Annotated in this window: 53 protein-coding genes (1 of these 53 running past the window's edge); 25 read left to right on the top strand and 28 right to left on the bottom strand. The window is 74.2% G+C overall.

Going from position 1 to position 54,578, the window contains the following annotated elements:
* A protein-coding gene (locus tag ACGFX4_RS23860) for a glycosyltransferase family 4 protein (RefSeq protein ID WP_393077864.1) crosses the window boundary here: on the bottom strand, positions 1–478 show its 5' portion. The gene continues 818 nt to the left of window position 1, outside the view; 478 of the gene's 1,296 nt are visible here — the first part of the coding sequence; the start codon lies at positions 476–478; its stop codon lies beyond the left edge, outside the window.
* Between the two features lie 254 nt (positions 479–732).
* Between ACGFX4_RS23860 and ACGFX4_RS23855 the strand changes: the two genes are divergently transcribed.
* Together ACGFX4_RS23855 and ACGFX4_RS23850 are read left to right on the top strand one after the other, a co-directional pair.
* Positions 733–3,528 carry a TIM-barrel domain-containing protein gene (locus tag ACGFX4_RS23855; RefSeq protein ID WP_393077861.1) on the top strand — a complete coding sequence of 932 codons (2,796 nt, stop codon included), beginning with the start codon at positions 733–735 and terminating at the stop codon, positions 3,526–3,528.
* Between the two features lie 105 nt (positions 3,529–3,633).
* On the top strand, positions 3,634–4,590 hold the full coding sequence (locus tag ACGFX4_RS23850; protein ID WP_393077859.1) for a hypothetical protein: 957 nt from the start codon (positions 3,634–3,636) through the stop codon (positions 4,588–4,590).
* Between the two features lie 205 nt (positions 4,591–4,795).
* On the opposite strand, the gene ACGFX4_RS23845 is transcribed toward ACGFX4_RS23850, so the two are convergent.
* Complete coding sequence (locus ACGFX4_RS23845) at positions 4,796–5,455, bottom strand: TetR/AcrR family transcriptional regulator (protein ID WP_393077856.1); 660 nt, start codon at positions 5,453–5,455, stop codon at positions 4,796–4,798.
* An 86-nt stretch (positions 5,456–5,541) separates the two neighbouring features.
* On the opposite strand from ACGFX4_RS23845, the gene ACGFX4_RS23840 reads away from it, so the two are divergent.
* Genes ACGFX4_RS23840 through ACGFX4_RS23830 form a run of 3 tightly spaced genes read left to right on the top strand, consistent with a single transcriptional unit; the run spans position 5,542 to position 9,751 of the window.
* Entirely contained in the window at positions 5,542–6,972 is a 1,431-nt protein-coding gene (locus ACGFX4_RS23840) for a purine-cytosine permease family protein (protein WP_393077854.1), read from the top strand.
* A gap of 41 nt (positions 6,973–7,013) precedes the next feature.
* Entirely contained in the window at positions 7,014–8,639 is a 1,626-nt protein-coding gene (locus ACGFX4_RS23835; RefSeq protein WP_393077851.1) for an amidohydrolase, read from the top strand.
* Positions 8,640–8,647: 8 nt separating this feature from the next.
* Positions 8,648–9,751 carry a C45 family autoproteolytic acyltransferase/hydolase gene (locus ACGFX4_RS23830; RefSeq protein ID WP_393077849.1) on the top strand — a complete coding sequence of 368 codons (1,104 nt, stop codon included), beginning with the start codon at positions 8,648–8,650 and terminating at the stop codon, positions 9,749–9,751.
* Positions 9,752–9,875: 124 nt separating this feature from the next.
* Here ACGFX4_RS23830 and ACGFX4_RS23825 read toward each other — a convergent pair whose 3' ends face one another.
* Entirely contained in the window at positions 9,876–10,556 is a 681-nt protein-coding gene (locus tag ACGFX4_RS23825; protein WP_393078048.1) for a TetR/AcrR family transcriptional regulator, read from the bottom strand.
* Between the two features lie 165 nt (positions 10,557–10,721).
* On the opposite strand from ACGFX4_RS23825, the gene ACGFX4_RS23820 reads away from it, so the two are divergent.
* Positions 10,722–12,242, top strand: a complete 1,521-nt coding sequence (locus tag ACGFX4_RS23820; RefSeq protein ID WP_393077846.1) for an MFS transporter — start codon at positions 10,722–10,724, stop codon at positions 12,240–12,242.
* Here the strand turns inward: ACGFX4_RS23820 and ACGFX4_RS23815 are convergent.
* Positions 12,239–12,595, bottom strand: a complete 357-nt coding sequence (locus ACGFX4_RS23815; RefSeq protein WP_393077844.1) for an avidin/streptavidin family protein — start codon at positions 12,593–12,595, stop codon at positions 12,239–12,241. The genes ACGFX4_RS23820 and ACGFX4_RS23815 overlap by 4 nt on opposite strands.
* Positions 12,596–12,706: 111 nt before the next feature.
* Here ACGFX4_RS23815 and ACGFX4_RS23810 point away from each other — a divergent pair, with 111 nt between their 5' ends.
* The 3 genes from ACGFX4_RS23810 to ACGFX4_RS23800 all read left to right on the top strand — a co-directional run bounded on the left by ACGFX4_RS23810 (position 12,707) and on the right by ACGFX4_RS23800 (position 14,744).
* Positions 12,707–13,546, top strand: a complete 840-nt coding sequence (locus ACGFX4_RS23810; protein ID WP_393077842.1) for a pentapeptide repeat-containing protein — start codon at positions 12,707–12,709, stop codon at positions 13,544–13,546.
* 136 nt (positions 13,547–13,682) lie between these two features.
* Positions 13,683–13,892 carry a hypothetical protein gene (locus tag ACGFX4_RS23805; protein WP_393077840.1) on the top strand — a complete coding sequence of 70 codons (210 nt, stop codon included), beginning with the start codon at positions 13,683–13,685 and terminating at the stop codon, positions 13,890–13,892.
* 66 nt (positions 13,893–13,958) lie between these two features.
* Positions 13,959–14,744: a DUF5825 family protein gene (locus tag ACGFX4_RS23800; RefSeq protein ID WP_393077837.1), complete on the top strand. Its 786-nt coding sequence runs from the start codon at positions 13,959–13,961 to the stop codon at positions 14,742–14,744.
* Positions 14,745–14,764: 20 nt separating this feature from the next.
* Here ACGFX4_RS23800 and ACGFX4_RS23795 read toward each other — a convergent pair whose 3' ends face one another.
* Genes ACGFX4_RS23795 through ACGFX4_RS23785 form a run of 3 tightly spaced genes read right to left on the bottom strand, consistent with a single transcriptional unit; the run spans position 14,765 to position 16,812 of the window.
* Positions 14,765–15,328, bottom strand: a complete 564-nt coding sequence (locus ACGFX4_RS23795; protein ID WP_393077834.1) for a rhodanese-like domain-containing protein — start codon at positions 15,326–15,328, stop codon at positions 14,765–14,767.
* A 60-nt stretch (positions 15,329–15,388) separates the two neighbouring features.
* On the bottom strand, positions 15,389–16,456 hold the full coding sequence (locus ACGFX4_RS23790) for a TSUP family transporter (protein ID WP_393077831.1): 1,068 nt from the start codon (positions 16,454–16,456) through the stop codon (positions 15,389–15,391).
* On the bottom strand, positions 16,453–16,812 hold the full coding sequence (locus ACGFX4_RS23785; RefSeq protein WP_393077829.1) for a rhodanese-like domain-containing protein: 360 nt from the start codon (positions 16,810–16,812) through the stop codon (positions 16,453–16,455). Before ACGFX4_RS23785 ends, ACGFX4_RS23790 begins: the two co-directional genes overlap by 4 nt.
* A 179-nt stretch (positions 16,813–16,991) precedes the next feature.
* On the opposite strand from ACGFX4_RS23785, the gene ACGFX4_RS23780 reads away from it, so the two are divergent.
* Both ACGFX4_RS23780 and ACGFX4_RS23775 read left to right on the top strand, forming a co-directional pair.
* Positions 16,992–18,374 (top strand): rhodanese-like domain-containing protein, encoded by a 1,383-nt coding sequence (locus tag ACGFX4_RS23780; RefSeq protein ID WP_393077827.1) that lies wholly within the window; start codon positions 16,992–16,994, stop codon positions 18,372–18,374.
* A gap of 71 nt (positions 18,375–18,445) precedes the next feature.
* Entirely contained in the window at positions 18,446–18,712 is a 267-nt protein-coding gene (locus ACGFX4_RS23775) for a metal-sensitive transcriptional regulator (RefSeq protein WP_393077825.1), read from the top strand.
* Positions 18,713–18,757: 45 nt separating this feature from the next.
* Here ACGFX4_RS23775 and ACGFX4_RS23770 read toward each other — a convergent pair whose 3' ends face one another.
* The 5 genes from ACGFX4_RS23770 to ACGFX4_RS23750 all read right to left on the bottom strand — a co-directional run bounded on the left by ACGFX4_RS23770 (position 18,758) and on the right by ACGFX4_RS23750 (position 21,437).
* Positions 18,758–18,976, bottom strand: coding sequence for a hypothetical protein (locus tag ACGFX4_RS23770; protein ID WP_393077823.1), 219 nt, complete (start codon positions 18,974–18,976; stop codon positions 18,758–18,760).
* A 29-nt stretch (positions 18,977–19,005) separates the two neighbouring features.
* Positions 19,006–19,194, bottom strand: coding sequence for a hypothetical protein (locus ACGFX4_RS23765; protein WP_393077821.1), 189 nt, complete (start codon positions 19,192–19,194; stop codon positions 19,006–19,008).
* 85 nt (positions 19,195–19,279) lie between these two features.
* Entirely contained in the window at positions 19,280–19,546 is a 267-nt protein-coding gene (locus ACGFX4_RS23760) for a metal-sensitive transcriptional regulator (RefSeq protein ID WP_393077819.1), read from the bottom strand.
* 32 nt (positions 19,547–19,578) lie between these two features.
* Entirely contained in the window at positions 19,579–20,517 is a 939-nt protein-coding gene (locus tag ACGFX4_RS23755; RefSeq protein WP_393077817.1) for a lysophospholipid acyltransferase family protein, read from the bottom strand.
* Positions 20,514–21,437 (bottom strand): GNAT family N-acetyltransferase, encoded by a 924-nt coding sequence (locus ACGFX4_RS23750; protein ID WP_393077815.1) that lies wholly within the window; start codon positions 21,435–21,437, stop codon positions 20,514–20,516. The genes ACGFX4_RS23755 and ACGFX4_RS23750 overlap by 4 nt, the downstream gene beginning before the upstream one ends.
* Before the next feature lie 335 nt (positions 21,438–21,772).
* Here ACGFX4_RS23750 and mptB point away from each other — a divergent pair, with 335 nt between their 5' ends.
* The 3 genes from mptB (at position 21,773) to ACGFX4_RS23735 (ending at position 25,709) form a co-directional block, all read left to right on the top strand.
* Positions 21,773–23,236, top strand: a complete 1,464-nt coding sequence (mptB, locus tag ACGFX4_RS23745) for a polyprenol phosphomannose-dependent alpha 1,6 mannosyltransferase MptB (protein WP_393077813.1) — start codon at positions 21,773–21,775, stop codon at positions 23,234–23,236.
* Positions 23,233–24,516, top strand: a complete 1,284-nt coding sequence (locus tag ACGFX4_RS23740; protein WP_393077811.1) for a glycosyltransferase 87 family protein — start codon at positions 23,233–23,235, stop codon at positions 24,514–24,516. Before mptB ends, ACGFX4_RS23740 begins: the two co-directional genes overlap by 4 nt.
* A 200-nt stretch (positions 24,517–24,716) precedes the next feature.
* Entirely contained in the window at positions 24,717–25,709 is a 993-nt protein-coding gene (locus tag ACGFX4_RS23735; RefSeq protein ID WP_393077809.1) for an aminoglycoside phosphotransferase family protein, read from the top strand.
* 16 nt (positions 25,710–25,725) lie between these two features.
* On the opposite strand, the gene ACGFX4_RS23730 is transcribed toward ACGFX4_RS23735, so the two are convergent.
* A complete protein-coding gene (locus ACGFX4_RS23730; protein ID WP_393077807.1) occupies positions 25,726–26,280 on the bottom strand; it encodes an SMI1/KNR4 family protein in 555 nt (184 codons plus the stop codon).
* Between the two features lie 145 nt (positions 26,281–26,425).
* Between ACGFX4_RS23730 and ACGFX4_RS23725 the strand changes: the two genes are divergently transcribed.
* Complete coding sequence (locus tag ACGFX4_RS23725; RefSeq protein ID WP_393077804.1) at positions 26,426–27,646, top strand: alpha/beta hydrolase family protein; 1,221 nt, start codon at positions 26,426–26,428, stop codon at positions 27,644–27,646.
* Between the two features lie 75 nt (positions 27,647–27,721).
* Here ACGFX4_RS23725 and ACGFX4_RS23720 read toward each other — a convergent pair whose 3' ends face one another.
* From ACGFX4_RS23720 to ACGFX4_RS23710, 3 genes are all read right to left on the bottom strand, one after another.
* Positions 27,722–28,405, bottom strand: a complete 684-nt coding sequence (locus ACGFX4_RS23720; protein WP_393077801.1) for a Tat pathway signal sequence domain protein — start codon at positions 28,403–28,405, stop codon at positions 27,722–27,724.
* A gap of 167 nt (positions 28,406–28,572) precedes the next feature.
* Positions 28,573–29,241: an MOSC domain-containing protein gene (locus ACGFX4_RS23715; RefSeq protein WP_393077799.1), complete on the bottom strand. Its 669-nt coding sequence runs from the start codon at positions 29,239–29,241 to the stop codon at positions 28,573–28,575.
* Between the two features lie 40 nt (positions 29,242–29,281).
* Complete coding sequence (locus ACGFX4_RS23710; protein WP_393077796.1) at positions 29,282–29,647, bottom strand: MmcQ/YjbR family DNA-binding protein; 366 nt, start codon at positions 29,645–29,647, stop codon at positions 29,282–29,284.
* A 237-nt stretch (positions 29,648–29,884) separates the two neighbouring features.
* Between ACGFX4_RS23710 and ACGFX4_RS23705 the strand changes: the two genes are divergently transcribed.
* Positions 29,885–30,538 carry a hypothetical protein gene (locus ACGFX4_RS23705; protein ID WP_393077794.1) on the top strand — a complete coding sequence of 218 codons (654 nt, stop codon included), beginning with the start codon at positions 29,885–29,887 and terminating at the stop codon, positions 30,536–30,538.
* A 22-nt stretch (positions 30,539–30,560) separates the two neighbouring features.
* On the opposite strand, the gene ACGFX4_RS23700 is transcribed toward ACGFX4_RS23705, so the two are convergent.
* From ACGFX4_RS23700 to ACGFX4_RS23685, 4 genes are all read right to left on the bottom strand, one after another.
* A complete protein-coding gene (locus ACGFX4_RS23700) occupies positions 30,561–31,649 on the bottom strand; it encodes a glycerate kinase (RefSeq protein WP_393077791.1) in 1,089 nt (362 codons plus the stop codon).
* Positions 31,646–32,506 (bottom strand): sugar phosphate isomerase/epimerase family protein, encoded by an 861-nt coding sequence (locus tag ACGFX4_RS23695; RefSeq protein WP_393077789.1) that lies wholly within the window; start codon positions 32,504–32,506, stop codon positions 31,646–31,648. Before ACGFX4_RS23695 ends, ACGFX4_RS23700 begins: the two co-directional genes overlap by 4 nt.
* Entirely contained in the window at positions 32,503–33,651 is a 1,149-nt protein-coding gene (locus ACGFX4_RS23690) for a dihydrodipicolinate synthase family protein (protein ID WP_393077786.1), read from the bottom strand. Before ACGFX4_RS23690 ends, ACGFX4_RS23695 begins: the two co-directional genes overlap by 4 nt.
* A 94-nt stretch (positions 33,652–33,745) precedes the next feature.
* Entirely contained in the window at positions 33,746–34,897 is a 1,152-nt protein-coding gene (locus ACGFX4_RS23685; protein ID WP_393077784.1) for a Gfo/Idh/MocA family protein, read from the bottom strand.
* A gap of 151 nt (positions 34,898–35,048) precedes the next feature.
* Between ACGFX4_RS23685 and ACGFX4_RS23680 the strand changes: the two genes are divergently transcribed.
* Positions 35,049–36,101 carry a LacI family DNA-binding transcriptional regulator gene (locus ACGFX4_RS23680; protein ID WP_393077782.1) on the top strand — a complete coding sequence of 351 codons (1,053 nt, stop codon included), beginning with the start codon at positions 35,049–35,051 and terminating at the stop codon, positions 36,099–36,101.
* Positions 36,102–36,127: 26 nt separating this feature from the next.
* On the opposite strand, the gene ACGFX4_RS23675 is transcribed toward ACGFX4_RS23680, so the two are convergent.
* The 3 genes from ACGFX4_RS23675 to ACGFX4_RS23665 all read right to left on the bottom strand — a co-directional run bounded on the left by ACGFX4_RS23675 (position 36,128) and on the right by ACGFX4_RS23665 (position 38,729).
* Positions 36,128–36,781, bottom strand: a complete 654-nt coding sequence (locus ACGFX4_RS23675; RefSeq protein ID WP_393077780.1) for a hypothetical protein — start codon at positions 36,779–36,781, stop codon at positions 36,128–36,130.
* A gap of 90 nt (positions 36,782–36,871) precedes the next feature.
* Positions 36,872–37,561 carry a VOC family protein gene (locus tag ACGFX4_RS23670; RefSeq protein ID WP_393077778.1) on the bottom strand — a complete coding sequence of 230 codons (690 nt, stop codon included), beginning with the start codon at positions 37,559–37,561 and terminating at the stop codon, positions 36,872–36,874.
* 37 nt (positions 37,562–37,598) lie between these two features.
* Positions 37,599–38,729: a PucR family transcriptional regulator gene (locus ACGFX4_RS23665; protein WP_393077776.1), complete on the bottom strand. Its 1,131-nt coding sequence runs from the start codon at positions 38,727–38,729 to the stop codon at positions 37,599–37,601.
* A 119-nt stretch (positions 38,730–38,848) separates the two neighbouring features.
* Between ACGFX4_RS23665 and ACGFX4_RS23660 the strand changes: the two genes are divergently transcribed.
* Positions 38,849–39,745 (top strand): alpha/beta hydrolase, encoded by an 897-nt coding sequence (locus ACGFX4_RS23660; RefSeq protein ID WP_393077773.1) that lies wholly within the window; start codon positions 38,849–38,851, stop codon positions 39,743–39,745.
* A 54-nt stretch (positions 39,746–39,799) separates the two neighbouring features.
* Here the strand turns inward: ACGFX4_RS23660 and ACGFX4_RS23655 are convergent, their stop codons facing one another.
* Together ACGFX4_RS23655 and ACGFX4_RS23650 are read right to left on the bottom strand one after the other, a co-directional pair.
* On the bottom strand, positions 39,800–40,702 hold the full coding sequence (locus ACGFX4_RS23655; RefSeq protein WP_393077771.1) for a DUF4231 domain-containing protein: 903 nt from the start codon (positions 40,700–40,702) through the stop codon (positions 39,800–39,802).
* Between the two features lie 172 nt (positions 40,703–40,874).
* Complete coding sequence (locus tag ACGFX4_RS23650; protein ID WP_393077769.1) at positions 40,875–43,190, bottom strand: family 20 glycosylhydrolase; 2,316 nt, start codon at positions 43,188–43,190, stop codon at positions 40,875–40,877.
* Between the two features lie 544 nt (positions 43,191–43,734).
* Between ACGFX4_RS23650 and ACGFX4_RS23645 the strand changes: the two genes are divergently transcribed.
* Complete coding sequence (locus ACGFX4_RS23645) at positions 43,735–44,847, top strand: glycoside hydrolase family 19 protein (protein ID WP_393077766.1); 1,113 nt, start codon at positions 43,735–43,737, stop codon at positions 44,845–44,847.
* A 94-nt stretch (positions 44,848–44,941) separates the two neighbouring features.
* Here ACGFX4_RS23645 and ACGFX4_RS23640 read toward each other — a convergent pair whose 3' ends face one another.
* Together ACGFX4_RS23640 and ACGFX4_RS23635 are read right to left on the bottom strand one after the other, a co-directional pair.
* On the bottom strand, positions 44,942–46,108 hold the full coding sequence (locus ACGFX4_RS23640) for a hypothetical protein (protein ID WP_393077764.1): 1,167 nt from the start codon (positions 46,106–46,108) through the stop codon (positions 44,942–44,944).
* A 356-nt stretch (positions 46,109–46,464) separates the two neighbouring features.
* Positions 46,465–47,805 carry an ABC transporter substrate-binding protein gene (locus ACGFX4_RS23635; protein ID WP_393077761.1) on the bottom strand — a complete coding sequence of 447 codons (1,341 nt, stop codon included), beginning with the start codon at positions 47,803–47,805 and terminating at the stop codon, positions 46,465–46,467.
* 229 nt (positions 47,806–48,034) lie between these two features.
* On the opposite strand from ACGFX4_RS23635, the gene ACGFX4_RS23630 reads away from it, so the two are divergent.
* The 3 genes from ACGFX4_RS23630 (at position 48,035) to ACGFX4_RS23620 (ending at position 50,803) form a co-directional block, all read left to right on the top strand.
* On the top strand, positions 48,035–48,568 hold the full coding sequence (locus tag ACGFX4_RS23630; protein ID WP_393077760.1) for a SigE family RNA polymerase sigma factor: 534 nt from the start codon (positions 48,035–48,037) through the stop codon (positions 48,566–48,568).
* Positions 48,561–49,295 carry a L,D-transpeptidase gene (locus ACGFX4_RS23625; RefSeq protein ID WP_393077757.1) on the top strand — a complete coding sequence of 245 codons (735 nt, stop codon included), beginning with the start codon at positions 48,561–48,563 and terminating at the stop codon, positions 49,293–49,295. Before ACGFX4_RS23630 ends, ACGFX4_RS23625 begins: the two co-directional genes overlap by 8 nt.
* 290 nt (positions 49,296–49,585) lie before the next feature.
* Positions 49,586–50,803 carry an aminotransferase class V-fold PLP-dependent enzyme gene (locus ACGFX4_RS23620; RefSeq protein WP_393077755.1) on the top strand — a complete coding sequence of 406 codons (1,218 nt, stop codon included), beginning with the start codon at positions 49,586–49,588 and terminating at the stop codon, positions 50,801–50,803.
* Positions 50,804–50,967: 164 nt separating this feature from the next.
* Here ACGFX4_RS23620 and ACGFX4_RS23615 read toward each other — a convergent pair whose 3' ends face one another.
* Entirely contained in the window at positions 50,968–51,843 is an 876-nt protein-coding gene (locus tag ACGFX4_RS23615) for a helix-turn-helix transcriptional regulator (RefSeq protein ID WP_393077753.1), read from the bottom strand.
* Positions 51,844–51,982: 139 nt separating this feature from the next.
* Here ACGFX4_RS23615 and ACGFX4_RS23610 point away from each other — a divergent pair, with 139 nt between their 5' ends.
* The 3 genes from ACGFX4_RS23610 (at position 51,983) to ACGFX4_RS23600 (ending at position 54,402) form a co-directional block, all read left to right on the top strand.
* Positions 51,983–52,762: an NAD(P)H-dependent oxidoreductase gene (locus tag ACGFX4_RS23610; RefSeq protein ID WP_393077751.1), complete on the top strand. Its 780-nt coding sequence runs from the start codon at positions 51,983–51,985 to the stop codon at positions 52,760–52,762.
* 384 nt (positions 52,763–53,146) lie between these two features.
* Positions 53,147–54,256 (top strand): glycosyltransferase family 2 protein, encoded by a 1,110-nt coding sequence (locus tag ACGFX4_RS23605; RefSeq protein ID WP_393077749.1) that lies wholly within the window; start codon positions 53,147–53,149, stop codon positions 54,254–54,256.
* Positions 54,257–54,261: 5 nt separating this feature from the next.
* Complete coding sequence (locus tag ACGFX4_RS23600) at positions 54,262–54,402, top strand: hypothetical protein (protein ID WP_393077747.1); 141 nt, start codon at positions 54,262–54,264, stop codon at positions 54,400–54,402.
* Positions 54,403–54,578: the final 176 nt, after the last annotated feature.

The raw sequence follows: 54,578 nt of genomic DNA, 5'->3' as shown, positions 1-54,578 counted from the left end.
TGCGGGCGGCGGAGCGGTGCACCGAGCGGATCCGCTGCCAGGCGATGGCCGAGCCGACGCTGCTGCCGAACCGGTACGCCTGGGCGTAGCCCGCGAGGTCGGTCTGGTAGACCGCGACGGTGGGCAGGCCGAGCCGCTCGGTGATCCGTGCGGCCCGGGCGCCGAGGATGAACGGGCTGGCGAGGTGGACGACGTCCGGCCGGTGCTCGGTGATCGCGGCGGCCAGCGTCCGGCTGGGCAGGGCGATCCGCACCTGCGGGTAGCGGGGCATCGGTACGGACGGGATCCGCACCACGGGCAGCGGGGTCTGGTCGGGCCCGAAGGAGTGCGGCGGGCAGTGGGCGCCCCGGGCCGGGGCCGGGGTGATCACCAGTGGCTGGTGACCCCGGCGGACGAGGTGTTCGGCGGCCCGCAGCACGCTGTGGGCCACGCCGTTGACCTCGGGCGGGAAGGACTCGGTGACGATGGCGACTCGCATGCCAACGTTGTTGCCGCAGCGGGCGTGCGGCCAGCCAAGGGGACCTTTCGCGCAGGCGAACGTCTGCCAGCTATTTCGCACACGGGTTTGGGGAGGCTCGGCGATTCGCGCACGAGCGCTGCTCAGTCTGCGCGAAAGTGCTTGAAACTGTGCTTGATCGAGCACTTGACGGCAGGATCGCGCGCTGGTGCGATGTGTACCGCTCAAGCTGACTGCCCATCGGAATCCGCAGCCCTCCGAGGAGGAACCCCCGCATGCGATCCGTCCTGCCGCGACCCGGCAGCCCCGGTTTCCGCCACACCGCCACGAGTCTGGCCGTCCTGATGGTGGCGGCCGTCTTCGCCGTCCTCGGCCCGGTCCCGACCGCCGGCGCCACCACGGCCGGCAACGTCACCGGCGTCACCCGCACCGGCGACACCTTCACGGTCGCCACCACCGGCAAGCCCACCGCCCGGATCACCATGGCCCGGGCCGACATCTTCCGGATCTGGCTCTCGCCGGACGGCACCTTCACCAACGACCCGGCCGGCTCCGACCTGGCGACCAGGACCTCGTTCGGCACCGTCGGCGCCACCCTGACCGACGCCGGCACGTACTGGCGGATCGGCACCTCCGCGATCAGCCTGCGGATCAACAAGGCGCCGCTGACCTTCGCGCTCTACCGGGCCGACGACACCACCCTGGTCTGGGCCGAGTCCCAGCCCACCAGTTGGACCAACCAGCAGACCACCCAGTACCTGGCGCGCGGCACGGACGAGCAGTTCTACGGCACCGGCCTGCACCTCGGCGAGTGGGCGCTGCGCGACAAGACCGTGCCGGTCGCCGTCTCCAACCAGTGGACCGAGGGCACCAACGCCAGCCCGGCGCCGTTCTACATGTCCACCAACGGCTACGGCGTGATGCGCAACACCTGGGCCGCCGGCTCGTACAACTTCGGTGCCCCCACGGCGCTGACGCACAACGAGAGCCGTTTCGATGCCTGGTACTTCGCCGGGAACTCGCTCAAGGATGTGCTGAACGGCTACACCGACGTCAGCGGCAAGCCGTTCCTCGCCCCGGTCTGGGGCCTGGAGTTGGGCAACGCGGACTGCTTCAACGCCTCCAACCCCAGCTACAGCGGCGACCACAACCGGCTGCGCCACCAGACCACGCCGGACGTGGTCGGCTACGCCACCGACGCCCGGGCGGCGGACATGCCCTCCGGCTGGTTCCTGCCCAACGACGGCTACGGCTGCGGGTACACCGACCTGCCGAGCGCGGTGAGCGGGCTGAAGGCGAAGGGCTTCAACACCGGCCTGTGGACCTCGACCGGCCTGTCGAGCATCAACTGGGAGGTGGGGACCGCCGGTTCGCGCGCGGTGAAGACCGACGTGGCGTGGATCGGCGGCGGCTACAAGACCGCCTTCACCGGCGTCCAGCAGGCCGTCGACGGCATCGAGAACAACTCGGACGCGCGCCGCTTCGTCTGGACCGTGGACGGCTGGGCCGGCACCCAGCGCAACGCCGTCGTCTGGACCGGTGACACCCACGGGACCTGGGACGCGATGCGCTGGCACGTCCCGTCGATCGCCGGCGCGGGCCTGTCGGGCCTCAACTACGCCTCCGGCGACATCGACGGCATCTACGACGGCAGCCCGAAGACCTACGTCCGCGACCTGCAGTGGAAGGCCTTCACCCCGGCGTTCATGACGATGTCCGGGTGGGGCGCCACCAACCCGCAGGCCGGCTACAACGACAAGCAGCCGTGGCGGTTCGCCGACCCGTACCTGTCGATCAACCGCAAGTACCTGCAGCTGAAGATGCGGCTGATGCCGTACATGTACACCATGAGCAGGGTCGCCACCGACACCGGCGTGCCCGCCACCCGGGCGATGGTGCTGGAGTACCCCAACGACCCGGTGGCGCGCGGTAACCTGACGAGCGGTCAGTTCATGTCCGGCGACTCCTTCCTCGTCGCGCCGGTGGTCAGCGACACGGCGGTGAAGGACGGCATCTACCTGCCGGCCGGTAACTGGACCGACTACTGGACCGGCCGGGTCTACACCGGTCCGGGCTGGCTGAACGGGTACGCCGCGCCGCTCGACACCCTGCCGCTGTTCGTCAAGGCCGGCGCGATCGTGCCGATGTGGCCGCAGATGAACTACACCGGCGAGAAGCCGGTCTCCACGCTCACGTACGACGTGTACGCGCGCGGCAACTCCTCGTTCAGCCTGTACGAGGACGACGGCCTCACCCGGGCCTACCAGACCGGCTCGTCCGCCCGGCAGCAGGTGGACGTCACCGCGCCGGCCGCCGGCAGCGGCGACGTGGTGGTGACGGTCGGTGCCAGCACCGGCAGCTACACCGGCAAGCCGGCCGCGCGCGGCTACGAGTTCAGTGTGCACAGCGCCGCCGCGCCGAGCGCGGTGCGGGTCGGCGGCAGCACGCTGCCCGCGCTGAGCGGCAAGGCGGCGTACGACGCGGCAAGCACCGGCTGGTACTTCGACGCGGCCGACCGCGGCGGCGTGGTGTGGGTGAAGGCCGGCAGCCAGTCCGGCGCGTTCACGGTCACCCTGAACGGGGTCACCGTGCCGGCCGGCACCGCGATCCCGCAGGCGAGCGGCCCGATCGCGCAGAGCGCCTGGAAGCTGGTCTCCGCCGACAGCCAGGAGACCGTGGGCGAGAACGGCGCCGCCACCAACGCCTTCGACGGCAACAGCGGCACCATCTGGCACACCAAGTGGTACAACGGCGCCGCCGCGCTGCCGCACGAGATCCAGATCGACCTCGGCGCGCGCTACGACGTCGACAGCACGACCTACCTGCCCCGGCAGGACGGCGGCGTGAACGGCCGGATCGGCCAGTACGAGGTGTACGTCTCCGACTCCACCACGAGCTGGGGGACGCCGGTCGCCACCGGCACCTTCGCGGACACCGCCGCGGCGAAGAAGGTCACGTTCACCGCGAAGAGCGGGCGCTACCTGCGGCTGCGGGCGCTGACCGAGGCCGGCAACCGCGGGCCGTGGACCAGCGTCGCGGAGATCACCGCGACGGGCAAGCTCTCCCCGTAGGGCCACCGCGGGGACGGGGCGGGGTCCGGCTGCTCGGTGACACGGGCGGCCGGACCCCGGCGCCGTCGTGTGGGCGCGAACGCCCGCGGTGGCTAGGTTGGGGACATGGCAGCAGGCGAGGTGGCGGAGCGGGAGGGGCGCTGGCGGAACGCCGGCCTGGCCCTGCGGGCCGCGGCGCACGACCCCAAGCACCTCCCCGAGTACCTCGCGCTGCTCGCCGTCCGGGCGGAGGGGCCGCTGGCCAAGGCCGAGGTCAAGGACCGGGACGTCGCCGAGGTGATGAAGCGGGGCATCCGGGTCACCGTCGCCGAGGGCTCGCTGATCGGCGGGCCGTTCATCGTGCTGGTGCCGGTGGCGTTCTGCGCCTCGCTGCTGGCGCAGCTGCGGATGGTGCTGGAGCTGGCCGCGCTCTCCGGCGCCGACCCCGAGGACGAGGCGCGGGCGGCGGAGCTGCTGGTGCTGCAGGGCGTCTACCCCGACGAGGACGCGGCCAGGGCCGGCCTGGTCGGCATCACCCTGCCGAAGGAGGAGCCGGAGGACGCGGAGGGGGAGCAGCCGAAGGTGTCGATGGGGCTGATCCGGCGGATGGCCTACCTGCTGGGGCTGCTCGGCGCGGACGACCCCGGCAAGGGCCGGGTACGGCGGGCCTTCGGGTGGGTGGGCATCGGCATCCTGCTGCTGATCGGGTTCGTGCTGCCGATGGTGTGGATCCCCGCGATGGGGTACTTCACCCTGCAGGCCACCCAGTCGATGGGGCACCGGGCACAGGCGTACTACGGACACCCCGAGACCCGCGGGCAGGGGCAGGGGAAGGCGTACTGGCGGCCCGGCGCGGTGGCGCTGGTGGTGCGGACGCTGATTGCGGCGATCCTGCCGGCGATCGCCTTCCTGGCGGTGATCACGGCGGGGATCGACCTGGTCGGCAGCCGGTGGGGCACGGCGCTGGTGATCGCGGCGGCCGTCGGCATCGCGTGGGAGCTGCGGAGGGTCTTCCATCGCTGGTCGAAGACGCCGAAGAGGTCGAAGAAGGAGCCGAAGCCGGAGGCGGAGTCGACGAGGTAGCCGCGAGGGCGTGGCCGACCGGCCGCGGCGGCGGACCGTCCCGGCGACCCGGGCGGGGGCGTGGGGCGGGGTGCAGCCCGGAAGGTCGGGTCGTCCTTGAGGGCCTCCGGCCGCTCGCCGGGGCCGGCAGCGCGGGCACGAGGCTCCGGGTGGTCGATGGCGATCCGCCGAGGGGCCTCGGCGCGGGTCGGTGCGGTCGTTCCGGTCACCGCGTGGGGCTACCGCCGGGGTCGGACGCCAGGGCGCGCAGGCTGCCGGGGGCGAGGCCGAGGACCCGTTCGGCGGTGGTCAGGGCGAGGTCGCCGAGGGCCGGGTGCTCGAAGGGCTGGTCGTCGTTGGCGTAGGCGCCGAGGCCGTCGACCGCGACCAGGACGTGCAGGGCGGCCGCGAGCGGGTCGTCGGTGGTGAAGGCGCCGGTCCGGGCGCCGTCGGCGATCAGGGCGGTGAGGGCGTCCCGGGTGACGGTCTCCTGGGTGCGGACGGCGGCCCGCAGCCCCGGCTTGAACCGGCTCAGGTGCCGGGCGTTCAGCCACAGCCGGCTGAGGTCCTGGTAGGGGCCGTCGGTGAGCCGGGTGAGGAAGCGGGCCAGCAGCACGGCCGGGGGCAGCTCGGCCTCGGCGGGCGGCAGCAGCGCGTCGCGTTCCCCGGTCGCGGCGTGCACGAACGCGGCGACCACCAGGTCGTCCGCGGCCGGGAAGTAGTGGCCGATCAGCCCGGGGCGGACGCCCAGCTCGTCGGCGACCCGGCGGAGCGTGATGCGTTCCAGCCCCTCGGCCAGCGCGATCCGCGCCGAGGTCTGCACGATCTCGGCGGTGCGCTCGCCGGGCTGCTTGCGGGTCCGGGTCGGCCGGGGGCTTGACGTCATGCGGAACACGATATTGGATGTGCAACCAATAACGGATTGGGCGCTTGCCCAATAGTGCGCCGGACGTCGGCGCCGAGAGGTCTCCCATGACGACAACAAACCCCTCCGCCGTGGGCCACCCCGAAGGTTCCGGCACGGAGCACGCCGGGCACGTCGAGACCCGGGGCATCGACCTGGTCCCCGAGGAGGAACGCGGCGGCCGCCCCCGGCAGCTGTTCGCGGTGTGGGCGGCGCCGAACGTCAGCTACCTGAGCTTCGTGGTCGGCGGCTCGCTGATCCTGATGGGCCTGACCCTGGCGCAGGCCCTCGCCGTGATCCTGGTGGGCAACCTGCTGTGGATCTGCACCGGCGTCCTCGCGGTCAGCGGCCCGGCCGCGGGCACCAGCGGATCGGTGATCTCCCGGGCGATGTACGGCGTGCTCGGCAACAAGGCCGTCCTGGTGCTCACCGGCTGGCTGATCGCCGCGGCCTACCTCGCCCTCAACTGGTCCGCCGCCTCGGTCGCCGGCATCGGCCTCGCCGACCGCCTCGGGGCGCCCCACGGCACCGCCGTCTCCGCCGCGGTGATCTGCGCCGTCGCGGCCGGCACCCTGCTGATCGCGATCTTCGGGTACGGCCTCATCGTCCGCCTGTACTCGGCGCTGAGCGTGCTGCTCACCGTCGTCTTCACCGTGGTCACCGGCTACGTCCTGCACCATGCGGACTTCTCGTACGCCCCCGCCGAGCCGCTGCACGGCGGCGCGCTGGCCGCGGCCCTCGGCGCGGGCTTCGCGATCATCGCCTCCACGCCGCTCTCCTACAGCAACAGCCCCGACCTGGCCCGCTACCTGCCCCGCGACAGCAGCCCGGTCGCCGTCGCCGGCTGGACCGCGTTCGGCGCTTACCTGCCGAGCACCGTCTTCACCGCCGTCGGCGCGCTCGCCGCCACCCGGCTGGACATGAGCGACCCCGAGAGCGCGCTGGAGAGCATCCTGCCCGGCTGGTTCGTCCCGGTCTTCGTGATCGCCGTGGTCGTCAACACCATGACCAACAACGGCATGACCGCCTACAGCGCCGGCCTCGCCATCCAGTCGGTCGGCGTCCGCCTCGCCCGCATCCCCGCCGTCCTGATCATCGGCGTCCTCGGCACCGCGATGACGCTCTGGGCGATCCTCGTCTTCGACTTCCTGACCAGCGTCAACACCATGCTGCAGTTGGTCGTGGTGGTCACCGGCCCCGCCATGGCGGTCGCCGTCACCGACCTGCTGATGCGCCGCAACCGCTACCGCGGCGAGGACCTGCTCGCCGAGCAGCGCGGCGGCCCGTACTGGTACCACCGCGGCGTCCACCTGCCCGGCGTGCTGGCACTGCTCCTCGGCGGGGTCACCGCCCTGATGTGGGCGAACACCAGCTTCTGGACCGGCCCGGCGGCCGACGCCCTCGGCGGGGTCGACCTCGCCATCCCGGCCGGCATGGCCGTCGCCGCCGCCGTCTACGGGGCCACCGCCCGCGCCCTGCGCACCATTCCGCGCGCCTAGCCCTTCACCACTGCACACCGCACCACCGCGAAGGAACACCTGTGCACGCCGACACCCTCGTGCTCGCCCGCAGCGTCCGGAACCCCGACGGGACACCGACCGGTCCGGCGGCGGCCGCCAACGCCGTCGCGATCACCGGCGGCCGGATCACCGCCGTCGGGGACGCCGCCGACCTCGCCGCCCTGCGCGGCCCCGACACCGCCGTCCACACCTTCCCCGGCGCGACGGTCCTGCCGGGCCTCGTCGACGTCCACACCCACCCCGTGTGGGGCTCCATCTCCACCGGCAGCGGCGTCGACCTCGCCGCCGCCACCACCCTCGACCGGGTGCTCGACACCCTCGCCGCGGCGGTCGAGCGGGCCGGGGCCGACGAGTGGACCACCGGGTACGACCTCGACGTGAACGCCTTCGACGGCGAGCCGACCGGCGCGGCACTCGGCCGGCGCTTCCCCGGACGCCCGATCGCGCTGATGACCAAGGACGCCCACGCCCTGGTGGTCAGCCCGCGGGCGGTCGAGCTCGCCGGACTGACCGGCCGGGAGACCTTCACCGACGCCTCCAGCGTCGAAGTCGGCCCGGACGGCCGGCCCACCGGGTACGTGGTCGAACTCCAGGCGATGGACCTGGTGTTCGCCCACTACCCCGAGATCCCCGTGGAGACCGCGGCCGGCTACGTCCGCGAGCAGCTCCACCGGATGGCCCGCAGCGGCCTCACCGGCGTGCACGCCCTCGACTTCGCCGACCCGTCCGAGGACGTCTACCGGCACATCGAGCGGCACGGCGAACTCCCGCTGCGGGTCCGCTGCTCCCCGCTGGTACCGGCCGACTCGCCGCCCGAGGAGTGGCGGCGGATCGCCGGCCAGCAGGGCCTGGGCGGGCGGCGCTGGCACGTCGAGGGCGTGAAGTTCATGCTCGACGGGACGGCCGACAACGGCACCGCCTGGTTCGACCACCCCGACATCCACGGCGAGAACCGCGAACCGCTCTGGCGGGACCTCGACGCCTACCGGGCCGCGATGCGCTACTTCACCGGACTCGGCATCCCCACCGCCACCCACGCGATCGGCGACCGGGCCGTCCGGCACGCCCTCGACGTGATCGCCGAGGTCGGCCCCGTCGAGCGGGCGCCGCACCGCATCGAGCACCTGGAGTCCGTCCCCGACGACCTGCTGCCCCGGTTCGCGCAGCTCGGCGTCGTCGCCAGCCTGCAGCCCGCGCACGGCACCCGGCAGACCCGCGCCGACGGCACCGACAACTGGTCGCGGCGGATCGGCCCCGAGCGCGTCGCCCACGGCTGGCGCACCCGCGACCTGCTCGACCACCACGCCGTCGTCGCCCTCGGCTCCGACTGGCCGATCGGCCCCGGCGACCCGCGGACCGGCCTCGCCGACTGCCAGCTGCGCCGCCCCGTCGAGGAACCCCGCACCGCGCCCGTCCAGCCGGGCCAGGCGATCACCGCGGACGAGGCGTACACGGGCATGACCGCGGCCGCCGCCCACGCCGCCGGCACGGCCCACGAACTCGGGCGCGTCGCCGTCGGCCACCTCGCCGACCTGACCGTCTTCCAGGCCGACCCGCTCGGCCTCGCCCCCGAAGCACAGCCCGCCAACGCCGTCCTCGCCACCGTCGTCGGCGGCGCGGTGCAGCTCCACCCGACCAGCAAGTGAGGACCGCCGTGACCGCCGTGACCCTGATCCCCCGCCCCGAGCAGCGACGCCACCTCGTCGTGGACGACGCCGACCCGTACCGCCGCGGACGCGCGCGCGGCGAGCAGCTGCGCACCGCGCTGCCCGCCGCCATCGAGGTCTACGACCGGCTCTTCGCCCTCGGCGGCCTCACCGCCGGCCAGGTCCGGGACGACGCCGAGCGGGCCCTGGACGCGGTCGGCGCCCACCGGGCCGGGGCCCGCGCCGAGATCGAGGGCATCGCCGACGGCGCCGGCGTCGAACACTGGCGGGTCGCCGCGCTCAACGCGCGGACCGAGATCCTCGCCCGCAGCGCCGCCGTCCCGCCCGGCGAGTGCACCACGGTCGTACGCCGCGGCGCCGGACCGGCGGCCGGTCCGCTCGGCGTCCAGACCTGGGACTGGCACGTCGAACTCGCCGCGATGTGGCACACCGTCACCGTCCGCGGCGGCCGGCACGGCTTCGTCGGCCTCACCGAGGACGGCATCCTCGGCAAGATCGGCATCAACAGCGCCGGACTCGCCCTGCACTTCAACATCCTCGGCCACGAACGCGACGGCATCGGCGGGGTGCCGGTGCACGTGCTCGCCGCGATCGTCCTGGAGGAGGCGGGCAGCGTCGCCGAGGCCGTCGAACTCGTGCGGGGCGCGCCGCTCGGCTCGTCCGGGTCGTTCGCGCTCTTCGACGAGCGGGACGCGGCGCTGCTCGACCTCAGCCCGGTCGGGGTGTTCCCGGTCCGGCCCGAGGACGGGACGGGGACGCTGCTGCGCACCAACCACTTCCTCACCCCGCGACCGGCGCAGGGCGAGAAGATCTGGCTCTACCAGCCGGACTCCGGCGAGCGCCGCGACTTCGTCCGAGCCCGCCTCGCCCGCACGGCGGCCCCCGCCGGCCTCGACGACCTGGCCGCCCTCCTCGTCACCGGGCCCGGCGAACCGCCGGTCACCTGCCTGCCCGACCCGGCCCAGTCGCTCGGCCGCCGCTGGGCCAGCCTCGCCACCGTCGGCCTCGACCCGGCCACCCGCACCGCCCACATCCTCGACGGCACCCCCGCCGACCTGGGCACCCGGGAGTGGCGCGTGCTCAAGGCGTAGGCGGCCCCTTGCGGATCGCGCCGGGCGGGCGGTGCCGGAGCAGGTACGCCCCTGGCCTCCGGCCGGGAGGTGCCCCACCGTCCGGGGAGCCGCCCGCTGATCCCCGTGAGCGGCCGGAGACGGCCTAGGTCCGGGAGCCGGGGTTCGCGCCGGGCGGGGTCTCGGTGAGGTGGCGGAGGCCGGTCAGGGTGAGGTCGAGGGCGGCGAGGAACTGCTGCTTGTCGTCGTGGCCGTCGAAGGCGTCGACGATGTCGTGGAGGAAGGGGTACTCCGTGGCGTCGAGCGAGCGCCAGGTGTCGGCGAAGCGGCCGAGGAACTCGTCACGCTCGACCATGCCGTCGAGCACGGCCTCGGGAGGCTCCCCCTGGCCGAGGCCGACGGCGCTGCTGACGAGGACGCCGGCGATGGCCGTCACGGCGTGGAAGCGCTGCAGCGGGGTGAGCGGGAGCCGGAGGAGCTGCTGCCCGAGCACCTCGTAGATCCGCAGGGAGTTGCCCGGGGTGTCGATGTTGTGCATGAAGCGCGAGCCGAGCCAGGGGCGGTCCACGACCGCGTCGAAGAGGGTGACGGCCATGGTGCGCAGGTTGTCGATCGGGTCGCCGTCGCCGGTCCGCCGCTCGATCTCGGTCAGCACCCCGCCGAGCACGTGGTCGACGGCGCGGTCGAGCAGGTCGTCCCGGCCGGAGACGTACCAGTAGATGCTGCCGACGCCGGTGCCGAGCCGGCTCGCGAGGGCCCGGAGGGTGAGGGCCGGTTCGCCCGACTCGTCCAGCAGGGCCACGGCGGCGGTGAGGACGGTCTCCATGGAGTGCGAGGCACGCCGGCGTTCCCGGGACGGACGGTCGGCGGGTCGCGATCGCGGACGTGTCATGGCCTACATCCAATCACATTTGCAGAATTATCGAACCTGGTTCTAGTGTAGAACGCAGTTCGATAATCCGCTGTGCTCCCGTCCCGAGAGGAGGCCGCCATGACCGGCACCGTCACCGCTACTGCCGCCGCACCTGCGGCACCGCGCACCTACCCGTCGCTCCGCGCGGCATGGATCCCGCTGGCCGCGCTCTGCCTGGCCTTCTTCGTGGAGATGGTCGACAACACGCTGCTGTCGATCGCGCTCCCCACCATCGGCCGGGACCTCGGCAGCGGCACCACCGCGCTGCAGTGGGTCACTGGCGCGTACTCGCTGACCTTCGGCGGCCTGCTGCTGACCGCCGGATCGATCGCCGACCGGTTCGGCCGCCGGCGCGTGCTGCTGATCGGCCTCGCCGTGTTCGGCCTGCTGAGCCTGTGCGTCGTCGCGGTCACCGGCGCCGGGCAGCTGATCGCCCTGCGGGCCGGTCTCGGCATCGCCGCCGCGGCGATGGCGCCCATCACCAACTCGCTGGTCTTCCGCCTCTTCGACGACCAGGCGCTGCGGATGCGGGCGATGACCGTGATGATCGTCGTCGGCATGTCCGGCTTCGTCCTCGGCCCGCTGCTGGGCGGCACCGCCCTGGCCCACGTGAGCTGGCAGTGGCTGCTGCTGGTCAACGCCCCGGTCGCGCTGATCGCGGCGATCGGCGTGCGCCTCGGCGTGTCGGCCGACCGGCCCGAGGACCTCACCCGCGACCGGCTCGACCTGCCGGGCGCCGTGCTGAGCGTCGCCGCCATCGGCCTCGCCTGCTACTCGCTCACCAGCGGGATCGACCACGGCTGGCTCTCCGTCCCCACGGTCTCCTCGGTGCTCGGCGCCGTCGCCGCGGGCATCGCGTTCGTGTGGCACGAGCGGCGCACCCCCTCGCCCATGCTGGACCTGAGGTTCTTCTCCGACGGCACGGTCCGCGGCGCCGCGATCGCACAGATCGGCACGGCCATCGCGATGGCCGCCGTGATGTTCGGCCTGATCCTGCACTTCCAGTACGCCTACGGCTGGAGCCCGGTCCGGGCGGGCCTGGCGAACCTCCCGATCATCGTCACCATGCTCGCCGCGACGCCGCTCTCCGAGGGGCTCGCGAAGCGCTTCGGCCACCGGGTCGCCTGCCTGGTCGGCGCGGCCTGCCTGTCCGGCGCGCTGGCCGGCCTCGCCTGGGGCGTCTCGCACGGGTACCTCGCGATCGCGCTCTGCATGGTCGTGATGACCATCGGGCTGCGCACCGTGATGACGATCTGCGCGATCGCCCTGGTGGAGGCGATGCCGAGCAACCGCACCTCGATCGGCACCGCCCTCAACGACACCGCGCAGGAGGTCGGCAGCAGCGTCGGCACGGCCGTGGTCGGCACCCTGATCGCCGCCCTGGTCACCACCCAGTTGCCCGCCGGTACCTGGGACGGCGGCCTGGTGACCTCGTTCTTCCACGGGGAGCGGATCACCTACGCCGTGCTCGCGGTGATCGTCGGACTGGTCACGGCCGGCGGCGCGCTCACCCTGACCGACTCCCGCAGCACCGAGGAGCACCCGGACGCCGCGGAGGAGCACGCGGAACACTCGGAGCCGGCGGGGCACTCGGCCTAGCGGCGGGTGAAGGTGTCCTGGCCGACCATGGTGGACTCCCAGCTGTCGGGGGCGTCCGCGGAGCGGGTGAGCAGCCAGCCGGCGCTGATCCGCTCCTGCTCGTCGGCCCGGTACTCGCCGCTCCAGGAGGTGACGGAGCCCGCGTCGGCGTCGTCGTTGCGCCAGGCGACGGTCCAGCCGATCGCGGTGCCCCGGCCGGCCTCGCGCAGCGGGTCGAACCGGCCGACCAGCGGGTACGTGCCGCTGGCCCGGCCCAGGGCCGAGGTGTAGGTCCCGGTGACGGCTCCGGACGGGTCGGTCTCCAGGTGCATGTGCGAGCCCTGCTCGCTGTACCAGTCGCCGGCGATGCCCACGGGGGTCCTCCTGGGTTCGGTGTGGGGTCGGTGTCGTTCCGGGAACCACTGTGCCGGTTCGGGGCGCCCGCGTGGGGGCGGCGCGCGGTCGGGGACAATGGACCGTCGACCATGAAGGGGAGTGCGCGTACCGTGTCCGAGAACCGCGAGGCCAGGCGGCTCGATCTGTTGTCCGACTGCGGAAACTGCTTCGGGCTGTGCTGCGTGGCGCTGCCGTTCGCACGCTCGGCGGACTTCGCGGTGAACAAGGACGCCGGCAAGCCCTGCGGCAACCTCGGCCAGGACTTCCGCTGCGGCATCCACCCGCAGCTGCGGCAGAAGGGCTTCACCGGCTGCACGGTCTTCGACTGCTTCGGCGCCGGCCAGAAGGTCTCCCAGGTGACCTTCGGCGGCACCTCGTGGCGGGAGGCGCCGCAGAGCGCCCCGCAGATGTTCGAGGTGTTCCCGGTGGTCCGGCAGCTGCACGAGCTGCTCTGGTACCTGGACGAGGCGCTCGGGCTGGACGCCGCGCGCAAGCTCCACGGCGAGCTGCGTCGCGCCCAGGACGAGGTGGACGGGCTGGCCGGCGGCACCGCCGAGGAGCTCGCCCGGGTGGACGTCGGCGCCGTCCGGATGCGGGTCAGCGAGCTGCTGCTGAAGGCCGGCGAGCTGGCCCGGGCCGCCGTGCCCGGCAAGAAGCGCAACCACCGCGGCGCCGACCTGATCGGCGCCCGGCTGCGCGGGGCCGACCTGCGCGGGGCGAACCTGCGCGGCGCGTACCTGATCGCGGCCGACCTCACCGGCGCCGACCTGCGGCTGGCCGACGTGGTCGGCGCGGACTTCCGCGACGCCGACCTGCGCGGTGCCGACCTGACCGGCGCGCTCTTCCTCACCCAGGCGCAGCTCAACGCCGCGCGCGGCGACGCCGCCACCCGCCTCCCGGACCACCTGGCGCGTCCCGCGCACTGGTAGCCCACGGGGGGGTGAAGGGGGCGCGCGGGGACCTTTCGCGCGCCACCCGGCGCACGGGGGCGCTAATTCGCGGCGATCAAGTCCGGTGGGGCGTATGGTCATGAACTTCCCGATCGGGACAGGAGGTTCACCTGCGATGGGACTGTTCAAGGACACACCGCCCAGCGAGCACCCCGACTACACCCAGCTGCGGTTCATGGCGGCCGGCTCGCCGTCCTGGTGGAAGCAGAACCGGCACAAGGTGCTGGCCGTCGGCGGGCTGCTGGTCGGCTTCTGGCTGGCCGGCCACCATGACGCGGCGCCGGACACCGGCGTCCCGGCCGCGACCTGCAACACCGTTCGCTAGCAAGCAAGTTGCGCAGGAACGCGCTGCGCGGTGCGCTGCGCGTTCTTCTCTGCCCCGGGCGCGGCGGTGGCGGGCACGATCGGATCACTCAATCAGCCCGCCACCGAGCGCTGGGGGATCACCGATGCGATCGAGCCCGGCCGGGTCGAGGCGCTGGTGGAGCGGTGGCGCGAGTACGGGCTGCTGTTCGAGGAGGCCGGCAGCTACCTGCAGGTCGCGGTCGAGGCCTGGCGCGACCACGACCCGGTGGTACGGGCGTTGCCCGGCATGGCCCTGGGGGTGGTCGAACTCGCGGGCCCGGTCGGGGAGTCGGTCGGCGCACTGCGCGCCGCCGGAGCCCGGTACGTCCGGCTGCCGGAACCCGTCCGGCTCTGCGCGGACGCCGACCCGCTCTCGGCCCGCGCCCTGCTGCTGCTCCGCGAACTCACCGCGCAGGGCCTGGCCGTCGACTGGACGGCGACCTGCTCGGACGGCTGCGCCGCCGACCGCACCCTGGCCCACCTGCTGCCGCCGCTGCGGATCGAGGGCCGGCCGCTGGAGACCGCCCGGACCTGGCAGGAGACCTGGACGGCCGCGTCCTGCGTGTTCCGGCGCGGACCCGGCTTCGTCGAGGTCCGCGACCGGCGGTTCGGCCCGCTCGACCTCTACACCATCGGCGAGCCCGGCCACCTCGCGGCGATCGGCGCCCTGCTGGAGGGGGCGCCGGTCGGCTCCGTACCCGACGCGCTGTACGCCGAACTCGCGGAGGCGCGGCTGGTCGCCCGGCACGGCGCGACGCTGTGGTGGCTGCCGCTGCCGCTGCCGCTGCCGCTGCCGGTCCGGCGCTGGCCGTTCGGCTCCGAGGAGCTCTGAGCCGGCGCCGGACCGGGACGTCACGCGGCGGTGCGGAGGGAAGCCAGGGTCTCCTCCAGCGCCGCCTCGGCATTGCCGCGCGGACGGTTGAACGGCAGCCGGGAGAGCGCCGCGCCCATCGCACACGTGTTGCTGACCGCGGAGAACACCAGACCCGCACCGACCGCCGCGCCCAGCCAGCGCAGACCCGGCACGGCCAGGTCGCCGAGGACCGCGAGCACCACCAGCGCACCGGCCGCGAAGCGCACCTGCCGGTCCATCGCCCACACGGCGCGGGCACCCGGCGTACGGGTCAGGGCCTTGCCCGCCGACGCCCAGGCGGAGGTGCCACCGTCCACCGAGCGGGCCTCGATGCCGGCCGACGCGAGCTGCGCGCAGGCGGTGGCGGAGCGGGCGCCCGAGGCGCAGACCACGGCGATCGGCCGTCGCTCGGCGGCCTCGCGCAGCGTCGGGAGCGCACGCTCCAGGCGGTCCAGCGGGATGTTCAGGGCGCCGGGGATGTGACCGGCCGCGTACTCGGCCGGGGTGCGGACGTCGATCACGGTGACGTCGACCAGCTGGGTGACGGTCAGGAGGGAGGTCATGGGGGGCCTTTCGGAGAGCGACCGGGGGATCGGGGGCGGGGAGAAGGACTGGGGGAGGGGTCAGAGGACGGCGTCGGCGAGCATCAGGGCGGCGACGGCCAGCAGCGCGGACGCGAACACCCGCTGCAGGGTGCGGCCGGAGACCTTGGCGGCCAGCCGCTTGCCGTCCCACGCGCCGAGTACGGCGGCCGCCGCGAACGGGCCGACCACCGCCCACGGCACGTCGCCGGCCGCGCCGAGCCGCGGGACGAGCGCGGCGAGGGAGTTGGCGGTGATCACCAACAGGCTGGTGCCGGTGGCCTCCGCCATGGAGAGCGCCAGGCCGGAGACCAGCGCCGGCACGGCCAGGAAGCCGCCGCCGACACCGAGCAGCCCGGTGGTCAGGCCGAGCCCGGCGCCGGTCAGCGCGGTCCGCCCCCTGCCGGGACCGGCAGGCGCGCCGGTACGCGCGGAGGCGGGGTGGGGCTCGGGAACGTCGGCCGTTGCCGGCGCTGCGCGGTCCGGCCGGGCGGTGACCGGAGCGCTGTCCGACGGGACGGTGCGGCCGGTGTGGCCCGAGGCTCCCGCTGCGCGGGTGCCGGCCGACGCCGATGCCTGGGCGGTGCCGGTGTCGGTGCCGGTGCCGGTGCCGGTGGCAGGCCCGGCGAGCGGGGTGAGACCCGGTGCCGCCGCGCGCGTGGCGGCACCGGACGGTACGGGCTGGAGCTGCCGGGGTGCGGCCGCCGGTGTGCCGGGGGCCGCAGCGGGAGGCTCGGGGGCCGCCGGCTTGCGGGTCGCGGCGAGCATGCGCCCGGCGGCGAGGGCCGCGAGGGCGGCGAAGGCGGCGGTGAGCAGGGCGGCGGGGGCGTGGCCGGAGAGGGTGCCGCCGAGGGCGGCGGCGGGGAGTCCGGCGGCGGTGAAGAGGGCGCCGGTGCGCCAGCGGACGCGGCCGGCGCGGGCGTGGGCGAGGAGGCCGGACAGCGCGGTGGCGGCGACGATCAGCAGGCTCGCGGTGGCGGCGGTGGCCGGTCCGACACCGAGCAGGTAGATCAGGGCCGGGACGGCCAGCATGCTGCCGCCGCCGCCCAGTCCGCCGAGGGCGAGGCCGACCACCGCGCCGGCGGCGAGCGCCAGCAGGACGGCGGTCATATCGCGGGCCCGCAGGGACAGCCGGTGCCGGAGTGCGTGGGCAGTCCGGCCTGCCGCCAGGCGCGCATGCCGCCGGTGACGTCGAGCACGTCGACGCCGCGCGCGGCGAGGAGCCCGGCGGCGACCAGGGACCGGTTGCCGGAGCGGCAGATCGCCAGCACGGTTCGCCGCTGCGGGAGCCGGGTGCGGGCGGTGAGCTGCCCGAGGGGCAGCAGCAGGGCGCCGGGGGCGTGCTCGCCGGCGTACTCCTCGGGTTCGCGGACGTCGAGCAGTACGGCGTGCCCGCCCTGGGCGAGCCGGTGGGCCTCGGCGGGGGTGATCCCGCCGGGGCCGGTCGGGGGACCGGACCGGGACATGGGGGCTCCAGGTGGTTCGGGGTGTTTCGGGGTGGTTCGTCGGGTGGCGCTCCCCCGTGGTCCGGTGTCCCGGCGGAGGCTCGGGAAGATACCGGTGGGGGTATATCGTTGGGCCGAGCATATACCCCCACCGGTATCGGACCACGAGGCCGGACGCATCACACCGAGACGAGGACGCCGTGTACTTCGCCCAGCACTACCTGGACTGCCTCTCCCAGGCCTCCTACCTGATCGCCGACGAGACCACCGGACGCGCCGTCGTCGTCGACCCGCGCCGCGACGTCGACGAGTACCTGGCCGACGCCGAGGCGCGCGGCTTCACCGTCGAAGGCGTGATCAACACCCACTTCCACGCCGACTTCCTGGCCGGCCACCTCGAACTCGCCGCCCGCACCGGCGCCTGGATCGGCTACGGGCGGCGCGCCGAGACCGAGTACCCGATCCGCCGGCTCGCCGACGGCGAGCGGATCAGCCTCGGCGAGGTGACCCTGGAGATCCTCGACACGCCCGGCCACACCCCCGAGTCGATCAGCATCCTGGTCCGCGAGCGGGCCGCCGACCCCGTCCCGTACGGGGTGCTCACCGGCGACGCGCTGTTCGTCGGCGACGTCGGCCGCCCCGACCTGCTGGCCTCGGTCGGCGTCACGGCAGACGAACTCGGCCGGATGCTGTACGACAGCGTGCAGCGGCGGCTGATGGCCCTGCCGGACGCGGTCCGGGTCTTCCCCGCGCACGGCGCCGGCTCCGCCTGCGGCAAGAACCTCTCCGCCGAACTGTCCTCGACCATCGGCGAGCAGCGGCGCACCAACTACGCCTGCGCGCCGATGGACGAGGACGCGTTCGTGGCCATCGTCACCGCCGGCCAGCCCGCCGCGCCCGGCTACTTCGGCTACGACGCGGACCTGAACCGGCGCGAGCGCTCACTGTTCGACGCCGGCGCCGCCCGGGCGGGCGCGCTGGCGGCGGACGAGTTCCTGGCCGCGCGGGACGGCGGCGCGGTACTCGTCGACGCCCGCGACCCGCAGGCATTCGCCGCCGGCCACCTGCGCGGCGCACTGAACGTCCCCGCCGACGGCCGGTTCGCCGAGCAGGCGGGCACCGTGCTGGACCCGGCCGCGACCCTGCTGGTGCTGGCCCCTGAGGGCCGCGAGCCGGAGACCGTCACCCGGCTGGCCCGGATCGGCTTCGACCGGGTCGCCGGGTACGCCGCCGACGCCGAGGCGGTGCTGCGGGCGGCCGGCGGCGAGGTGGGACCTGCGCCGCGCGTCACCGTCGCCGAACTGCGCAGCGGCCTCGACCGCACGGAGGACCGTCCGGTCGTGGTCGACGTCCGCGGCGAGGGGGAGCGGGCGCTCGGCCGGATCGAGGGCTCGCTGCACCTGCCGCTCGCCGAACTCCCGCGCCGACTGGCCGAGATCCCGGCCGACCGGCCGGTGGTCGTGCACTGCGCCGGCGGGCACCGTTCCTCGATCGCGGCGAGCCTGCTGCGCCACCACGGGCGCGCCGACGTGGCCGACCTGCTGGGCGGCTACGGGGCGTGGGAGGCGGCGGCCGACCGCTGAGGGAATCGTCCGGGGCGGCCGTCGGTTGATACCGGGAGGGGTATGCCCCGGGTCAGGTGAGGAGAGAAGCGATGCAGGTGGACGAGGCAACGGTCGGCCCGGTGCTCAACCGGCTGCGGCGGGCCCAGGGCCAGCTGGCCGGCGTGATCGCCATGATCGAGGCCGGCCGGGACTGCAAGGACGTGGTCACCCAGCTCGCCGCGGTCTCCCGCGCCCTCGACCGGGCCGGCTTCAAGATCGTCGCGAGCGGCATGCGCCAGTGCCTCGCCGAGGCCGAGCAGGGCGGCGCCCCGATGAGCGAGGCCGAGCTCGAGAAGCTCTTCCTGGCCCTCGCCTGAGGCCCCCTGCCCGGCTCCTGCGCCACGCACCTACCGGGACCGCGATCACGCGCGACTGGCCGGACGGCGCTCCCCCGGCTCGTTGTCCCGGGCGCGCCACGAGTCCGGCGGCTCGGCGGTGCCACCACGCTCCAGCAGCCAGGCCGCCACCTCCGCCGTCCCGCGAGCGGTGTCCGTCGGGGAGGAGAAGGACGCGGCCCGCTCCTCGATGGTGTGCATGCCGCAGTCCACCACGTGGTCGCAGCGGACCGAGATGCTCGCCACGAGGTACCAGCCCCGGCCGATGCCGGCTTTCAGCGCTTCAGGGCGCGGTAGTGGCGGGCGAGTTGGGTGAGGCGGGCGGGGTCGGCGGTGGAGTTGAGCTCGCGGACCAGGTCGTCGGGGCAGAGCTGGTAGTGCTCGCCCCAGTAGCGGCGGGCCTTGTTGTCCCAGATGCGGTAGCCGCCGGGCACGCCGCGGGCGACGTAGCGGCGGCGGCTCATCGGCGGGCCGCGCGCGTCGGAAACACATGACGGTCAGTATGGCCGGGCGGGCCCGGGTTGCCCAGCGGATTCGAGGCGGCGGCGCTCAGGCCAGGGTGAGGAAGAGCTTCTCGAGTTCCGCCTCGGTCATGGGCGGGGTGTCGGCGTCGGCGTTGGCCAGGCACTGGCGCATGCCGCTGGCCAGGATCTTGAATCCGGCGCGGTCCAATGCCCGGGAGACGGCGGCGAGTTGGGTGACGACGTCCTTGCAGTCGCGGCCCGCCTCGATCATCGCGATCACCCCGGCCAGCTGGCCCTGGGCGCGGCGCAGCCGGTTGAGCACCGCGCCGACCGCCTCCTCGTCGACCTGCATGGCCTCGTTCCTCCTCGCGTCACGCTCCGGATTCAGATCATACGTGAGGGGGTATTCGCCGCGGTCGGTCGCGGGGCCGCGCCGTCCGGGCCGGGGCGGCGCGGTGCGGGGATCGGGGGGTGGGACTCGGCGCAGGTCCGGCCGGCCGGTCCGGTCGGGAAGCGCTGGGCGTCCACGGCGGCCTGGGCGGCTGCCGCGAGCGAGCGGCGGTCCGGGTGGGTGCCGCCCGGGATCGGCGGGCACAGTTCCAGTTCGGCCTCCAGTCCGCGTACCGCGGCGACCCGCCAGAGCGAGGGGAGGAGTCCGTCCTCGCCGACGAAGGCGGGTGCGGTGGTCTCGCGGCCGTCGGCGAGCCGGTAGGTGATGACCATCGGCTGCACCGCGGCGCCGGACCGGACGGCCGCCTCGAACAGTGCGGGGCGGAACCGTCCGCCGTACCGGCCGCACCAGGTGGAGCCCTCGGGGAAGACCACCACGCGTTCGCCCGCGGTCAGCGCGGCCGCGACCTCGGCGACCGTGCGGGGCAGGGCCCGCAGCCGGTCGCGGTCGATGTAGACGGTGCCGCCCCAGGTGGTGACCGGTCCGAGCAGCGGCCAGCGGCCGACCTCGGTCTTGGCGAGCATCCGGCCGGGCCGCACCGCGGCGACGAGCAGGATGTCCAGCCAGGAGATGTGGTTGGCGACCATCAACGCGGCCCCGGACGCCGGGGGCACCCGGCCCGCCCGGACCCGGATGCCGAGTGCGCCGAGCAGCAGCCGGGCCCAGCTCCGCACCAGCCGTTCCACGGGCAGCGGCGGCAGCGGGCGGCGCCAGACGCGGACCACCGGCGCCGCCGCGATGCCCAGCAGCAGGACGGCGAGCAGCGCGGCGAGGCGCAGCACCCGCCGGGGCGCCGCGACGGTCGGCCCGGCGACCGCCCCGGCGACGCACCCGCCGGGCGTGCACGGGGCGGTCGGCAGCCAGGCGCTCATGGTGCCGGCGTCCCTGCGGCGGTGTCGCCGATGGTGCCGACGGTCGCGGCGGCGGACAGGAAGTGCCGCAGGTAGCGCGGATCGGTGCGCTCCAGGGAGAGCAGCACGTACAGGTCGGCGACGTCGAAGTCCGGGTCGTGGGCGGGCTCGCCGCACACCCAGGCGCCGAGCCGCAGGTAGCCGCGGAGCAGGGCGGGCATCGGGGTGCGCCCGGCGCGGGCGATGCCGGTCGGGTCCCACGGGCGGTGCGGGGTGACCCGGTACTCCTCGGGCGCCAGGTACTTGGCGGAGACCGCGTCCCACACCCCGGCGGCGGTGGCGCCGCCGTCCGCGAGCGGGACGGAGCAGCAGCCGGCGATCCAGGTGTTGCCGGTGTCGGTCAGGTAGCGGGCGATGCCGCCCCACATCAGGTTGATCACCGCGCCGTTGCCGCGGTGTTCGAGCTGGATGCAGGAACGGCCGACCTCGACCAGTCCGCTGCGCAGGCCCGCGAGGCGGGTGAGGTCGAACTCGGTGTCGGAGTAGAGGCGGCCGGCGCGGACGGCCTGCTCCGGGCGCAGCAGCCGGTAGGTGCCGACGACCTCCTCGGTCTCCCGGTCGCGGACCAGCAGGTGGTCGCAGAACGCGTCGAACGCGTCGACGTCCAGGCCGGGGGCGGGGGTGTCCAGGACCGCGCCCATCTCCTCGGCGAACACCTGGTGGCGCAGCCGCTGGGCCGCGCGCACGTCGTCCTCGTCGCGGGCCAGCGAGACGGTGTACCCGGTGATCGGCCGGTCGGCGGCCGAGCGGTCGGCGGTGCGCGCCGGGCGGGTGGCGGGCTGCGCGGGGATCCGCGCTGCGGGGGCGGCGGCAGTGGTGGGGGCGGCGGTACCTGCCGGATCGACGGGACGTACGGTGGGGCGGGCGGGCGCAGTGGTCATGGCGGACTCTCCGTGATCGGACGGCGGGCTCGGTGGACCTCGATGGACCCCGGTGGAAGCGGGCGGACGGTGCGAACCTGACGCGGGAACCGACCGCGGGGATCGCCCGGATCGGGCCGGTGTGCGGGCCGGGCGGTTCGCGTCCCCCGTATGTCTCCCCGATCCGGCTGGAATCGAGATGGCCGTCCGAGGGATTTCGGATGTGCACCCGCTGAATGGCAGGAGGTGCCGTCCGGGCCGTCCGCGCAGGCCTGAGTGATCCAGTCAACCTCCGGTCACCTGACGGTCGTTGGCGCTTCCACCGATGGACATCGGAGCCTGTCACCGTTCCCCGCATGCCGAACTGGGCCCTGACTGCCGAGCCGCGCTGGTGCCGATGGTCGGGGCTGGCGGGTTCGCTCGCGCTGGCCGCCGGGGGCCTGCGCTCCGGCGCCCTCCCGCGCGGTCCGGGCGCCTCCCTGGACGGGCCGCCGTACCTCGGCGGAGCGGTCGCGCTCACCTGGTTCGGGGTCGGCCTGCTCACCGCCGCCTGGCTGCTGCTCGGCCGCTCGGTCGCCTCCGGCCGTACCCCGTCGGTCGGTTGGCTGTGCACCACGCTTACCTGCTGGGCCGCGCCGCTGCTGCTCGCCCCGCCGCTGTTCAGCCGCGACGTCTACAGCTACCTCGCCCAGGGCGCGCTGCTGGACGCCGGACTCGACGTCTACACCCACGGCCCGGCCGACCTCGGCGGCCCCGAGGCCGACCAGGTCCCCGAGGTGTGGCGGCACACCCCCGCGCCGTACGGGCCGCTGTTCCTGCTGATGGCCCGGGCCGCGCACGGCTGGGCGGGCAGCGATCCGGTCGTCGGGCTGATCGCGCTGCGGGTGACCGCACTCGTCGGCACGCTCGCCCTGGTGGCGCTGCTGCCCCGGCTCGCCCGGGCCTGCCGGGTGGCGCCGCAGACCGCGCTGTGGCTCGGCGCGCTCAACCCGCTGCTGCTGCTCCACCTGATCGCCGGCGCGCACAACGAGGCGCTGCTGCTGCCGCTGCTGCTCGGCGGGCTGCTCGCCGCCCGCCGCTCGCCGGTGCTCGGCGCCGTCCTGGTCACCCTGGCCGCCCTGGTCAAGGTCCCGGCGGTGCTTGCGCTGCCGGCGGTGTGGTGGCTGGGCCACGGGCGCACCGGCCGGCGCGGCGGGCTGCTGGCCGGCGCCGACGACGCGTTCGCCGTGCTGGTGGCGGTGGTCGCCACCACGGTGCTGGTGACCGCGGTCAGCGGCACCGGTTTCGGTTGGCTGGACGCGCTCGGCACCCCCGCCTCGGCGGGCAGCTGGTCGCCGGTGACCGCCGTCGGCAGGCTGGTCGCCCGGGGCTTCGCCGAACCGGACCGGGTGGTCACCGTCGCCCGCTGGGCCGGCTCGGCGGTGGCCGCGGCGGTCTGCGCGGTGCTCGCCCACCGGGTGCGGACCGGCCGGCTCGGCGCCGTGCACGCCACCGGCCTCGCGCTCGCCGCGGTGGTCGCCCTCGGACCGGCCGTCCGGCCCTGGTACGCCCTGTGGGCGGTGCCGCTGCTCGCCGCGGCGGCCGGCGGCGCGGCCCGGATCCGGTGGTGGACCGCGGGCGCCTGCGCGGTGCTGGCGTTCAGTGTCTTCCCCGACGGCTGGACCCCCGGCGGCCGGGCGCTCGGGCTGGCCGCCGCCGGAGTGGTGACCGCCCTGCTGGTGGCCGCCGGCGCGGTGCTGCGACCGGACCGCACCGTCGTCGAAGTGGAGCAGGCCGTCGGGATGCCGCTGGTCCGGGCCGCCGGGCGGGCCGCCCGTTGAGGATCGCACCCACCACCACCGCGGGCCGGATCACCACCCTGGCCGCCGCCGTCACCGCGACCGCCGTGATCCTCGCGGTCATCCCGGGCCACCGCGGCTGGTTCGACGTCGGCGTCTACTACGGCACCGTGCACCACTGGCAGCAGACCGGCGCGATCTACGACTACCTGCGGCCGGGCACCGTCTACGGCTTCACCTACCCGCCGTTCGCCGCGTTCTGCATGCTGCCGATGCTGCTGCTCGGCTGGCACCCGGCCGTCGCGGTCAGCGTCGCGCTCAGCACGGTCGCCACCGCCCTGCTGCTGTACTGGACGGTCGACCCGATCGCCCGCCGCCAGGGCTGGAACCGCTGGTACGCCTTCGGCCTGAGCGCCTGCCTGTGCGCCCTGCTCAACCCGGTCCGCGACACCGTCAGCTTCGGCCAGGTCAACCTGCTGCTGGTGGCCCTGGTGCTCGCCGACTGGAAGCTGGCGCAGGGACGGTGGAGCCGGTACGCCGGCATCGGGATCGGGCTGGCCGCCGCGTTCAAGCTGACCCCCGCGCTGTTCATCGGGTATCTGCTGCTCACCCGCCGGCGCGCCGCCGGGGTGGCGCTGCTGGTGGCCGCCGCCGCGACGGCCGTGGGCCACCTCGCGGCGCCGCGCGAGTCCGGTGCGTTCTGGACCCGGGCGTTGTGGGACACCGACCGGGTCGGCGCGTTCGGCTACATCTCCAACCAGTCGCTGCAGGGCGGCATCGCCCGCCTCGGCCCCGAACTGCCCGGCCGGACCATCTGGTTGGCCTCCTCGCTGGTGGTGCTGGCGGTCTGGGCGTACCGGGTGCGGCTCGCCCACCGGGCCGGCGACCGGCTCGCCGGGTACGCGCTCACCGGCACCGCCTGCTGCCTGGTCAGCCCGATCACCTGGGTGCACCACCTGGTCTGGCTGCTGCCCGCGTTGGTGATCCTCGCCGATGCCGGCCTGCGCAGCCCGCAACGGGCCAGGCGCCGACGGCTGTTGACCGCCTTCTGGGCGGCCCAGGTGGTGCTGTGCAGCGGTGTGGTCTGGCTCTGGTGGAACGTCCCGGGGCACGGGATCGGCGTCCTGCTCGGCGGCAACGCCTACCTGCTGATCGCGCTCGCGCTGCTGGTCGCCATGCCGATCCGCGGCCGGACCGGGGAACCGGAGGAACCGGCAGGCGCCGCGTCCGCCGGGGAAGCGGTGGACGAGGCGGCCGGCGCCGGACGCGGCGCGGCGCCGCTGGCGGAACCCGAACCCGTCGGCGCCCCGGCGCGGCACTGAAGGGAACCGGAACCCATGACCGCCGTGCGACCCGCCGACAGCCCCGGACAACACACGGGCGCGCGACGGCGTTTCGCGCCCGGCAGGCGGGTACGACCGGCGGAGGCGGGCGTGGGACCGCCGCGGGACCGCCGGGGGAGTGGGAGGGAGACGGGCATGACGCACCACAGCATCTCCGCAACGGCCGGGAGGTGGGGTCGGTGACGGTCGAACTCTTCCCGTCCTCCCTGCCGGTGGCCAGCGTGCTCGCCCGCAAGGAGAGCGGACGCGAATGGTTGGCCCGACTGCCCGCGCTGGTCGCCGAGTTACGGGACCGCTGGCAGCTCGTGCTCAAGGATCCCTACCACGGCGGCAGTTGCTCCTGGGTCGCACCGGCCCGGCTGCCCGACGGGCGCGGCGTGGTGCTCAAGGTCGCCTGGCCGCACCGCGAGGCCGCCGGCGAGGCCGAGGCGCTGCGCCTGTGGGACGGCCGCGGCGCCGTCCACCTGCTGCGCGAGGACAGCGCCAACTCCGCGATGCTGCTGGAACTCTGCGAACCCGGCGGCACCCTCGACGCCGCCCGCGGCATCCCCGCCGAACGCCGTCTGCTGGCCGGGGCCGAACTGCTGGACACCCTGTGGCGCACCCCCGTGCCGCCGCACACCGCCCTCGAACCGCTGGCCGTCGTCGCGGGCGAGCGCGCCACCCTGGCCGAGCTGCGGATGGCCCGCCTGCGGTCCGCCACCGACGGCGGGCCGCAGGGCGCCGGGCTCGATGGCGGCGGGCTGGACGGCGCCGGGCTCGACGGCGGCCTGGTGGCGTACGGGGTGCGGCTGATGCGCGAACTGCCCGCGAGCGCCGCCCGACAGGTCGTGCTGCACGGCGACTTCAACCCCGGCAACGTGGTGGCCGCCCGGCGCCGGCCCTGGCTGGCGATCGACGCCAAACCGCTGATCGGCGACCCGGCGTACGACCCGTGGCCGCTGATCGAGCAGGTCGACGACCCCTTCGACCACGGCTCCGCCTCCCGGCTCCTCGGGCGCCGGCTCGCACTGGTCGCCGACACCCTCGGCGAGCAGCCGCAGCGGCTCGCCGCCTGGGCCGTCGCCCGCCGGGTCGAGACCGCCCTGCAGGCCGCCGCGCGCGGCGAACTCCCGGCCGCCCGCGCGATCCTGGGCGAGGCCCGGCTGCTCGCCGACCACAGCGAACGGTGAGCCCGGGCCGGGCCGGTCAGGGGCGGAGGTCGAGCCGGCGGGTGTACCAGGTGTGGAAGTCCGGGCCCGGGGTGAGGCCGCCCCACACCTGGTCGTCGTGCCAGACCTGGCCGGCGCACGGACCGGTGACCACCAGCCGGGCGTAGTCGCCGCCGCCGTAGTCGGTGATCACCAGGGCGCCCGGCGGGCACAGCGGCTCGCGGGAAGGCAGGGGCACGGCGGCGCGGTACGGGAAGGGCGTGGCGAGGAAGCCGGGACGCAGGCAGTCCACGCGCTCGCCGTACAGCGCCTCCTCCTCGTCCTCCGGAAGCTGGTCGAGGCCGAGCACGCCGAACCCGGGCCCGGCGCCGCCGTCGCCGACCTCGATGAGGAAGGACCGGTAGGACGGCGGGAGCCGCACGCCGTGGCGCCGCTCGAAGGCCCGCACCTCGGACTCGCCCAGTGCGGGGCGGAGTACGTCCCCCAGGTGGCCCTCGCGGCCGCGGAAGCCGTCGGGGGCGCCCGCCGTCGCGCGGGCGGCGAGGGCGGCGTGGACGGCGGGGCCGTCCCAGGCGGTGGGCGAGGGATCCATCGTGGTGCGTGCTCCGGTCGGTACTGGACGTCGTGGGGCCCGTCCGGGCGGGCAGGCCCCCGCGGCGGGGGTGGGGACAGCCACCCCCGGAGTCCGGGGGTCGGCCGGATGGGGTGGGCGGCGACAGGAGCCTAGCGTCGTCGGTATGACGATGCATGCGCACGGACTCCTCCGCTCGGTGACGGCAACTCTCGTGGCAGCGGCCGCGGTCGGCGTGCTGGCCGGTGTCTCCCCGGCCGCCGCCGCCCACCGGCCCGACCGGGGCGAGGTCCTCTCGGTAGTCCCGGTCTCCGACCTGACCACGGCCCAGACAGCGGCGTTCGTCGGCGGGATGGGCGTCGACACCGCCGGGGTCAAGTACGGCGTGCGGGGCTACCGGATCACCTACCGCACCATCACCCCCGACCGCACGCCCACCACCGCCACCGGACTGCTGGTCCTGCCGAAGGACGGCCGGCACGGCCGCCTCGACCTGGTCTCCGACACCCACGGCACCATGGTCAACCGGGCCTACGCGCCCTCCGTGGGCGAGGACTTCGGCCGGCTCTCGCCCTACCTCCAGGCCTCCGCCGGTCGGGCCGTCGCCGCCCCCGACTACCTGGGCCTCGGCCAAGGGCCCGGCCGCCACCCCTACATGGACACCGCGTCCTCCGTCTCCGCCTCGCTCGACCTGCTGCGCGCCGCCCGCACCGCCGCGCGCGGCCTCGGCCGCCCGCTGACCGGCGACGTCTACGCCACCGGCTTCTCCCAGGGCGGCCAGGTCGCCGCCGCCCTCGCGAAGGAGCTCGACCGCGGCGCCGACCGCACCTTCCGGCTCAAGGCGCTGGCCCCGGTCTCCGGCCCGTACGACGTCGAGCACGCCGAGATGGCCGGACTGCTCGACGGCAGCGTCAACCCGATCAGCGGCGTCTTCTACCTGTCCTACTGGCTCACCGCGCAGAACCGCCTGCACCCCATCTACAAGGACCCGGCCGAGGTGTTCAAGCCGCCCTACGCGGGGGTGGTGGAAGGGCTCTTCGACGGCGGGCACCAGGAGGAGGAGATCGTCGCCGCCCTGGCCCCCGACGTGCGCTCGCTGCTCACGCCCGCGTTCTACGAGCGGCTCGGCCGCCCGGACGGCGCGCTGCTCGACGCGATCCGCAGCAACGACGGCACCTGCGACTGGAAGCCCCGGGTGCCGGTCCGGCTGTACACCGCGACCGGCGACACGGACGTGGTGATCACCAACTCCCGTTCCTGCGCGGCGCAGTTCGCCGCCCACGGGGTCCAGGTCCCGGTGGTCGACCAGGGCGCGACGGACCACTTCGGCGCGTTCCGGGCCTCCGGCCCGCAGATCGTGAAGTTCTTCGATTCGGTCGCCCGCTAGCACCGCGAAGCCCCGGCTCCTCACGGGGGTGGGAGCCGGGGATCGGGGTGGGGGCGTGCGGGTCTGCGGCAGGCCCTAGTTGACGTGGACCAGGGGGCTGCCGGGCTGGGTGGTGTCGGTGACCGGGCCGTACGTCGCGGAGAAGTAGCCGTCGGCCGGGCAGAGGCCCGAGCCGCCGCTCTTGGCGAAGTGGGCGTTGCTGAAGGACAGGGTGTGGTTGGCGTTGTCGGCGGCGCCGGTGAAGGCGCCGCTGAGCTGGTAGCTGCAGGTGAGGGTGCCGAACCAGCTGTTCAGCACCGCGGTCGCCTGCACCGCTCCGGCCGTGCCCGCCGTGATGGTGACCGGGTTGCCGGGGGTGTCGGCGACGCTGATCGCGTACGGCAGGTGGTCGACGGTGAGGCTCTTCACCGAGGTCACGCCGGTGACGTTGCTGGTGCAGGAGGAGAAGGTCTGCCCGGTGAGGGATTCGGTGGCGGTGCCGGGGGCGGCCGGGTTGGTCACCGCGCGGGCGGTGAACTGGGAGACCGCGCAGGTCACGCCGGTGGTGCTGGTGGCGGAGGAGTAGAAGGTGGCGCGGGCGCCGGCGGCGAGCGGGGCGCTGAGCACGTCGCCGGGGGCGACGGGCGTGCCGCCGGCGCCGCCGGTGGTGAGCACGCTGGTGGCGGCCAGGCCGGTGGGGGCGGCGGCCGAGGCGGGGACGGCGCCGAGGACGAGCGGGGCGACGACGGCGGACAGGGCGAGGGCACGGCGCAGGCGCATGGGAAAGCCTCTTTCTCGGTGAGGGTGGACGAGAAGGTGAACTTTCGCTGCTCCCCGGCGGGCTGGGGCGCTCGGGAAGGGCTCTGCTTTCGGTTGTAGGTCAGTGGCGGTACACCGTCAAGGTGTTGCGCGCGACTTGCTGACAAGCTGTCAGCAATGGGATCGGCTCAGGCGCTGCCGTACTTCGCCGCGTACTCGCGGGCCAGCCCCAGCAGTCCGGACTCCATCCACTCCGCGGCGACCAGCGTCTCGGCCAGCCGCGTGCGGTCGAGCGTCGCCGCGTGGAACAGGGTGCCGACGGTCACCGCGTGCGCGGGCCGGTGCACGACCGTGATCGGGTCGCCCGCGCGGACCTCGCCCTCCTCGATCACCCGCAGCAGCGCGCCCGGCCGCCCGGCCCGGGTGAAGCGCTTGACCCAGCCCTGCTCGGCCAGGAAGCCCTGGAACGTCCGGCACGGGATCCGGCCGCCGGTCACCTCGACCAGCACGCCGCCGACCTGCCAGCGTTCGCCGATCAGCGCGTTGGTGACGTCCACGCCCTCCATGGTGAGGTTCTCGCCGAAGGAGCCGGCGGCGAAGGCGCGGTTCGCCTCGTCCTCCCAGAAGTCCAGGTCCTCGCGGGCGTACGCGTACGCGGCCCGGTCGGGCCCGCCGTGGAAGCGCAGGTCGCAGACGTCGTCCCCGGCGACCCCGCTCGCCCCGACGCCCTTCGGGCCGGGCCGGGACAGCCGCACCGGACCGTCGACGGGCCGCTTGTCGACACCCGTGGTGCCCGACGGCGCGTCGGTGTACTCGACCGGGACGGCCTTGCCGACGTTCACGCTCAGCAGCTTCATGGGCCACACCGTACTCGACCCGTCCGGCCCGGGCCCGGGCTCAGCCCTCCGGCGGCCGGACGGCGTCGCGCAGGGCGCGCGGCGCGACCAGGCAGTACGCGTCGACCAGCAGGTCCTCGACCTGCGGCCAGTCCACGGCCGGTACGTCCAGGTACACCCCGACCCAGCCGCGATGGCCGACGTACGGCGGCCGGAAGTACCGCTCGGGCCCGGTGGCGACCAGGTGCTCCTGCACACCCGCCGGGGCGGCCGCCCAGATCGCCACCCGGTCGTCGTGGTGGTGGTCGGCGCCCATCACGAAGAGCTTCTTGCCGCGGACGAACCAGCCGGGCTCGCCGTGGCTCGGCCGCTCCTCCACCTCCGGCAGCCCGAGGCAGACCGCCCGGACCCGATCCACTCCGTCCACCGTCACCGCTCCCCTCCGCACCCGGTACCCGCCGCGGCCATCCTGCCACCGCCCGGCGGCCCCGGACCGGCGCCACGCGACAGCCGGTGCCGCGGGCGCCTGGTGTCGGAACCGATGCACGTCCGTCGGAGTGCGGGAGAACTGACGTAGCGTCAGAGTCGTCCTGCTGTCCAAGGGGGGCGCAGTGACGCCGGAGGCCGGAGATGGCGCGGGCGTCTGTGGGAAAGGGGAGAAGTCGTGATAGCGGAGCTGAGCGCATTCATGGTCGCCGTGGCGGGTGTCGGCGGAACGCTGGGCGCGACGCTGATGGCACAACGGGCTCGCCAAAACGAGGTGGCGAACCAGAACGAGTGGGTTGAGCGCGAACGGCGCCAAGATCTTGAGGAACGCGCTCTGCAGAGGAGACGCGAGGCGTACTCCGCGTTGAACGGAGCCGCGCGCGCCTACCTCATGGCAGGGCAGGACGCGACGCTGGCCCTCCAGCGCGGCGAGTCCCCGGACCTCGGGCTCGACGCGGCACGCGAGGCGTACCGGGAGCAGTACGCCCTCGCGCAGATGCTCCTTCCCGACCTTCCTCTCCGAGCGGCGGCCGAGACCAACCGCTGCCTCGAATTCGGGCGGATCCTCATCCGGCAGTTCGAGTCCGGGTCCGACCGGGACCGGGCCTTCCAGCAGCTGCTGGAGTGGAACCACGGCCCGATCAGGGACTCCCTCCACCTCTTGCGCCAAGTGCTGCGTGACGACCTCGGCGTCGCGCCACTGGACCGAGCAGGACTTCACGAGTCCGTGGCACGGCTCGCTGCCACCTCGAGGGAACTGCAACGCAGGATGGTGGCCGAGGGCGCTTGGTCCGCAGCGCCGCAGTTCACCTTCCAGGGTTCGGCGGGATGACGGCCCGCGGTCGCCCTATGCCTTAGCGGGCGGGGTCGGCCGCCCGGGCGGCGAGTTCGGCGCCGGCGGCGTGCAGCCAGCGGGCCGGGTCGGTGCGGGCGGCGTGCGCCGAGCCGGCCAGCGCGGTCAGGGTGAGCGCCGCACCGGGCTCGGCGGACTCGCCGGCGACCACGGCCGCCCGCACTCCGTGCCGGCCGGCCCGGGCCAGGACCTCGCCGACCGCCTTGCCGCGCAGGCTGGTCGCGTCGAAGCGGCCCTCCCCGGTCACCACCAGGTCCGCCCCGGCGAGCGCGGCGTCCAGGCCGAGCAGGTCGGCCACGGCGGCCGCGCCGGGCGCGATCGCCGCACCCCAGGCCGCCGCCAGGCCGTACCCGGTGCCGCCGGCCGCGCCCGCGCCCGGCTGCTCCGGGTCGCCGCCGAGCAGGTCGGCGAGCCGGGCCAGGCCGCGGTCGAGCAGGTCGACCTGGGCCGGGTCGGCGCCCTTCTGCGGACCGTAGACGGCCGCCGCGCCGTCCGGCCCGAGCAGCGGGTTGGTGACGTCGGTGAGCAGCAGGACGCCGCCCGCCGGAGCGGGCCGCAGGTCGCCCCGGTCGACGCGGGCCGCGGCGGTGAGCGAGGCGCCGCCGTCCGGGAGTTCCCGGCCGTCGGCGTCGGTGAGGCGCAGGCCGAGCGCGGCCAGCAGCCCGGTGCCGCCGTCGGTGGACGCGGATCCGCCGAGGGTGACGATCAGCCGGCGGGCGCCGGCGTCGAGCGCGGCGGCGACCGTCTCGCCGGTGCCCCGGGTGGTGGCGGTGAGCGGCGCGGGCCGGGCCATCAGCGGCAGCCCGCTGGCGACGGCCAGTTCGACCAGTGCGGTGCCGTCCGGCAGCAGCGCGTACCGGCCGGTGACCGGCCGGCCGTCCGGCCCGGTGCAGCCCGGCACCTCGTGCAGGACGGCGCCGGGCGTGGCCGCCGCGACGGCGGCGAGGGTGCCCTCGCCGCCGTCGGCCATCGGACGCGCCAGCAGCTCGTCGCCCGGCCGGACGGAACGCCAGCCGTCGGCGAGGGCGCGCGCGGCGTCCGGGGCGTCGATGGTGCCCTTGAACGAGTCCGGGGCGAGCACCACTCTCATCGGCGGACCACGTGGGCGAGGTGTCGGCTCTTCATGGTCTCCAGGGTCTCGCGTCCGGGGGCGTCCCACACCCGCTGGTTGAAGATCTCCACCTCCACCCAGCCGTCGTACCCGGCCCCGGCGACCAGGTCGGTGAGCCGGCCGAAGTCGATGTGGCCGTCGCCCACGTGCCCGCGGCCGAGCAACGGGTCGGCGGGCAGCGGCAGCGTCCAGTCGCAGACCTGGTACGCGGCGATCCGGCCACCGGCGCCGGCGCGGGCGATCTGCGCGGCCAACTCCGGGTCCCACCAGACGTGGTAGCTGTCCACCACGACGCCGACCCGGTCCGCCGGGTGCGGCTCGGCGAGGTCCAGGGCCTGACCGAGGGTGGAGACCACCGCGCGGTCCGCGCAGAACATCGGATGCAGCGGCTCGATCGCCAGCCGGACGCCGAAGTCGCCGGCGTGCGGCGCGAGTTCACCAATCAGGTCGGCCACCTGCGCGCGGGCCCCGACCAGGTCGCGGCTGCCGTCCGGCAGGCCGCCGACCACCAGCACCAGGGTGTCGGTGCCGAGTTCGGCCGCTTCCTCGATCGCCTGCAGGTTGTCGGCGAGCGCGACCCGCCGGCCCTCCGGACCGGCGGCGGTCAGGAAGCCGCCCCGGCACAGGCTGCTGACCGCCAGCCCCGCGTCCCGGCACAGCTTCGCCGACCGGGCCAGGCCGGTCTCGGCGACCTTGTCCCGCCACAGCCCGATCGCCGGGACGCCGGCCTCCGCACAGCCCCGGACGGCCTCCGGCAGAGACCAGCCCTTGGTGCTGATCTGGTTCAGCGACAAGCGGTCCTCGTACGTGGGAAGGGGCGCGTGGGAGGAGTTCACGCCGCCACCCCCGCGAGCGCGAGGTACTGGCGCATCCGGTGCACCGCCAACTCCGGTTCGGGCAGCGCTCCTGCCGCGTCCGCCAGCCGGAACAGCTCCACCAGGTGCGGCACCGAGCGGCCGCTCTGCGCGCCCGCCACCATGGTGAAGTGGTCCTGGTGCCCGGCCAGCCAGGCGAGGAAGACGATGCCGGTCTTGTAGTGGAAGGTCGGCGCCGCGAACAGGTGCCGGGCCAGCGGCAGGGTCGGCGCGAACAGCGCGTCGTAGCGGTCGAGGTCGCCCGCGTCCAGGGCGTGCAGCGCGGCCGCCGCGATGCCCGCGATCGGGTCGAACACGCCCAGCAGGGCGTCGCTGTGGCCCAGTTCGTCGCCCCGGATCAGCTCCGGGTAGTGGAAGTCGTCGCCGGTGTACAACCGCACCTCCGTCGGCAGCGCCCGGCGCAGCGCCACCTCCCGGCCCGCGTCCAGCAGCGAGACCTTGATGCCGTCGATCCGCTCCGCGTGGTCCTTGATCAGGGTCAGCACGGTGTCGGTCGCGAGGTCCAGGTCGTCCGACCCCCAGTAGCCGGCCAGGGCCGGGTCGAACATCTCGCCCAGCCAGTGCAGCACCACCGGCCGTTCGGCCTCGGCGATCAGCTCGCCGTACACCCGCAGGTAGTCCTCCGGGCCGCGGGCGGTCGCGGCCAGCGCCCGGCTCGCCATCAGGATCGGCTGCGCCCCGGCGGCCTGCACCACGGCCAACTGCTCGCGGTACGCGGCCAGTACCTGGCCGAGGCCGGTCGCCGGAGCGGTCAGCTGGTCGGTGCCGACGCCGCAGGCCAGCCGGCCGCCGACGGCGCGGGCCTCCGCGCCCGAGCGGGTGATCAGCTCGCGGGTCGCGGCCCAGTCCAGGCCCATGCCGCGCTGCGCGGTGTCCATCGCGTCCGCGACGCCCAGGCCCAGCGACCACAGGTGGTGGCGGAAGGCGAGGGTGGCGTCCCAGTCGACGACGGCCGGTGCGCCCGGGGCGTTGTCGCCGAGCGCGTCGGCGACCACGTGCGCCGCGGCGAAGGCGATTCGGGAGGTCGGCGGGCGGTGGGCGGGGGAGAGCGCGGCGGGTTCCCGGAGGGCGAGCCGGCCGCTGCCGGGGAGGGTGATCGAGGGCATCTTCGTGCTTTCCGTCGGTGGTGCGGTGGGGAGACGGCGGGACGGTCGGGGGTCGGGCGGGATCGGCCTTCGGGCAGCCGGGGCCCGGCCGGGCTCAGAGGGCCAGGTCGGGGACGTCCAGGCGGCGGCCCTCGGCGGCGGAGCGCAGACCGAGCTCGGCGAGCTGCACGCCCTTGGCGCCCTCCAGGAGGTCCCAGCGGTACTCGGAGCCGGTGACCACGTGCTGGAGGAACAGCTCCCACTGCACCTTGAAGCCGTTGTCGAACTCGCCGTTGTCCGGCACCTGCTGCCACTGCGCGCGGAACGGCTCGGTGGCGGGCAGGTCGGGGTTCCAGACCGGCTTGGGGGTCGCGGCGCGGTGCTGGAAGCGGCAGTTGCGCAGACCCGCCACGGCGCTGCCCTCGGTGCCGTCGATCTGGAACTCGACCAGCTCGTCGCGGTCCACGCGGACGGCCCAGGAGGAGTTGATCTGCGCGGTGATCCCGCCCTCCAGCTCGAACACGCCGTACGCGGCGTCGTCGGCGGTCGCCGCGTACGGCTTGCCCTGCTCGTCGACCCGCTGCGGGATGTGCGTCACGGCGTGCGCGTACACCGAGCGGACCGGCGCGACGATCCCGTCCAGCACGTACCGCCAGTGCGGGAACATGTCGAGGATCATGCCGCCGCCGTCCTCGGACCGGTAGTTCCACGAGGGGCGCTGCGCGTCCTGCCAGTCGCCCTCGAACACCCAGTAGCCGAACTCGCCGCGCACGGACAGGATCCGGCCGAAGAAGCCGCCGTCGACCAGGCGCTTGAGCTTCAGCAGGCCGGGGAGGAAGAGCTTGTCCTGGACGGCGCCGTTGCGCACCCCGGCCTCGCGGGCGAGGCGGGCCAGCTCCAGCGCGCCCTCCAGCGACTCGGCGGTGGGCTTCTCGGTGTAGATGTGCTTGCCGGCGGCGATCGCCGCCTTGATCGCCTGCTCGCGGGCCGGGGTGACCTGGGAGTCGAAGTAGATCTCGGCGAGCGGGTGGGCGAGGGCCTCGTCGAGCGAGGTGGTCCAGTGGGTCAGGCCGTGGCGGTCGGCCAGCTCCTTGAGCTTGTGGGCGTTGCGGCCGACCAGGATCGGCTCCGGCCAGAGCGTCTCGCCGCCGTCCAGCGGGAGGCCGCCCTGCTCGCGGATGGCGAGGATCGAGCGCACCAGGTGCTGGCGGTAGCCCATCCGGCCGGTGACGCCGTTCATCACGATGCCGATCACCCTGCGGGTCATGGGGCTGGTTCCTTCCGTCGGTCCTTCGAAAACTAGGGTGGAAAGCGCTTTCCACGGCTGAGGCTAAGGCCCCCGCCGGGTCGGGTCAAGGCCCCCGAGCAGGGCGGTACGCTCGGGCGGTACGGATTCCGGGACGGAAGGAGCACCACCCGTGGCGGTCACCCTCGGCGACGTCGCCCGGCACGCGGGCGTCTCGCTCGCCACGGCCTCACGCGTCCTCAACGGCTCCGCCCGGACCGTCACCGAAGAGCTCTCCGCCAAGGTCCGCGCCAGCGCCGACGCCCTCGGCTACCTCCCCAACGCCCCCGCCCAGGCCCTCGCCCGCGCCACCGGCGCCACCATCGGCGTCCTCCTCCACGACGTCGCCGACCCCTACTTCGGCGCCATCGCCCGCGGCGTCGGCGACGCCGCCGCCCGGGCCGGCCTGCTCTCCCTCGTCACCAGCACCGACGGCGACCCCGAGCGCGAACTCCACGCCATCCGGATGCTGCACGCCCAGCGCGTCCGCGCCATCGTCCTGGCTGGCTCCGCCTACACCGACCCCGAGGCCGGACGCCGCATCGACGAGGCCCTCGCCGCCTACCGCGACCAGGGCGGCATCGTCACCGCCATCACCGACCACGGGCCCGGGTACGGCACCGTGCTCCCCGACAACCGCGGCGGCGCCGGACAGTTGACGACGGAACTGCTGCGCCTCGGACACCGGAGGATCGCCGTCGTGACCGGACCGGAGCGGATGCGGGTCGCGCGGGAGCGCCTGGACGGGGTGCTGGAAGCCGCCGCCGCGGCGGGGCTCGGCGGGGAGGAAGTCCTGGTCGAGAGAGCCGAGTTCACCCGCGACGGCGGTCGCGCGGCGGTCGCGCGGATCCTCGATCGGGCGGACCGGGCCGATCGGACGGGCGGGGCGGGTGCGCGGCCGAGCGTCGTCATCGCGCTGTCCGACATCTGCGCGGCGGGCGTCCTCGCCGAGCTGCGCGAGCGCGGCATCGCGGTGCCCGAGGAGATCTCGGTGGCCGGCTTCGACGACATCCCGCTCGCCACCGACCTGGCGCCCGCGCTCAGCACCGTCCGCCTGCCGCTCGCCGACATGGGCGCCGAGGCCGTCCGCCTCGCCCTCGACCCCGTCGCCGGATCCGCCACCGGCCGACAGGTCGCGGTCGCCGCCGAGGTCGTGCTGCGGGCCAGCACCGCGCAGGCACCGTAAGGGAGTTCAGCCGGACGCGGGCCGACTCACGCGCTGGTCCAGCCGCCGGCCGCCCACACCTCCGCGCGGAACTCCTGCAGAGTGAGCGCCCGTGCCTCCCGGCCCGGCTCGGCGCGGAAGTGGACGCAGCCGCAGCGCCGGCAGTACCAGCCGCGGGACCACAGACGTTCGGCGGCCGCGGGATCGAACGGCGGCTGTCGGCGGTCCGGACGGCGCACGGCGATGCGGACGAACACGGCGATCGCGGCCAGCAAAGCCAGCGCCGAGATCCAGCCGAGGAACGCGAGGTCGGGGCCCGGTGCCGGCTCGACCGGCCACGCGTCGAACGGGTATCCCTGCGGCTCGCCCGACGCGCGGTCCTCGCTGAACCAGTGCCCTGCCAGCGCACCCCCGATGAACGTACCGACGGACACCAGGACCAGGAACACCCCGGCGAACCAGTGGCCGAACGGTGGCAGCCGGAGCGGGGTCGGCGGCACCGGGGACAGCGCCGCCGCGAGCGAGGTCGTCACCGCGCGGGTGACGGTGTTCGCCGGCTCGTCGAAGCGGGCCGGCGTGGTGACCCGGACGGTGTCCCGCCCCGCGTGGTAGACGGCCGGGACTCCGGCCAGCTCGTCGGCGAGCCCGCAGCCCGGGCACGGCTGCAGTACCGCTGGTCGGCCGTCGTCTATCCCTGCCACGGAGCCCCCCGGATGTGCGCGGTCGATCGCGTGCGCCCATGCTGGCAGACCTCCCGCGCCGGCAGGAGGGACTTGAGCGAAGCCTGAGGGTCAGGCCGCGGGGGCGCCCGCCGCGCCGACGCAGGCCTCGTTGCCCTCGGGGTCGGAGAGGATCCACAGGCCCGGGGCATCGGTGTCGTTCAGCAGGCGGCCGCCGGCGGCGAGGGCGGCGGCGATCCGGGCCTCGGCCTGGTCGTACGGCAGCCAGAGGTCGACGTGGACCCGGTTGCGCTGCGGGCGGGGCTCGTCCATCTGCTGGAAGAAGAACGGGCCGCCGCGACGCAGCGGGTCGACCAGGTCCTCCGGGCTGCCGGCCCGGTCCGTGTAGCCGAGCAGGGCGCTCCAGAACGCCACGACCGCGGGCAGGTCGAGCGCGTCCAGGGTGACCTGGACGGTCTGCACGGAGGACGGCTCGGCGGCCAGCCCGTGCTCGGCGGCGAGCGCGGAGACCCGGCGGGCGAGGTCGACGGTGTCCTCGGTGAGGCCGAAGAAGGTGTCGGTGAGAGTGATCAGCCGCACCGTGACGCCGTCGGCGCGCAGGTCGACGTCGGGGGAGGGACGGTCGCCGAGGTCGAGGCCCGCGAGCGCGTGGACGAAGCGGGCGCCCGCCGCGAAGCCGTCGGTGCGGAAGCGCGCGCAGGCGCCGTCACCGAGGACGCGCCAGTCCTCGGTGCCGCCCGCCTGGTGGAAGGCGAGCGGCCGGATGCGCTGGACGGTGGCGGTCTGCTGAGGGTCGGTCATTCGTGCACGGTAGCGGACGGCGCCGACAGACCGGCGGTCAGGTGGCGAGCAGGCGCCAGGTGGTGAGGGCGAGGCGGGCGCGGGTCAGCCCGGTGGGGTCGGTGAGGTCGAGGTCGAGGGTGCGGCCGATCTGGTCGATGCGGCGGGCGATGCTGCTGTGGTGGAGGTGGAGCTGCTCGGCGGCCCGGCGGAGCGACCCGGTGGCGCAGTATGCGTCCAGGGTGTCGAGGTCGTCGGGGCAGGCCGCGAGGCGGGTGACGGCGGCGACGTCGGGGTTGGCGCGGGCGGTGTCCGGCGGGACCTCGGCGAGCAGCGCGAGGGCGCCCAACTCGCTGTGCTCGATGATCGGTTGGCGTGGGGTCGTGAAGCGGAGCGCGGTGCGCGCCCTGCGCCAGGCGAGGTCGGGGCTGCCTGCCGTTCCGAGGCCGGCGCGGACGCCGGCCGGGAAGCGGGCCGGGTCGACGGCGGTGGCGAGCAGGACGCCGGTGTCGGCGAGGGACGCGGCCTTCACCGGCCTGCCGGGGCAGATCAGCGCGCCGATCCGGGCCAGGGACAGCGGCCGCCGGTCGGCGCTCGGGGAGGGCCCGGACATCCGGTCGGTGGGTGTCCCGGTGCCCGCGGGCCGGTGGGGGCCGGAGTCGGCGGCCGGGACCGGGAGCCGGACGGCGGCGACGTGGACCGGCCGGTCGGCGGGGAAGCCGAGCAGGCGCAGCGCACGGGCGCGGGCGGTGTCCTCGGTGTCGGCGCTGACGGCGAGTTCGACGAGCGCGGGGTCGGCCATCGTGGTGCGGGCCGGGCCGTACCGTTCGACGGTGGCGGCGACGGCGAGGGCGAGCCGGTCGAGGACGACGTCGTCGAGCTGGCCGGGCGGGCCCGGGCGTTCGAGCCAGACGGTGCCCAGCTGCTCCTCGTCGAGGGTGATCGGCACGGTGCTGGACGGCGCCGGCGCCGGTCCGGCGGCGGGGGTGCCGTCGGGCGCGGAGCGGATGTCCCGGCCGGTGCCGTGCAGGCGGATGCCGGCGGTGCACTCGGCGAGTCCGGCGGTGGCGCGGGCGAGCGCCGCGAGGTCGACCCGGTGGCGCATCAGCGTGTCGTAGAACGCGACGACGCGGATCGCGCCGCCCACGTACGGGTCGAGTCCGGACAGTCGTACGGCCAGTGCCTCCATGGGATGCAGCGTAGAAGGAACGGGCGGTCGGCGGGTGCGCCGAACGGTGCGGCCGCGGCGGCGGATGCGCGACGTACGGCGGACGACGGGCCGGGGGCGGTCCCCGCAGGATGGTGGCCATGGACCCCGAACTCGAAGCATTCGTCCCGTTCCTGCCGCACACCGACCTCTCCGACCCGGTCACCGCCCGCAAGGTGTTCGCCGAACGCGCCGCCGCCCGGCCCGTACCCGACCTGAGCGACCTGGAGATCGAGGACCGCACCGTCCCCGCCGACCCGGACGTGCCGGTGCGGATCTACCGCCCGCGCGGCGCCCGCGGCGCCGTGGTGTGGATGCACGGCGGCGGCTTCGTCTTCGGCGACCTGGAGACGGAACACCCGTGGGCCGCCCGGCTCGCCCAGGGCTCCGGCGCGGTCGTGGTGTCGGTCGGCTACCGCCGGGCGCCCGAGGACCCGTACCCCGCCGCCCTGGACGACGTGTACGCCGTCCTCGGCTGGCTCGCCGAGCACGCCGCCGACCTGGGCATCGACCCGGACCGGATCGCGGTCGGCGGCCACAGCGCCGGAGCCAACCTGGCCGCCGGGACGGCGCTGCGCGCCCGCGACCAGCAGGGCCCGGCGATCCGCTTCCAGCTCCTCAACGAGCCCGGCCTGGACGACCGGCAGGACACCTGGTCGCAGCGGAACTTCACCGACACCCCGTGGCAGAACCGCGAGAAGGTCACCCTCTCCTGGCACCACTACCTCGCGGGCCGCTCCGCCACGCCGTACGCGGCCCCGGCCCGCGAGGAGGACCTGTCCGGTCTGCCGCCCGCCTACCTCGCGGCGGCCGAGTTCGACCCGCTGCGGGACGAGATCATCGGCTACGCGCTGCGCCTGCTCCGGGTGGGCGTCCCGGTCGAACTGCACCAGTGGCCGGGGACGTTCCACGGCTCGCAGGCGATCATGTCGGCGGCGGTCTCGCAGCGGCAGATCGCCGAGCTCTGCGCCGCCCTGCGCCGCGCCGTCACGGACTGACGGCGCGGCACCTTCCGCGGCTCCTTCCGTGGCACCTTCCGCGGCTCCGGGAGGTCAGCGGACGAAGGCGCGGCGGGCCCGCCAGGTGGTGTGCTCGCGGGAGATGCTCTCCTCGGCGTCGGCCGACAGCCTGGCCCAGCTCTCCTCCGCGTCCGGGGAGTTGAGGTCCAGGGTGGAGAGCCGGCCGGAGATGATCAGCAGTTCACCGGCGGCCAGCAGGTAGGCGGTGGCCAGCGGACGCAGCTGCTGGAGCTGGGTCCAGGCGATCACCGCGGTCGCCGCGGCGGCGAAGGCGGCGAAGACCGGGACGGGGAGGGCGGTGGCCGCGTCGGCGATCGCGGCGGCGGTGCCCAGGATCGTCAGCGCGCCGACCACCAGGCTCCAGTAGGCGGACTGGGACTCGCACGCCTCGGCCCGGGCCCGGTACCAGACCCGCTGCTCGTCGACCCTGGCGCTCAGGTAGCGGGCGCGGCGGGTGGCCAGCGGGGCGGCCCGCAGCTCGCGCAGGCCGTCGCCGACCTCGGGCTCCGTCCCGGGCGGGACGGTGCCCGGGTTCTGATCGAGCAACTGCCCGAGGTGTGCGAGGTGCTGCAGGTAGCGCTCCTCGGCCTCCGCCGAGTCGGCGGGGCCCTGGAACGGATGGGCGCGCACCGCGTACTTCCAGGCCAGCGTCTTGAACGACTCGGCGGCGGCCCGGGCCTCGTGCCAACGGGCCTGGGGATTGGCGCTGCGCAGCCGGAACCAGAACCAGCCGGCTCCGAGGAAGGCGGCGGCGGCGAGCAGCGGGGTGCCGCGCCAGGGCACCGAGCCGATCACGGCGGCCGCGACCAGCAGCAGGAGCTGCCAGCGGTACCAGCGGACGGCCAACTGCCGTCCCTGTAACGAGACCTGGTCGGCCGCCCAGTACTGCTCCGGCAGGATCCGTGTCTCGTCGTCGGGTGAGTTCTGTCGCACCATCGGCTGTGGCCCCCTCCACTCCGGCGCTTCCGACGCAGTCTTCCCCCGCCGGGCCGGCCGCGAACCCCGGAGCGGCGCTGAACTCCCTTTCCCCGGCGGGGCGGAGGAGCGGGGCCGCCCGCGGGGTGGGGGTCCCGCGGGCGGCGGTTCGGTGGGTGGTGCGCGGTTCGGGTCAGGAGAGCTGCCAGTGCTGGAGGGCGCTGCCGGTGTCGGGCTGCTGGGTGAGCAGCGCGCCGTCGGCGGTGGAGGCGGTGGTGAGGAGCAGGCCGCTGTGCTTGGCGGCGACGGTCCAGCCGCCGCCGGGCAGGGCGGTGAGGATCCAGTGCTGGTTGTCGGTCCCGGTGCAGGTCCACTGGATGACGGCGGCGCCGGCGGCGGTGGAGCCGCCGCTGATGTCGGCGCACAGATGGGACGCGGCGTTGGTGAGCGTCCAGCTGCCGTCGGTGTCTGCGCTGAACTGCCACTGCTGGTTGGCGCCGCCGTGCGGGGCCCAGGTGATCAGCTGGGTACCGGTCTTCGTGGAGCTGCCGGGGACGTCCAGGGCCTTGCCGGCGGCGGTCAGGGTGTGGGTGCCGGCGAGGCCGCCGGGCGCGTACGCCTCCAGCTCGTAGAGGGAGTTGCCGTAGGTGGTGCCGCGCTGGGTGGAGTAGAGCCGCAGGTAGCGGCCGCTGCCGCTGAGCCCGCCGAGGTCCTGGACGCCGCCGGTGCCGGTGCTGGTGGAGTACAGGGTGCGCCAGGTGGTGGCGTCGTCGGAGAGCTGGAGCTGGAAGGCCCTGCTGTAGGCGGCCTCCCAGCGGAGGACGACCCGGCCGACGGCCTTGCTGCTGCCGAGGTCGACCTGGATCCACTGCGGGTCGCTGTAGGCGCTGGCCCAGCGGGTGGCGGGGTCGCCGTCGGTGGCGAGCGCGGCGGGGAAGTTCGGCGTCTCGGTGCTGGAGGCGATGGTGGGCCGGTTCTGGGCGAGGTTGCCGGGTTGGCCGGTGCTCGGCCAGGCGGGGTTGTGGCCGATTGCGGCGGTGATCGGGGTGAAGGCGGCGTAGGTGGCGACCGGCTTGGGCGAGCCCCAGGTCTGCTGGGCGAGGCCGCGCAGCGGCTGGAAGATCCCGGCGGCGATCTGCTGCTCGGTCTCGGCGTTGGGGTTGTCGCACCAGACGTGGATCAGCGAACCGGGGTTGCGGGCGGGGTCGTTGAGGGTGTTGCCGCCCTGGAAGAGGTCCGGGGTCCAGGTCTCGTACATCCACTTGGTGTCCGGCTTGGCGCCACCGAGGACGTAATAGGTGGGCGTCCAGGACTCGTTCGCGACGGTGTGCCCGCGGGCGGCCAACTGCTGGGGCGTGAGGCCGTAGTTGTACCAGTACTCGACCAGGATGTCGGCGTTGGGCGTGACGGTGCCGTCGCCGGACTTGATGCCGTCGTTCCACATCCGGGTGGTCTTGCCGGCCGCCCGGACCAGTGCGTCGGACCAGTTGACGAAGCCGTAGTAGGTGTCCTTGGCGGTGGCGTTGGCGCCGTAGTTGGCGCGGGCGTAGGTCAGCAGCTGCGGGTACTGGTTGTAGTCCGTGACGTACTCGTCGGCGCCGATGTGCCAGTACGGCGCGGGGAACAGCGGCAGGTACTCGTTGACCAGGTCCTTGATCAGGGTGTAGGTGCCGGGCAGTGAGAGGTCGATGAACTCGGCGCTGGCGGTGCCGGAGCTGTTCTTCAGCTTGAGCTCGGGGTGGGCGGCCAGGACCGCGTTCATGTGCCCGGGGGTGTCGATCTCCGGGACGATGGTGACGTGGTACTTCTGCCCGAGGGTGACCAGGTCGGCGATGTCCTGCTTGGAGTAGTGGTCGGCGGAGACGACCTCGGGGTGGGTGGAGCTCTCCAGGCGGAAGCCGAAGGTGTCGGAGAGGTGGAAGTGGAAGTAGTTGAGCTTGAGGTAGGCCAGCTCCTTGATGTGCTGCTTCACCCAGTCGACGGTGAAGAACTTCCGGCCCTGGTCGATCATCAGGCCGCGCTCGGACTTGGCCGGCCGGTCCACGGCCGTGCCGGCCGGCACGGTGGCGGACTGGTGCAGCAGTTGGAGGACGGTGCGGGTGCCGTAGAAGGCGCCGGTGTCGGTGGCCGCGCCGATCGCGATGCTCGCACCGACGGTCATCCGGTAGCCCTCGGCGGGCAGCGAGCCGTCGCCGAGGGTGAGGGAGATGTCCCCGGCGCCGGCCGGGCCGGTGGCCACGCTCACCGTCCGGCCCTCCAGCGCGCCGAGGTCGTCGGCGAAGGTGGCTGCCTCGTCGGCGAGTTGGGCGCTGTAGGCCGGGTCGACGACGATCCGGGAGGTATCGGTGAAGGTGAACGCGGTGCCGCTGCCGGCGGTCCACTGGCTGAGCGCCGGGACGGTCTGCGGCGCCGTGGTGGCGGCGGACGCCCGGGTGGCGGCGGTAGCGGCAGGCAGGACGAGGGTGCCGGCGGCGCAGACCGCGGCAGTCAGGAGCCGGAGCAGACGCAAGGGGTCTCCCAGTGACGGGTGATCACGGCAGGGGTGGCTTGTGGTGATCATGACAAGGTATGGACCATCAGTGACCGGTCGCTACTGATCGATGATGGTGACGCGTGAGTGAATGTGCAAGATGCTGTGCGATACCAATCAGGATCGCAAGGCGGTGTCGGTCTTCGATCCATTCGGGCGGTGCGGCCGGGGGAGCGGCTCCCGAATTCTGAAGCCGCAAAGGGTCTAGACCATAACGTGAATGGGTTTAGACCATTGGGTGGAGGATGTGAAAGGCCGTCGCTCGGGGATCCGCGGGAATGGCGGGATTCCTTTCCGGGATCTCTCGCATCCGTGCTGGCCGGAGGCGCTTTGTCGGGCCGGGTGGGGTCGTCGGCCGGGGTGTCGGTCGAGGGATCTTCGTCAGTAAAGCTTCCTGACAGTCGGTCATTTCCCAGGCTCCATTTAAGGTCTAGACCTATTGACAGGTCTGGACCACTGGAGTTGAGTACACCGCGGGTTCCCTGCCCACCCTGCCCGCCCTTTCCCCCACAAGGAGTGGCACATGAACAAGCAGAAGACCGCCGCGCTGCTGTCCGGCGCGCTCGCCGCCGCCGGCCTGGCGGTCATGGTGCCCAGCACCTCGACCGCGGCCGCGGCGTGCGCGGCGCCGTACGCGGCGTCGCAGGTGTACACCGGCGGCATGTCCGCCTCGTACAACGGCCACAACTGGAACGCCAAGTGGTGGACCCAGGGCGAGACCCCGAGTACCGGCGGCTCCGGTGTCTGGGCCGACCAGGGTGCCTGTGGCGGTGGCGGTGGCACCACGCCGAGCCCGAGCGGCACGGCGCAGGCCTGCAACCACCCGGTCTGGGTGGCCGGCACCAACTACACCACCGGCTCGGTGGTGAAGTACGCGCCCAACGGCCAGTACTACATCGCCACCCACGACAACCCGGGCTACGACCCGACCATCTCCACCTGGTTCTGGAGCCCGTACACCTGCACCGGCACGGGCACGCCCAGCCCCAGCCCGAGCACCACCACCCCCAACCCGAGCGGGTTCGTGGTCTCCGAGGCCCAGTTCAACCAGATGTTCCCGAACCGGAACTCCTTCTACACCTACTCCGGCCTGGTCGCGGCCCTGAGCGCCTACCCGGCGTTCGCCAACACCGGCTCGGACACGGTGAAGAAGCAGGAGGCCGCCGCCTTCCTCGCCAACATCAACCACGAGACCGGCGGACTGGTCTACATCGTCGAGCAGAACACCGCCAACTACCCGCACTACTGCGACACCTCGCAGCCGTACGGGTGCCCGGCCGGCCAGGCCGCGTACTACGGGCGCGGCCCGATCCAGCTCAGCTGGAACTTCAACTACAAGGCCGCGGGCGACGCGCTCGGCATCGACCTGCTCAACAACCCGAACCTGGTGCAGACCGACGCGGCCGTCGCCTGGAAGACCGGCATCTGGTACTGGATGACCCAGAACGGCCCCGGCACCATGACCCCGCACAACGCGATGGTCAACGGCGCGGGCTTCGGCGAGACCATCCGCTCCATCAACGGCTCGATCGAGTGCAACGGCGGCAACCCCGCGCAGGTGCAGTCCCGGGTCAACGCCTACACCTCCTTCGCCTCCATCCTCGGCGTCCCCACCGGGTCCAACCTGAGCTGCTGACCGACGGACGCAGTCGGATCAGCCCCTCGCCGCGCCCACCTCGCCCACCCGCCCAGCAGTCGGCGGGCGAGGTGGGCGCGGCCTTTTCGGTCCGTCAGGGCGCCGGCGCGAGGTCGAAGACGTGCAGGGCGCTGCCGGCGGTCGCGCTGCCCGCGGGAAGGGTGACCGAGGTGAGCTGCTTGCCCGCGGGCAGGCCGACCTTGGCCAGCCGGAGCGTCGCGGTGTGGTTGTAGGGCGGGGTGCTGGAGGCGTTGTACGGCGTGCTGTGCTGGTTCTGGTAACTCACCTGGGCGGCGAGGGTGTTGCCGCCGGACGGGGTGGTGTTCCACCAGTCGGTGAGGGCCAGGGTGAAGGGCTGCGAGGAGCCGTCGGAGAAGGTCAGCGTGCCCTGCCCGGCCGGGGCGCTGCCGGTGGCGAAGCCCAGGATGCCGAGGGTGGAGCCGCTTCCGCTGACTGCCACCTTCTGGCCGGTGGCGTGCACGTTGTCCGGAGTGCCGTAGCGGCCGGGGTGCCAGGTGAAGGTGACACCGCCGGTGGTGAAGGGCTGCCCGGGCACCAGGCCGGCCGCCTCCAGGGCGTTCCCGGAGAAGGTCCGGCCGCTGTTGGTGGCCGAGGCGTGGTCGTCCGCGGTGGCGTTGTCGTCCCGGGTCACGCCGATCTCGTTGTACAGCCGGGCGATCGGCAGGGCTTCGTCGGCGCCGGCGCCGTTGTACGCGCCGATGTTGGGAGCCCCGCCCGCCGACACCGGGTTGCCGAAGAAGTCCGTGCCGCCGTTGCCCGCGACCGCCGTGCCGGCGCCGAGCGCGGGCGATCCGGAGCGCAGCCGGAAGCCCGCGCCCGTGGCGTCGCCGGTCAGCCGCGGGTCGGCGGTGACCGAATCGGTCGCGCCGGTGGGAACCGCCGTGCCGCCGAAGAACAGGTTGTGGTCGAACACCGACCCGCTGACCGTGGTCCAGGAGGAGCCCGCCGGGGCGACGAAGATGGTGTTCACCATCCGCTTGTCGTTGCCGATGGTGTCGACGATCGGCCGCGACGGGCAGTGGAAGGTGTTGTTGCAGATGTAGTGGGTGCCGGGCTTTCCGCTGGTCTCCACCATCCGGCAGTCGTCCAGGGCGACGTTGCACCGGAGGACGACGTCGGTGCTGCAGGTGCCGGTGACGCTGATGTCGCAGTCCCAGGCGGTGGCGTCGAACGTGGACGGCTTGCTGCTGCCCACGGTGTTGTACTGGAACGTCGGGTCGCTGCTGTTGTGCGGCCACATGCCGGCGAAGTTCCCGGCGACGAACGGGTAGGCGCCCAGGCCGCGTCGGCCCCGGTCTTGTCGCCCCGACCGGCGGTGTGGTCCGCCTCCAGCGCGGTGAGTGCGATCCCGGCCTTGTCGGCGGTGGTGGTGGACTCCACCAGCACGCCCGCGCGCTTCGCCCGGACCGCCGCGTTGTTCTGTACCCGCAGGTCCCGGACCGTCCACCAGGACTGGTCGGTCAGGGGGACGGCGGAGTCCGCGCCCGCGGTCCCGGCGGCCGCGGCCGAGATGCGTCGATGCGTCCGAGGAGTGGCATCGGAAGCCTTTCCGGTGGGGGTGAGGCGGGGTGGTTCGAGGAGGGCGGGCGGGGGGTGTCAGCCCACCACCGTGAAGCCCTCTTTCCGCAGCTCGTCGACGGAGACCCGTTCCGCGGTCTCCAGCGCCGGCTCGATGGAGGCGCTGCCGGGCCGGATCGACGCGAAGGACGACTTGAGCGAGGCATGGGTGCGCATGGTGGCCGGTCCCCACTGCCAGCCGGGCTGGATGGCCTCGGCCGACTGCGCGGACAGGCCGTACAGGTCCTGGCCCTGGAAGAACGAGGACTTGAAGGCCTCGCGGGCGACCGGGACGAGGTTCGGCGCGGCCGGGTACATCGAGGAGGTTCCGGTGGCGATCCGGGCCTGGATCCCCTCGGCGGTGGTGGTGGCCCACAGCGCGAACCGCACCGCGGCGGCGGCCCTGCGACTGTCCTTGGCCACCGCGAAGGTCGAGCCGCCGAGCATGCCACTGGCGGACCGGTCGCCCCAGCACGGCATCGGCGCGGCGGCCCACTTGCCCGCGTCGTCCGGCACCGTCGACCCCAGCACGCCACCGCCCCAGGACGCCCCGAGGTAGCCCACCGTCTCGCCCTTCTGCAGCGAGGCGGTCCACTCGGCGCTGAACGACGGCGTCACCCGCACCAGGTCCTCACGGATCAGCCGCTCCCAGTAGGCGGCCACCCGGCGGGTCGGCGGATCGTCCACGTCGATGCTCCAGGTGTCGCCGAAGCCGGTGAACCAGTGTCCGCCGCCCTGCCAGGCGAGCGCCGCGAAGGTGGCCGGGTCGTCCGGGAAGAACGTGGCGATCCTGGCGTTCGGCTCCGCCTGCCGGATCCGCTGCGCCGCGGTGCGGAACTCGTCCCAGGTCCTCGGCGGCTTGACGCCCGCGCGGGCGAAGACGTCCTTGCGGTAGTAGAAGAGCTGCGGCGCGACGTCCAGCGGGAGCGCCCACACGGCCCGGCGGAAGGTGGTCAGCTCCATCGCCTGGGACAGGTAGCGGTCCTGGGTGCCGGCGGGCAGCGCGCCGGTGAGCTCCTGGACCTGGCCGCGGGTCACGTAGTCGGGCAGCTGCAGGTACTCGACGTTGAACAGGTCGGGGCCGGTGCTGGCCCTGAGCGCCTCGGTGATCCTGGCGTAGCCCCCGGCGTTGCCGGACGGGATCTCCTTGAACTCGACGCGGACGTCGGACTGTGCGGCGTTGAACGCGGCGACCGTCTCCCGGGTGCCCTTGGCCCAGCCCCAGAGGGTGACGGCCTCGGTGGAGGAGCCGGTCGTCCCGTCCGAGGGGCCGTCAACCGGGGAGCAGGCGGAGGCGAAGGCCGTGGCGGCCGTCGAGGCCGCGGCGAGGGCCAGGAGCCGGCGTCGAGTCAGGCCGATCGGCCGGGGGGAGCTGAGCATGCGGGACATAGTGATCGCGCGACTGATCGAGGTCAAGACTTTTGTACCGAATGATCAAACGATCAAAAAGGTGGAGTGCGTACGGTGATTCGATCCGGCGGGGCGCGAGAAGCGCGTCGGCGACCCCGATGACATTGCCGCCGGATTCGGTGCAACCTCCTCCGCGTCCCGTGCGTGGCACGGGTGGATGCAGGGGGCGTCCGATCGAGCGGACGGAGCGGCACACGGGATGACCGACGAGGAGTACAGCGCGTTCTACCTGTCCTCGTTCTCCCTACTGGTACGGCAGTTGTACGCCATGACCGGGGATTTCAGCGAGGCGCAGGACGCCGTCCAGGAGGCGTTCGTACGGGGCTGGGGCAGACGCGCCCGGTTCTCGTCCGACGACGGGCCGCCGGAGGCGTGGATCCGGACGGTCGCCTGGCGGCTGGCCGTCAGCCGGTGGCGGCGTGCCCGCCGCGGCCGGGTCCTGGAACGGGAACGCGTGCACGGGCTGCCGCAGGAGACGGCCGGGCCGGGGCCCGAGCACACCGCCCTGGTGGCGGCGCTGCGCAGACTCCCGGCCGTGCAGCGGCAGGCCGTCGTGCTGTTCCACCTGTGCGACCTGAGCCTGCAGCAGATCGCGGAGGAGACGGGGACGGCGGTCGGCACCATCAAGGCCCGCCTCTCCCGCGGGCGCGCCGCGCTCGCCGAGTACCTGAGCGACGAACCGGAGGCGGGCGGCGCCCTCCGGCACCCGGAGAGGATGAACCACTGTGCCTGAGCTGGAGGACGACTCGCGCTCCGAGTACGAGGACCGGATCTCCTCGGCGCTGCGTGGGCTCTGCGCCGAGGCGCCGGCGGCGCTGCCGCTGCCGTACGACACGGTGCGCCGCCGGGGCAAGGGCCGCAGGAGCAGGCGGCGGGCGGCGGCGCTGGCGGCGGTTGCGGTGTGCGCGGTGGGTCTGCTGGGCTCGGCGGCGATTCTGCCGGGGCGTCAGCAGGGTTCCGTCGCGCCGCCGGTCACCGCGTCGACGCCCGTGCCGAGCACCGGCGAGAGCGCCCCGCCCGCGAGGGAGGTGGCCGGCTATGTGGACCTGGCCGCGCACGCGGTCCGGGTCCAGGCCGGCGGCGCGACCCTGCGGACCATGCCCGCGACCGCGGGGCGTCCCGCCTATCCCACCCCGACGGGCGCCATGAAAGTGGCGGACAAGCAGGCTTCGCTGCACGTGAGCAGCAGCACCGGGCCGACGATCCAGCCGTCCGGCGGCGGCGAGTACGACCTCACGCTCGACTGGTGCGTGCGGCTGCTCGCCGAGGACGGCCGCTCGACGTACGTCTGCGCCATGAACTGGTACGGGCCGGCCGTCCTGGGCCGCGAGAACCGCACCTTCGGGGCGGTCGGCCTCGGCACCGAGGACGCCCGGTGGTTCTTCGACAACGTGCGGGTCGGAGACCCCGTCCAGGTGGTGAATCCCGAATCGCCCGTTCCCGGCAGCACACCGGGGTGAGGCAGGGCGGGGGCGCCGGAGAGCGCAGCCCGAGCCGCCCTCCGACCGCCGCCGCCTCCGCGACCGCTGACCCCGCGACCGCTGACCCCGCCGCCGCCCGGGCGCAGCGGCCGCGCGGCGAACGGAACTGCCGCGACGCGTGCGATGCGCGGGGCAGGGGAGGACTCCCAGGTCGGCGTCGGACGGGGGCCCTCGACGTCACCGGCGCCCGCGCGGCAGGATGGAGCGGCTGCCGGCCGGCCGACGGCTACCGGGGGCCGATCGTCGACCGCTTCCGAATCGAGTACCGCATGAGCTCCGCCCCTCGCCCCCTGCTGCTGCCCGACGGCGAGCCCGCCGCCCGGGCCTGGACCCTCGATCCGGCAATGAGGCACCTCAACCACGGCTCGTTCGGCGCGGTTCCGCGGGTCGCCCAGCAGGAGCAGCAGCGGCTGCGGGCGGAGATGGACCGCGCGCCGGTGGTGTGGTTCCCCGGGCTGCCGCGCCGGGTCGCGACGGCCAGGGCGGAGGTCGCGGAGTTCCTGCGGGTCGAGGCGCGCGACCTCGCCCTCGTCCCCAACGCCAGCGCCGGGGCCAGCGTCGTCTACGGCAGCCTTCCGGCCCGGCCGGGCGGCGAGATCCTGGTGACCGACCACGGCTACGGCGCCGTCACCATGGGCGCCGAGCGGCTGGCCCGGCGCTGGGGCGGCACGGTCCGCACGGCGCGGGTCCCCCTCGACGCCTCCGCCGAGCAGGCCACCGCGGCGGTCCTCGCCGAGATCACCGACCGGACCGCACTCGTCGTCCTCGACCACATCACCTCGGCGACCGCCCGCTGGATGCCCGTGGAGCAGATCGGCGCCGCCGCCCGGGCAGCCGGCATCCCGCTGCTGATCGACGGCGCGCACGTCCCGGGCCTCGCCGAGGACCCGCTGGCCGGCCTGGAGTTCGACGTGTGGGTCGGCAACCTGCACAAGTTCGGCTGCGCGCCGCGCGGCGCCTCCGCCCTCGTGGTCCGCAGCGACATCCGCGACCTCCTCCACCCGCTGATCGACTCGTGGGGAGCCCGGGAACCCTTCCCCGAGCGCTTCGACACCCAGGGGACCCTCGACGCCACGAGCTACCTGGCGGCACCGACCGCGCTGGACTTCGTCGAGAACACCTGGGGCTGGAAGACCGCCCGCCGCTACCTGGGCGAACTGGCCGACTACGCCGAGCGGATCGTCGGCGCGGCCTTCACCGAGCTGACCGGCGAAAGCTCCACCGTCGACGTCGGCATGCCCGTCAACGCGCTGCGCCTGGTCCGGCTCCCCGCCGGCCTGGCCGGCACCCGCCTGGACGCCGACGCCCTGCGCGACCGGGTGGCGGCCGAACTCGGCGTCGAGGCAGCCTTCACCAGCCTCGGCGGGGTCGGCTACTTCAGGCTCTCCACCCACGTCTACAACACCGCCGCCGACTACGAGTACTTCGCCGAACGGTGCGTCCCCACACTCACCGACTGGGCCCGCGAAGCCCGCCGCACGCTCTGACCGCACAGCGCGACGCGCAACGGCTCGGGCCGCCCGGCGGGACTCACCCTCGCGGTCAAGACCGCTCGCCCAGCTCGACGCGCTCGACACGGCGGGCGATCGGGCCTGACCTGCCGCACTGCCGGCGGGGGAGAAGCACAGGTCGGGCCGGGGCCCCGGTCGAGTCAGCGGCCCGCCGCGGCGCCGGCGGGGCCGGTGGGGTCGGTCGACGTCGGCCGGGGGTGCGGGGCGGGGTCGTCCGCGCCGAGGGCCGCGAGCAGGCGGAGGCCGTCCTCGGCGGGACTGCCGGGGGTCGCGGCCAGGACCAGCAGCTCCATGCCCGGCTCGTCGGGGAGCGCGAAGTTCTCCTGGTGGAGTTCCAGCAGTCCGACCAGCGGGTGGTTGTACGCCTTGCGCCCGTGGGTGCGGGCGCGGACGTCCGCGCGGGCCCAGAGGCGGCGGAAGCGCTCGCTGCCCATGGCCAACTCGCCGATGAGCGAGGCGAGTCGGGGGTCGTCGGGGTACCGGCCGGCGGCCAGGCGCAGGTGTCCGACCACGTCGAGGGTGCAGGTCTCCCAGTCCGCGTACAGGCCGCGTTCGGCCTCCTCCAGGAAGATGTGCCGGGCGGTGTTCAGGCCCGGAACGGGCCGGCCGAAGAGGAGCGCGGCGAGCCGGTTCCCGGCGAGGACGTCGAGGCGGTGGTCCATGAGCAGCGCGGGGGCACCGGAGACCAGATCGAGGACGCGCAGCAGCTCCGGGCGGACCCTGCTGCTGGGCGTCCGTGCGCGGCGCCGGCGCTGCCGGGCGAGGCGGAACAGGTGCCCGCGTTCGGTCGCGTCGAGGTCGAGGACCCGGGCGAGGGCGTCGAGGACCTGCTCGGAGGGCTGGGTCGCGCGGCCCTGTTCCAGCCGCACGTAGTAGTCGACGCTCACCCCGGACAGGTGCGCGACCTCCTCGCGGCGCAGCCCTTCGACCCGGCGGCGGCGGTCGGTGGGGATACCGGCGGCCGCGGGGTCGACCCGGGAGCGGCGGGTCCGCAGGAAGCTCGCGAGATCGTCCATGCCCGTCAGTATGGCTGCGAACGGGCCCGCGAGGGTGGCCCTGCCAGTACCAGGAAGTCCCGTCCGACGGAAACGCCGCCCCTGAACACCGGGCGCCGCGCCGTCCAGGATCGAAGGCATCCGATCCCGAGGAGTTCCCATGAAGACGCTGATCGTCCACGCCCACCCGGAGCCCCGGTCGCTGAACGGCTCGCTGAAGGACCTCGCGGTGGCCACGTTGGAGCGCGCCGGCCACCAGGTGCGGGTGAGCGACCTGTACGCGATGAACTGGAAGGCGGTGGTGGACGCCGCGGACTACGGGCCCGAAGCCTCGGACCCGCTGAAGGTCGCCCAGGACTCGGGCCGGGCCTTCGACACGGGCACGCTCACGGCCGACGTGCTGGCCGAGCAGGAGAAGCTGCTGTGGGCCGACACGATCATCTTCCAGTTCCCGCTGTGGTGGTACACCATGCCCGCGATCCTCAAGGGCTGGGTGGACCGGGTCTTCACCTACCGCTTCGCGTACGGCGTCGGCGAGCACAACGACACCAAGTACGGCGAGCGCTTCGGCGAGGGCACCCTCGCGGGCCGCCGGGCCCTGCTGTCGGTCACCGCCGGCGGCCCCCGGTCGCACTACGCCGCCCGCGGGATCAACGGCCCGATCGACGACCTGCTGTTCCCGTTCCAGCACGGCATCCTCTACTACCCGGGCATCGACGTGCTGCCGCCTTTCGTCCTGTACGGCACCGACCGGATGACCGGCGACGACTACCCGGCGGTCGCCAAGGCCTGGGAGCAGCGCCTGCTCACCCTGGAGTCGACCGAGCCCATCGCCTTCCGCCGGCAGAACTTCGGCGACTACGCGATCCCCTCGCTGCACCTGAAGGAAGGACTGGAGCCCGCGGGCCGCACGGGCTTCGGACTGCACGTGCGCGGCTGACCCGCGGATCCTGGGAGGCAGCCGCCCGGAGCGCGCAGCACAAGGAATCACTGCACCCACGTCGACTCGCGCGCGAGACCAGCTACTTGGTGCCCCGCCGTCGGCCTTCGAAGGCCGACGGCGGGGCCGGCCGCTCAGGCGGCTGTGGCGTTGCTGCGGGCAGGAGCCCGTGACGTTCCCTCTCTGGTACCGGGGACAGCTGGAAGAGACTGCCCGGGCAGTCGCCGCGAGCCGCTGACAGCCCGAGGCGGTCCGCGACCGTCGCGGGCCCCGGCAGCGCCGGATTCCGGGCGGGACCGTTCGGGCGAAAGCACCGGGCCGTTCGGCCGATCCCGGGGTGTCGCCGCCCCGCCGGTGCCGTGGGGTCGAGATGTACTGACCCGCGTGTCTGTTGCGAGAACGATTCGGCGCCCGGCGCCGCGGCACGCCGCGGCCCTGGTCACCGCAGGGATCCTCAAGGTCGTCGCGGTGATCCCCGCCCACAACGAGCAGGAGCAGATCGCCGAGGCGATCGGCTCGCTGCTGGCCCAGCGCCTGAGGCCGGCGAGGATCGTGGTGATCGCGGACAACTGCACCGACGCCACGGCCGAGATCGCAGCCCGCTACCCGGTCGAGGTCGTCACCACGGTGGGCAATCGGCACCGGAAGGCCGGCGCCCTGAACCAGGTTCTGGAAGCACTGCTGCCCACCCTGGATCCCTGGGACGCGGTCCTGGTGATGGATGCCGACTCGGTCCTCGACCCCGGCTTCATCAAGGCGGCCGTCCGACACCTCGCCGACCCGGGTGTGCCTGCCGTCGGCGGAACCTTCGCCGGCAAGCCCGGCGGCGGCCTGGTGGGCGCACTGCAGCGCAACGAATACGCCCGCTACGCCCGCGACCTGCGCCGCCGTCAGGGAAAGACCCTGGTGCTGACCGGCACCGCCACCCTGTTCCGCGCCCACGTCCTGGACGAGGTGCTGCGCGCCCGCCGAGCGGGTGTACTGCGAGGCGGACCGGCCGTGTACGACACGCAGGTGCTCACCGAGGACAACGAGCTCACCCTGGCGATCCGCCACCTCGGGCACCGCATCATCGCCCCGCCCGAATGCACGCTGCTCACCGAGGTCATGCCCACCTGGGCGGACCTGTTCCGCCAGCGCCTGCGCTGGAAGCGCGGAGCCATCGAGAACCTGAAGGCCTACGGCTGGACCCCGGTCACCCGCGAGTACTGGGCCCGCCAACTTCTCGCCGTCGTGGGTCTGTTCGCCCTCACCGCCTACCTCGTCTCGCTGGTGTGGGCAGCGGTGACCGGCGGATTCCACTTCAACCCGCTGTGGACCGGTGTGACCGCCGTCATCGCACTCGAGCGCATCGTCACGGTCCGCAGCCGAGGCCCCGCCATGATGGCCCTCGCCGGCCTCCTCATCGTGGAGATGGCCTTCGACATCCACCTCCAAGCCGCCCAGGCCAAAGCGTTCTGGGACACCCTCCGCAACACCGAAAGGACCTGGTAACCACCATGTACAACGCCACCCCCGGCCTCGCCACCGGAAGCCTCGCCGCCACCGGCACCGGAAGCCTCTGGCTCGGCCTCGCCGCCTTCACCCTCGTCACGGCCGGCTGCGCGCTCATGCGCCTGGTCCCGCGCGGCGCCCGCTGATCCGACGGCGCTGCGCACCCGGGCCGGCTGAGTCCGGAGAGCCCGGAGGCGGAGGCATACTCCCGAGTGGCGGGGGGGGGGGGGGGGGGGGGGGGGGGGGGGGGGGGGGGGGCCGCGCCCGCCGGCGGGGGGGGCGGGGGCCCCGCCGGGCCCCCCCCCCCCCCCCCCCCCCGCCG

This window comes from Kitasatospora sp. NPDC048365, from assembly GCF_043200835.1.
In the GTDB taxonomy this organism is placed as follows: Bacteria; Actinomycetota; Actinomycetes; order Streptomycetales; family Streptomycetaceae; genus Kitasatospora; species Kitasatospora terrestris.
Note: the sequence above shows the minus strand (reverse complement) of the source record. Positions and strands in the feature narration are given on the sequence as shown.

What these genes read in the sequence shown, in the direction of transcription:
- ACGFX4_RS23855 (WP_393077861.1), top strand. Translation starts at nt 733, where the DNA reads ATGCGATCCGTCCTGCCGCGACCCGGCAGCCCCGGTTTCCGCCACACC.
- ACGFX4_RS23850 (WP_393077859.1), top strand. Translation starts at nt 3,634, where the DNA reads ATGGCAGCAGGCGAGGTGGCGGAGCGGGAGGGGCGCTGGCGGAACGCC.
- ACGFX4_RS23845 (WP_393077856.1), bottom strand. Translation starts at nt 5,455, where the DNA reads ATGACGTCAAGCCCCCGGCCGACCCGGACCCGCAAGCAGCCCGGCGAG.
- ACGFX4_RS23840 (WP_393077854.1), top strand. Translation starts at nt 5,542, where the DNA reads ATGACGACAACAAACCCCTCCGCCGTGGGCCACCCCGAAGGTTCCGGC.
- ACGFX4_RS23825 (WP_393078048.1), bottom strand. Translation starts at nt 10,556, where the DNA reads ATGGAGACCGTCCTCACCGCCGCCGTGGCCCTGCTGGACGAGTCGGGC.
- ACGFX4_RS23820 (WP_393077846.1), top strand. Translation starts at nt 10,722, where the DNA reads ATGACCGGCACCGTCACCGCTACTGCCGCCGCACCTGCGGCACCGCGC.
- ACGFX4_RS23810 (WP_393077842.1), top strand. Translation starts at nt 12,707, where the DNA reads ATGAAGGGGAGTGCGCGTACCGTGTCCGAGAACCGCGAGGCCAGGCGG.
- ACGFX4_RS23805 (WP_393077840.1), top strand. Translation starts at nt 13,683, where the DNA reads ATGGGACTGTTCAAGGACACACCGCCCAGCGAGCACCCCGACTACACC.
- ACGFX4_RS23795 (WP_393077834.1), bottom strand. Translation starts at nt 15,328, where the DNA reads ATGACCTCCCTCCTGACCGTCACCCAGCTGGTCGACGTCACCGTGATC.
- ACGFX4_RS23790 (WP_393077831.1), bottom strand. Translation starts at nt 16,456, where the DNA reads ATGACCGCCGTCCTGCTGGCGCTCGCCGCCGGCGCGGTGGTCGGCCTC.
- ACGFX4_RS23785 (WP_393077829.1), bottom strand. Translation starts at nt 16,812, where the DNA reads ATGTCCCGGTCCGGTCCCCCGACCGGCCCCGGCGGGATCACCCCCGCC.
- ACGFX4_RS23775 (WP_393077825.1), top strand. Translation starts at nt 18,446, where the DNA reads ATGCAGGTGGACGAGGCAACGGTCGGCCCGGTGCTCAACCGGCTGCGG.
- ACGFX4_RS23765 (WP_393077821.1), bottom strand. Translation starts at nt 19,194, where the DNA reads ATGAGCCGCCGCCGCTACGTCGCCCGCGGCGTGCCCGGCGGCTACCGC.
- ACGFX4_RS23760 (WP_393077819.1), bottom strand. Translation starts at nt 19,546, where the DNA reads ATGCAGGTCGACGAGGAGGCGGTCGGCGCGGTGCTCAACCGGCTGCGC.
- ACGFX4_RS23755 (WP_393077817.1), bottom strand. Translation starts at nt 20,517, where the DNA reads ATGAGCGCCTGGCTGCCGACCGCCCCGTGCACGCCCGGCGGGTGCGTC.
- ACGFX4_RS23750 (WP_393077815.1), bottom strand. Translation starts at nt 21,437, where the DNA reads ATGACCACTGCGCCCGCCCGCCCCACCGTACGTCCCGTCGATCCGGCA.
- mptB (WP_393077813.1), top strand. Translation starts at nt 21,773, where the DNA reads ATGCCGAACTGGGCCCTGACTGCCGAGCCGCGCTGGTGCCGATGGTCG.
- ACGFX4_RS23730 (WP_393077807.1), bottom strand. Translation starts at nt 26,280, where the DNA reads ATGGATCCCTCGCCCACCGCCTGGGACGGCCCCGCCGTCCACGCCGCC.
- ACGFX4_RS23725 (WP_393077804.1), top strand. Translation starts at nt 26,426, where the DNA reads ATGACGATGCATGCGCACGGACTCCTCCGCTCGGTGACGGCAACTCTC.
- ACGFX4_RS23720 (WP_393077801.1), bottom strand. Translation starts at nt 28,405, where the DNA reads ATGCGCCTGCGCCGTGCCCTCGCCCTGTCCGCCGTCGTCGCCCCGCTC.
- ACGFX4_RS23715 (WP_393077799.1), bottom strand. Translation starts at nt 29,241, where the DNA reads ATGAAGCTGCTGAGCGTGAACGTCGGCAAGGCCGTCCCGGTCGAGTAC.
- ACGFX4_RS23700 (WP_393077791.1), bottom strand. Translation starts at nt 31,649, where the DNA reads ATGAGAGTGGTGCTCGCCCCGGACTCGTTCAAGGGCACCATCGACGCC.
- ACGFX4_RS23690 (WP_393077786.1), bottom strand. Translation starts at nt 33,651, where the DNA reads ATGCCCTCGATCACCCTCCCCGGCAGCGGCCGGCTCGCCCTCCGGGAA.
- ACGFX4_RS23685 (WP_393077784.1), bottom strand. Translation starts at nt 34,897, where the DNA reads ATGACCCGCAGGGTGATCGGCATCGTGATGAACGGCGTCACCGGCCGG.
- ACGFX4_RS23670 (WP_393077778.1), bottom strand. Translation starts at nt 37,561, where the DNA reads ATGACCGACCCTCAGCAGACCGCCACCGTCCAGCGCATCCGGCCGCTC.
- ACGFX4_RS23665 (WP_393077776.1), bottom strand. Translation starts at nt 38,729, where the DNA reads ATGGAGGCACTGGCCGTACGACTGTCCGGACTCGACCCGTACGTGGGC.
- ACGFX4_RS23660 (WP_393077773.1), top strand. Translation starts at nt 38,849, where the DNA reads ATGGACCCCGAACTCGAAGCATTCGTCCCGTTCCTGCCGCACACCGAC.
- ACGFX4_RS23655 (WP_393077771.1), bottom strand. Translation starts at nt 40,702, where the DNA reads ATGGTGCGACAGAACTCACCCGACGACGAGACACGGATCCTGCCGGAG.
- ACGFX4_RS23645 (WP_393077766.1), top strand. Translation starts at nt 43,735, where the DNA reads ATGAACAAGCAGAAGACCGCCGCGCTGCTGTCCGGCGCGCTCGCCGCC.
- ACGFX4_RS23640 (WP_393077764.1), bottom strand. Translation starts at nt 46,108, where the DNA reads ATGTGGCCGCACAACAGCAGCGACCCGACGTTCCAGTACAACACCGTG.
- ACGFX4_RS23635 (WP_393077761.1), bottom strand. Translation starts at nt 47,805, where the DNA reads ATGCTCAGCTCCCCCCGGCCGATCGGCCTGACTCGACGCCGGCTCCTG.
- ACGFX4_RS23630 (WP_393077760.1), top strand. Translation starts at nt 48,035, where the DNA reads ATGACCGACGAGGAGTACAGCGCGTTCTACCTGTCCTCGTTCTCCCTA.
- ACGFX4_RS23620 (WP_393077755.1), top strand. Translation starts at nt 49,586, where the DNA reads ATGAGCTCCGCCCCTCGCCCCCTGCTGCTGCCCGACGGCGAGCCCGCC.
- ACGFX4_RS23615 (WP_393077753.1), bottom strand. Translation starts at nt 51,843, where the DNA reads ATGGACGATCTCGCGAGCTTCCTGCGGACCCGCCGCTCCCGGGTCGAC.
- ACGFX4_RS23610 (WP_393077751.1), top strand. Translation starts at nt 51,983, where the DNA reads ATGAAGACGCTGATCGTCCACGCCCACCCGGAGCCCCGGTCGCTGAAC.
- ACGFX4_RS23600 (WP_393077747.1), top strand. Translation starts at nt 54,262, where the DNA reads ATGTACAACGCCACCCCCGGCCTCGCCACCGGAAGCCTCGCCGCCACC.